Origin of the sequence: Enterococcus innesii (assembly GCF_022846515.1) — a bacterium.
Lineage (GTDB): Bacteria > Bacillota > Bacilli > Lactobacillales > Enterococcaceae > Enterococcus_D > Enterococcus_D innesii.
In genome coordinates, this window is record NZ_AP025635.1 from 3,338,529 (window position 1) to 3,396,199 (window position 57,671).

Sequence of the window (57,671 nt, forward strand, 5' to 3'; positions counted from 1 at the left end):
GGGTCTTTTGTATCACGCGTGGGATGAACAAAAAGTCCAGCCGTGGGCAGATCCTGAGACTGGTTGTTCAAAAAATTTCTGGGGACGGTCAATGGGATGGTTCATGATGGCACTCGCAGATACGATGGTGCTATTAGGGGAATCAGAGCAGAAGAATTCGTTAGAAAACATGTTTGTCTCCTGTCTAGAAGCTCTTGCTAAAGTAAGAGATCCCCAGAAAAAAGTGTGGTATCAAGTCTTAGATAAAGGCAGTGAGCGTGGGAATTATTTAGAAGCATCCGCTTCTTCAATGATTTGTTACGCAACAGCGAAAGCAGTCAAAGCAAGGATCATCGATCAAAAATGGCAAGTGTTTGCCCAAGAGACCTATCAAGGATTGCTGGATGAGTTTGTCTTTTTAACAAAAGAAGGCTGGTTGAATCTGATCAGAAACTGTGAAGTTGCTGGTCTTGGTGGACCAGATAATCGGGATGGTACGTTTGTTTACTATATCAGTGAACCCGTTATCACGAATGATTTCAAAGGATACGGTGCCTTTTTACAAGCGAGTTTACTGCTGCAACCACTAACGGAGGAAGGAAGCAAGAAATGAATATCCAATTAACTACAGCTGATTTACAAGGAAAAGAAGGTCTGTTGACAGAAGCGATTCAAGAAAAAATTGATGAATTGCATCAACAAGGAGGAGGCAGAATCACTTTTTCTGCAGGACGCTATCCGACAGGTGCGCTCTTTTTAAAAAGTAACATCGAACTGCACCTACTATTGGGGGCGACCTTATTATTTTCTGATGATCCCAAAGACTATCCCGTCGTCGTGTCTCGCTGGGAAGGGGTCAAACGGGAAGTTTATGCCTCTTGTTTATATGCCGAGAATGCGGAAAACATCGCTGTCACAGGACTAGGAATGCTTGATGGACAAGGGCAAAGATGGTGGAAAACCTTTCGAGAAAACCGTGAAGAGCTTGCTTATCCACGACCAAAATTAATCAGTTTTGACTCTTGCCAACAAATTACGTTGAAAGATATCCGTCTTGTCGATTCACCAAGTTGGACTGTCAATCCGATTCTTTGCCAAGATCTAACGATCGATAATCTTCGCATCAAAAATCCAGCGGATTCGCCAAATACGGATGGGATCGATCCTGAATCTTGTAAAAATGTCCGCATCAGTAACTGTCATATTGATGTTGGCGATGATTGCATCGCCATCAAATCAGGAACGGAGGACACTAAAGAACGGGTCGCCTGTGAGAATATCACGATCGTAAATTGCCATATGCTTCATGGGCATGGGGCAGTCGTTCTAGGGAGTGAGATGAGCGGCGATATTCGTAATGTCACCATCAGTAATTGTATTTTTCAAGATACCGATCGTGGGATTCGTTTGAAATCCCGTCGTGGACGTGGCGGAACGATCGAAGATATTCGAGTGAATAACATTGTGATGGATAATGTCATCTGTCCATTCACTTTAAATCTTTACTATTTCTGTGGACCGAAAGGCAAAGAGAAGTATGTTTGGGATAAAAATCCGTACCCGATCAACGAGGAAACCCCTCATTTCCGGAGAATCCATTTTGCAAATATCTCGGCTCGGAATGTCCATGCGGCCGCTGGGTTTGTTTATGGCTTGGCTGAACAATTTATTTCAGATATCACTTTCCAAGATATTGCTGTCTCTATGGCTGAACATCCAATTCCAGGAAAGCCTGCAATGATGACAGGTATCGAAGAGATGACAAAACAAGGCTTTTATATTGGCTGTGGACGGAATATTCAGTTTGATCGTATCAATTTGGAAGGCGTAACTGAAGCGTTCCATATCGAGAATAGTCGGGAAATCACCGTCACACAGTCATTTGAGAATCGTCAGCCTATGGCATTTCAAGGAGATTTTTTGTGAGGGATCCTCAGTTACTTCAGCTGCTAGGTCCTGATATGAAAGTTGCACCACAAGTGGTTCAGCAAACAAAAGAGCAGGTGCAAAATTATACCTTGGAACATTTACTTCTACGATTAAATCAAGAAGAAGATGTCCCTGCTTACTTTGCTTATCCTAGCTCTCAGCAACCTGTTCCACTCGTTTTGTTCAATCATTCTCATGGCGGTGACTTCACGATAGGGAAAGAAGAACTTCGGCAAAGTCCGCCTTATATGCAAAAGGAAAGCCTATTCGCTGCATTTATGAAGCTGGGCGTCGCTGTTGGGGTGATCGACATGTGGGGCTTTGGCGAACGAAAAAATGGTGAAAATGATAGCTACAAGCGATTTCTCTTGCAAGGCAAAACGTTATGGGGGCAGCGAATCTATGACAATCAACAGTTTTTGACCTATCTTGCTTCCCGCAAAGAAGTGAAATATTCCGCTATCGCCACATTGGGACTTTCCATGGGCGGCTTGATGAGTTGGTGGTTGGCAGCGCTTGATGAACGGATATCAGTGGTGGTGGACATGGCAGCACAAGTGGACTATCAAGCATTGATCGAAGAGGACCGTCTAAGCAAACATGGGTTTTACTATTATGTTCCTAATGTGTTGAAAGACTTTACGACTGCGGCGATCCAAAAACAGATTGTACCACGCCCGCGTTTGAGTTTGGTTGGCAAAAAAGATCGTGGATGCCCCTCAAGCGGCGTCGCTCGTTTGGATCAACAGGTCGGGCAGCATTATGAAGCAATGGGCTACAAGGAGCATTGGCAGGCGCGCAGCTTGCCAGGTGGTCATGAAGAAACCAAGGAGATGAGAGCGCAGTGGATCGAATTTCTAAAACAGCACCTCCTATCAAGCTAAAGGTTAGTAAAGACCCGCAAAAGGGTGATTTTACGAGTATCCAAGCAGCTGTGCTGGCTGCTGAAGCCTTAAACGCACCTTGTGAGATCACGATCGCCTCTGGCGTGTACCAAGAACAGGTGAAAATCTATAAAAACCAGCTTACGTTGATCGCGGAACCCAACACGTTCTTATGCTACCACTTGGCTGCCGAGCAAACCGATGAGAATGGGCAAAAAAGAGGAACCTTTCAAACAGCGACGCTCTTTATCAATAGCCGAGAAGTCTTTGTAAAAAACCTGACCATCATCAATGACGCAGGGTATGGGCAAGCAGTCGGGCAAGCAGTTGCCGTCTATATCGAAGGGGATGACATTCGCTTCGAACACTGTCATCTCGATGCTTTTCAAGATACCTTGTGCCTGGGACCATTGCCAAAATATACCAAAGAGGGCGAACCAATGAACAGTCCTTGGCGAAAAACAATCTTTGACCAACAACAGAGTTTGTTTTTGCATTGCAGGATCAGTGGAACAGTCGATTTTATTTTTGGCGGTGGTTCCGCCATCTTTGAAGAGTGTCGCTTGCATTGTAAAAATACACTACAAACGAACTACATTACTGCTGCCTCAACTAGCAAACAAGCAAGCGGGTTAACCTTCGATCGGTGTCGGGTGACAGGGGACAAAGTCTATTATTTAGGCCGTCCTTGGCGCAATGACGCCAAAGTCACCTTTTTATCCTGCTGCTTTGATCAACAGCTCGTCCCTTGCGGCTGGTCTGATTGGGGAAAAGCAGCAAGCCACCAAACGGTCGCGTTCACGGAGCGAATGTGTTGTTACCAAAGAAGTCCCCAACGTCCTGAATGGGTGACTATCGAAGGAGTGATAGAAAAATGAGCAAGGCAAAATGGTCTGGCTGGATCGGGATGGTTCTCGCTCTGGTGTTTATGGGCGGCTTTTCCTTGGTGATCAATCAAATGACTGTCCAGCAGTTCGAAGAGATCTTTCAAAGTGCTTTTCCTACTGTACTGAAGCAAATGACGGCAGAAGCAGCATTGGCGCAATTTCAAACACTCGGTGCTTGGTTTGGCTTCACGCTGTTGGCACTCCTGATATTGGTTTCAGTGGCGACGATGCTTGTTCGCTATCGTAATTATCGAAAGCAAGCGTGTGTTCTTTATTTTTTGACTGGTGTCGTGACATTGATTGGTAGTCAAATGATCGCTTTTCCGATTGCCTTTTGTTTCTTTTTAGCGGCGGGTTTTTGTTTTCTCCATCGTGATGACCGACACAAGAAAAAAACAACGGACACAGTCAGCAAACAAGGAGGGGTTGCATGAAGGCAATGATCAATAATCCGATTTTAAGAGGGTTTCATCCTGATCCGAGTATTTTAAAAGTCGAGGATACTTATTATTTAGCGGTTTCTTCCTTTGAGTGGTTACCAGGAATCCGGGTCTACTGTTCTCAAGATCTAGTCAATTGGTCCCATGAAACAGATATTCTGACCAATCAAGTGGATTTATTAGGCAACGCAGCAAATTGCAGCATTTGGGCACCGCAAATCAGTTACGCAAACGGACAATACTATTGTGTCTATACAAATGTTCGCAACACGACACGTCCCTTCAAAGACTGTCGAAACTATCTCATGACGGCTCCTACGATTCATGGGCCATGGAGCGAGCCCGTTTATTTAAATGGTAGTGGCTTTGATCCTTCCTTGTTTCATGATCAAGAGGGGCGTATCTGGTTATTGAATGCGCTTTGGGATTATCGTAAGGATACGCCAAATAAATCGGTGGGGATCGTGCTTCAAGAATACTCTGAAGCACAAGGCCGCTTGATCGGTGACAGAGTGCCAATTTTCTCTGGAACCCAGCTGGCGAAGACCGAAGCACCGCATCTTTATTACCACAATGAGTGTTATTACTTACTGACGGCAGAAGGAGGAACGGGTGCAGGTCATGCGGTAACGGTTTGTCGTAGTAAGACCATCACTGGACCTTATGAAGTAGATCCGCATTTTCCCATGATGCGTGCCTATCAGCGCCAAGATTCCCCTTTTCAATGTACAGGTCATGGCAGTTTGACGATTGCGCCATCAGGAGAATGGGTCATGAGCTATTTGATGACTCGGCCAGTAGCAGGGGCAGCGATCCTTGGACGAGAGACGGCACTCCAAACCGTCTATTGGGATCACGAAGGATGGCTGCGTCTTAGCAATGATGATACGATCCCAGATCAAACCATCAGGCTCGCTAGCGAGGTTCAGAAGCAAGAGACATCACCTGCTGTTTTTGTTGATGATTTTCAAGGATCGTTGCAAAAAGCATGGAACGGTAGACGATTGCTGCCCAATGAACAGTGGTGCAATCTGACTGAGCGACCAGGGTATTTGCGATTGATCGGTGGAGAATCGATGCAATCGAACTTTCATAAGCACTTATTAGCGATTCGCCAACAAGACTTTTGTTTTGAAGCTGAAACAGTGATGGAATATCAACCCCAATCGTTTAACCAGATGGCTGGATTGTCGCTTTTCTTAAACGAAGAAAACTATTTGTTTTTCTATGTGACCTATGATGAAGAAGCAGGCAAGGTCCTTCGGTTGCTGCGCTGTTGTGAAGGAGAATTTCACTTGTTCCCAGATAAATTGCCCCTCGCTGCTACAAGTGAGCCGATCAGATTGAAAGTAGTCGGTTCTTATCTAGAAGCCCAATGGTTCTATCGGCAATCACAAACGTGGCATCCCTTTAAAAAGCAAAACATTCAGTTCTTGTCTGGTGGTTTTACGGGGAATTTCATAGGAATCAGTGCGCATGATTTAGATCACTTTGCCGGAAGCTATGCCGATTTTGAATATTTTACGTATCAAGGGAAAGATCAGCGCGATGATGGCTCCCTAAAAATAGAGAAAGAAGGTTAACAAATGAAAAAGTTGAAAGTTGCAAGTTTATTATTATGTGCCGGACTGTTTTTAGCAGGCTGCGGCGATGGCGGAGGTTCATCTGAAGGTACAGAAGGTGAAACAAAATCCAGCATTTCTTGGATGGCGATGTTGCATACCGCTTCGCCTCCGTCTGGGGATGTGACGCAAAAATTAGAAGAATATACAGGGATCGAGATCGATTTCACTTGGGTGCCGGACGCATCAAAAACAGAACGCTTGAATGCAGCATTAGCATCAAATTCTTTAGCAGATATCGTTAGTCTGACAGAAATCAATAACACGACCGTCCGTAGCTCGCTAGCGTCCGGGATGTTCTGGGATGTGGAACCGTATTTAGAAGAGTTTCCAAATTTGGCAGAAATTTCTGAGGATCGCTTAGAGTCCTCGCGGATCGATGGTCATATCTATGGTGTTCCGTTTTTAAAACCGATCGCTCGTTATGGCGTCCTTGTCAGAAAAGATTGGTTGGATAATTTAGGCTTGGACGTGCCATCGACATTAGAAGAATTAGCGGCTGTCGCTCAGGCCTTTACGGAAGGTGATCCAGATGGCAACGGTGTAGATGATACGGTTGGTTTCGTAGAGCGTGATGAGTCCTTTAACGTTGGTTTCCGTTCACTTTCTGGTTACTTTGGCGCAGACAATTGGTTTACGATCACGGATGATGATGAAGTGATGCCATCCTTTATGCAACCAGAATACAAAGAAGCAATGGAATGGTTCCGTAATATCTATGATAACGGCTGGATGAATTCTGATTTTGCGGTAATGGCGAAAAATGACCAGAAGAACTATATCGTTCAAGGTCGTGGTGGGATCGTATTGAGTGGTTTGCAAGAAGTACGTAACTACATTGATGATGCTGCTGGAACTGCCGAAGAGCATATGGAATGGGTCTTGATCAATGATATCGTCCATGAAAATGTGGAACGTCGTATCCTTTCTGATACCAATGGTGGAATGGGCGGCTGGTTAGCCATTCCGAAAAACAATGTTGAAACCGAAGAAGACTTACGTGTTGTTTTGAAATTTATCAATGATTTGATGGACGAAGAGCCGTTTACCTTGATGACGCAAGGGATCGAAGGGGTCCATTATGAAATTGATGATGAGGGTGTCTATGTCCGTTTAGATGATACGAAGTGGCAACAAGAAGTACAACCATTTTCTTCGTCTCGTCCATCAGAATTAGTAACAGTTTTCCCTTCAAGCAACCCCTATGTCAACTTAGCCAATGAAAAGATTCGCGAAAATGAAGAGTTTGCGGTGATCAATCCTGCACAATCGCTGACCTCTGAAACCTATGATCGTTCATGGTCAAGCTTGATTGAAGGAATCTCAGACGCTTACTACCAATATATGACTGGGGAAATCGAGATCGATGGGTTTGATACAGCGATCGAAACCTTCTTAAGAAATGGTGGACAGCAGATCATTGACGAGTTCACGGAAGACTATCGTTCACAACAATAAAGGTCACAAAAGGTTCTGATCATCTATTGAGAAGAAATAGATGAAGTGAGGAGCCGCTACTGCTGAATGATTTGAAGACCAAGACCAGTTGAAGTGATTCGCTGCTTGGTCTTCTTTTTGCTTCAAAAGCAGTGAAGAAAGGAGAAGCTATGTTTCAACTAACTGTTCGGGGGCATGATGTAAAGAATTATGGGTCCCCAGAAGAATTAGCGCAAAAAATTGCCGCCCAAAACATTCATAACATTCAATTTGCATTAAATAAATCCTTCCCGCAATGGGCAGAGCCAGAGCAATTAAGCCCTGGTTTAGGCCGCTTTTTCAAACGAGTTTTTGGTCAATCTCACGTTCAGGTCGCTTTATTAAGTTGTTATTGTAATCTGATCCATCCTGATCTGGAAAAACGGGAAGCGATTTTATCCAGATTCGAGACCTATCTCTCACATGCCAAATATTTTGATGCAGCTATGGTCGCAAGTGAAACTGGTTCGGTTTTGCCGAATATGGGGTATACCGAGGAAAATTTTAGTGACGTCGTTTTCGATGATTTGGTTCAGGTGATCAAGCGTTTGGTCCAAGTGGCTAAGAGACATCAAGTAATGCTAGGAATTGAAGCGGGCTTGAATCATCCACTATCATCGATCGACCGAATCGAAGAATTGCTGGAACGGGTACCCTCTGACTATTTAGGGATCATCTTTGATCCAACCAATCTGATTACTGCGAAGAACTATCAAGAGCAAGTCGCTTTGACAAGGGAAGCTTTTTCCCGCTTTGGCGATGCCATCGTTTGCATGCACTTGAAAGACTATCAAGTAATCGATGGGAAAATCAAGGTAGTGCCATTGGGAGAAGGAATGATTGATTATCAACAACTATTGGCCATCACCGCTGAATACAAGCCGTATTGTTATGTTGTGTTAGAAGGGACGACCGAAGAAGCGATGCAGCCAGCCATTTCACTGATTGAAGCAATACAAAACTAATTGGTTCATCACTGCTTGCGACTGTTGAAGACACGATTTATGAAGCAACGAGCAGTCGATTGCTCCGTCGCTAAACAAGCAGATTTATTTACTTACTAAAAGTTAGTGTTATACTTAAAGTAACAAGTGAACGTAACTGTTTAGAAAAGAGGAAATAGCGATGACCATGATTCAATCAACTTATCAAATCGATGCAACTGCCGCAATTGGCAAAGTCGTTTTAAAAGTAGCAAACATAGAAAAAATGAGCCAGTTTTATTCGGACGTGATCGGTCTGACTTTATTGGAACAAAGTGTAGATCACGCGCGATTAGGCGTGGGAGCGCAAGAGCTTTTAGTTCTAGAGAAGGTAAGCGATCCGTTGCCTTTGACACGGAAAACAGGCCTTTTCCATACGGCATTTCTTTTGCCTAGCCGTAAAGACCTAGGAAATATGCTGATTCATTATTTGGAGGCCAAAGCCCCCCTCGATGGTGCCAGCGACCATGGGTATAGTGAAGCGTTATACCTGACCGATCCAGAAGGAAACGGGATCGAAGTGTATCGTGACAAACCAAAGAGTGAATGGGATATTCGAGCAGACGGTGAGATCGTAGGCGTTACTGTCGAAATGGACGCACAAGGCGTGCTGGGAGCCGCTGACCGATCTCAAACGACCTTTCCAGTTGGCACTACGGTAGGGCATGTCCATTTGAAAGTGGCGGACTTGGTAAAAACAGAAGAATTCTACACTCAAGTTTTAGGCATGCGTTTGACTTCAGATTTTGGTAGCCAAGCAAAGTTTTTTGCTGCTGGTGCGTATCATCACCATATCGGATCGAATATTTGGATGGGAAGAAATGTTCCAGCTATGGAAGAAAAGGATCTAGGCTTAGCGTACTTTACGATCGTTTTGCCAGCTTTGGCTTTTTCTACATTACGAAGTCATCTCAAGGCAAGTGGCGTTTCTTATGGGTTAGAAACAGAAAGCCGCTTGCATTTGACTGATCCGAATGGGATCAATCTGATCATTGAAAGAAAGAATCAGCCTTAAGATGGAGGTTTTTTCATTCTTGAAATGAGAGAATAACCTATAATCAAGTAAAAGGAGAGCAAGCATGAAAAAAAACGGGGCGGGACAGTCACTATTTCTAGCATTATTGATCAGTATGGGCTTATTTTTCTTTGTCCAAGGGAAACAATTAATAGAAAGTGGGGCGTCTCCTGTGATTTTTATTGCTTTTTCGGCTTTTGCAGGAATTATCGGAGTTGGTGTCTATGGTCTTCAAGCAATAATGAAGCAGCATCGGCGCAAAACCATGGTACCAATCAAAACCAAAAAATAAAGAAACCGGCCAATCTTAAACAGGAAGATTGGCCGGTTTTTTGTTTACGCTAAGAAAAAATGGGAAGTTTTGTCTCGTCCCTTACATACTAATTGTCCATGTTTTTGATCGCAAATTCGATCTCATCAGGTAAGAAGCCGTTCCCTTCAAGATGAGCAGCCATATTTCTTTGGCGGATCCCGAACACCCGACGGGATTGATTGGCGCGTCCTAAAGCATGGCGATACCAATCTACATCGAGGGTTTCTAGTGCCCATTGTGTTTCCTCCGCAGTAAAACCTTCTGTTTCTAACAGTTCTGCCATCTCTTGTTTTGAATAAAAGCGACGATTTCCTTGCGCTCTAACGAGGAAAAAGGCTTCACGTTCTCGTTCTGTCGCATTGTTTTCGCGCTCATAGCGTGCTGCTACAGTCGGGGTGCGATGAAACCCTGCTAAAATCGTTTCCTCGGTCACTTCGTTATCAAACACGTAGGTTCTGAAGTGAAAACGATTGTCGTTTTCCAGTTCAAGCCATAGTGATTCAACCAGAAATAGATAGCCAGATGGAATCGTTTCATAAACAGCAGCGGCTATTTCGTTAAAATAAGCGGAAACGGCTTCGTAAGGAGTCCTTATCTCGGGAACGATTTCCGTCGTTTGGCCATTAAACAAAGTGATTGCGGAAGGATAGGTCTCGCCAGCATTCGTAAATGTGAGAATCTCCACTGGCTCATGTTTTGTTGAAAAGACATTCATGGTCACACCGTTCGCCAAATCAATAGCGGTCTGCCACTCGATTTCTTGGTCTTCGCTTTGTTGGTGTAAGTGTTCAAGTGTATCAGGTGTCAAACCAAGCTTTTCTCGTGAATCTTCATTGACCGCTTCTTCATCGTCAAGTGGATTGTTTGCCCCAACTGTCACTAGTGCCAAATCCTCTTCGTATTCATTGAATAATTCTTGCAATTTTGCTCGTCTACTGACGATGATCGGGCTTTCCTCATGGAGGGCAAGTAAGGCTTCGATCCGGCCATTGCGAGCGGTAACCCAACTGGGCATATCCAGATAGCGAGCTTCGATCGCTTCTTGAGCGAGTGCGATCATTGTTTCCGTGTTTTCAATGAATGCCGCCTTGTGTTTTGAGTTGCTATTGACCTGGTCTAGAAAGGCCAATTCTGCTTCTTTGCCTCGAATCATCAGTTCGAGATTTTCAATACTTAACTCATAAGTAAGATTTTCTGCATGATAGGTATGTTCCCAACCGGCATCTAAAGCGGCACCGATGCGCTCAGAAAGTTCCTCAGGACTTGCTGAATTTCTCGTCCCACATCCTGAAATCAGGCATAATAGCAGCAATAAGGGCAGCAAAACTTGTTTTTTCATTTTTCTCCTCCTCGTGAGTCTCTGGTAAACTTCACTTTTTTGTTCGAATGAACGCATCAAATCGAGACTTTTCTTGGGTATAAAAAATAGCAACAATATAAGGGGCAACATAAGGGCATCGCGATGCTCCTTTTTTTGTTAGTTTGTAATTATCCATGGTTGTCATCGCAGAGTCGATTTGTTCTGCTGAAAAGACTTCTGAAGCCAATAAACGACGGATATTGGCATGAGGTAGATTCATCCTGAGACGGTAGCTGTTTGCTTTTTGCAACGCTTGTTCGTTCCAGTCGATAGTGAGGTGGTCCACTGACCATTGCGCATCATCATGGGAAACGCCCTCAAATTCTAGTTGTCGTATCATGCGAGTACGGGAAAAGTCATCCGTCTAGTATAGGCTTTGGCACGGGCTATCCCTCGTCTTTGTTCTGAAGATTTCTTACTCTCGGTCTGAGTTTGTTCATCATTGTTTTGCTGGCTTTGCGTTTGGCGCTAGCTTATTGAAGCTGCTGATAAACGGTAGCGACCATGACTTGGTCAATGTCATGATCAAAGCCATAGGTCATCACCGCCAACTGATGTTCATCAGAAGATTGATCGAATCGATTCATAAACATCAAGGATTCACGAGGAATATTTATGACCAGCGCTCGTAAAATCGTTTCATAGAAGGCAGCTTTTTGCTCGTCGGCAGTTTCCCGATTAAGAACAGTAAACCCAGATGCGTACTCCTCATCGGACTTCGCAAAAACCAAGACGTCAACATTCGTTTCCCTTGTGTGGTAAACAGTGGCAGTGAGTCCATCGTCAAGTTCGATCCTGCGATGAAGAGTAAGCGTATCTTCTGTGAGCTCTTGAAGCTGTTCAATATCGTCTGCTAAAAGCCCCAGCTTTTCCCGTGGGTCGGCTTCAGGAATCGTTTCGTTTGCTACCTCCAGTAGACTGTTGAGGTTGTCTTGATTACTGAGAATGATAGGGTTCCGTTCATGAATCGCAACCAGAGCCTGGCTATAACCAATGCGGGCAGCAAACCAAGCAGGGACATCGATCCGACGCTCCACTAGCGCTCGTTCAGCGGTTGCCATCAAATCAACCGTGTGGCTGATCAATTGCTGAAGATCTTCGTCGGAAGAATCAAGTTCTTCCAAAATAGCCAGTTCGGCATGGCTGCCTGCAATCAGCAATTCTAAGGTCGCAGGTTGATAATAGCTCCAGCCCGTTCCAGACTGGTTTGTATATTCCAGTCGTGCTTCGATGCCAAGTGCAACGGTCTCTGACAGTTCTTCATCTGCCTTGCCGCAGCCGATAAGGAAAATAACGAATGACAATAGGGTGGTCAGTATTCTTTTTTTCATTAGGCTCCTTCTTTCTATCAAAAGTAACTGAGAAAACGGTCGGAAGAGGTTTGTTGTTTGGTCATCGGGGGGAAGGAAGAAGTCAGGTGAATGGAATAAATGCTGAAAAGATTTTCCATCACTCGTTCATTCAAGAAACTGTTTCTGACACGCTAATAAGAAATGACGGAACATCGAACTAGTTTTCATCAATAATCGTTATATTGTTCATTTTATATGAAAAATATCTATGAATGCAATGATAAAAGAATTTTTATTGGACTTTTTGTGTTTAGGGAAAGGAGGGTTACTATTAACTTTTTAGGAGTAGGTGCTCAAGATCAAGCGATCGAGAGAATTCATTGAAGGATCGCCAGGGGGGAATTTTTTGTGCAAACAAAAAAACAGCTTCCCCAAAGGGGAAACTGTACTGATGCGGAAAATGGGATTTGAACCCACACGAGCGATTGCTCACAAGACCCTCAATCTTGCACGTCTGCCATTCCGTCATTTCCGCAGATACTATAGAAGGTAACGCAGGCTGAAGTAGTTCTGTCACACCGCGTCTAAAAAATATCTTACCTGATTTTTGACAGGTTTGTCAATAACTTTTCCAAGAGCTATTTAAAAGAATATTCAGACAATGGATTGCAATTTTTGTCATAAACGGTATGCTAAAAGAATGAATGATTTTTTGAGAGGAGAGCAAATGAATTACTTTAGAAACCAATTAGCCAAATCTGCGAAACAAAGAATATTTATCTTCCTACTCATGGGTGCCTTTAGTTTAGGCTGCTGTTTTTCCGTTTATTTGAAACTAATGGAACCCATCAACTTGCCCGCTACGATCACTGCAGAAAAAGCCGAAGCCTCAAGGCTTGTTGATCGCTACCAAGCCAATCAGTCGGGCTCGCCTGATGAGCAAGAGGTGTATCAACTTTTGCTTGAAAATAATACACTGACCTCACGGCAGTTATCCAACTTGATTATGGAGGAATACGAACGATTTAATCAAACGAGTATTCAAATTGCAGAACTAAAAAAGCAGATTTGGGCGTCTGAAGTTGATGACAAAGCCTTTTTACCGCCTATGTGGACGATCGAACAAGAGCAAACGGTCTATCAAGCCTTAGCCGAGCAAGAAAAAGAGCCGGTCCTCACGGCTGCCAATACCCAGACCGCTGTCGCTTTGGCAATAACGCTTTTGCTGAATTTTGGGTTCTTCTTTTGGGCTTTTTTTGCCAGTGACAATTTGATAGAAGAAAGAGAACACTTCTCTTTGATTCGCTCGTACCCGCAGATTTTTCCGATTCGGATGTTAAGTAAAATTGTGGTCAAAGGGATTACAAATTTAGGCGTTTTGGTTGTGTTCTTCTCAGGTGTCTTTCTTTCAATGAGCCTTTTGGGGGAGTTCGGGGATTGGCAGTATCCAGTAGCCGTCTATCTCAGTGGGGATTGGGTCGCCGTACCTTTTTGGCAAAGCGTTTTATATAGTATGGTTTCTTTTGCCTTGCTGATTGGTTTGATCGAATGCTTAGGTTTTGTTATGAATATGATCGCAGCCAATCGATATGTCTCTTTCTTTTTGCTAGTGCTTTTTTATGGGTTAGGCTTGATTCCGATGCTGCAAAAGATCCCACTGTTACCAGTTCATCTAGCTGCTATGGATAAATTTTATTCGGGCGCCTTTGCTTTGGGTTCTGGTACTTCTTGGGGAGTCTATGCTAGTTGGCTGCTCACGGTGGTGTGGATCTTCCTATGTTTAAGCATCATGCTCGTTGCGGATAAACAGAATCGCTTGTTGAAAGGAGGCAAAGGATGAAAGACTATTTTTTCTTTGAATTACGACAACTCTTAAAGAGCAAGAAAACCATTGGTCTTTTTTGCTTGCTTCTTATCTACAGCGGCGTTTACAGTTTTTGGCAAAAAGATTTTCGCCCGATTGAACGAGTAGATGAAACGGAAATGCAACAACGCTATACTGTGCGACAAGATTTTCTTGATCAACAAGCAGCCAATCCTTCTGACCATTGGTCGGCAAGCTTAGCAGTTGAAATGTTTACCCCATGGAACGAAGCGGAAAAACAACGTTTAGATGAACTAGCTGGTGAAGACTGGCAAGCTTATGCACAAGGAACAAGTACGTGGTACCAATTGGCGTTGCAGTTTACCGATGAACGAAATGTTTTTTATACACCGGATTATTATACGTTTCAAAATTACTACGCTGCCTATGACGGTCGCTTTGGTTATGCTTCAACCGCTAAGCTTATGGAAGCCTTCAGCCAGTTGCCGAATAAGAAACTCTCTCAAGCAGTCATGGAGCAAAAAACGGGGATACAGGCATTGCAACGAAGTTTTACTGGATATTTACCGATTCTATTGCTTGCTGTTTCTTTATTTTTGGCGATTGATTGTTTACCAAAAGAACGAAGACATAAATCCCTGTTTCTTTCACTGCCATTATCGGTAGAAGAGATTCTTTGGAGCAAAACGGCAGTATTGATGGTCGCTTCTGCAATTGCAACGCTTGGGACTATGTTCTTTCTCTGGTTGGGTTCTGGTATACAATTCGGCTTTGGTTCCCTAGAACTGCCGGTCACGATTTTATCATCGACCTTTGATGCCCGCTACCCGATCACCGATTTCAACGCTTTTGAAACACAAGCCATCGGTCTTTTTATAGGCCAGTGTTTTCTTGCGACGCTTTTCTTGCAGTTTATTTATTGTCGCGGCATCTTGTTGTTCAGTGCCCTGTTTCGCTCAGAACTGGTTAATTTGCTTGTGGCTGGTTTTTGCTTGCTTTCACCCTATATTTTCCAAAGACGTTGGTTCAGTGCTTACCTTGATAAAACGCTGTATGTCTATCTGTATCAAAATGTGGGACAAGTCCTTTCAGGCTGGACACGTTTTTATTTTGGTTCTGCAGGGTTTACGATGGAAAAAGGGTTGCTTTTATTAGGAGGCGTTTGGCTTCTGATCGAAATATGTTTCTTCGTGACGATCCAACGCAAAAAATTTCATTTGGCATAGGAGGAACGATATGTTAGAACTGAAAAATGTGACGGTCACGTATACGAGAAATGTATTGGATCAACTTTCCATCGCCTTTTCTCCCGGTGAGATCGTCGGATTAGTCGCCCCAAACGGTACTGGGAAATCCACGCTATTAAATGTGGCGATGAATTTCATCCAGCCGAATGAAGGCGCAGTATTTTTGAATGGCAGTCAAGTATATGTGACCAAAAAATCAGAAGTGGCAGCGCATCAACAAATTTCGTTTTTTCCTGACCAAAATGATTTGTACAATGATTTGAGTGGTTTCGAGCATCTCAAGCTGTATCAGCGAATGTGGCGTTCAGAGGAACACTTAGTGGACGAAACGATTGAGCGCTTGCGGATGAGTGACTATATCAAACGCCCCGTGGGCACCTATTCACTTGGAATGCGGCAACGTCTTTGTTTTGCGATGCAGATCGTGACGGATACGCCATATATGCTGATGGATGAAGTCATGAATGGCTTGGATCCAACCAATGTCGAATTGATCTCCAACGTGTTGAAAGCCTTGCGAGCGCAAAAGAAAGCGATCGTGATTGCTTCGCATATTTTGACGAATTTGGATTCCTACGCGGATCGGGTCTTGTTTTTAAAAGACGGCAAGATCATTCACGAATACTTTGGTCGCAAGTCGTTAGTCAATGAACCGTTGTACTTAAAAACGGACTCGGCAGATTTTTTGGTGGCTTTTCCAGAATTAACGACGGTGACCATCGATCTGCAAGGACGGATCTATCTGGTAGAAATCAGCGATCCTCAGCTACCGCAACGGTTTATTGCTGCAGGGATCACTGATTTTTCTGTGGGGTACTTGGCACTAAATGAATTGTATTTGACGTATTTTCCTGAAAATCACTGACTGTCGCACTATTTACGAGATGAGAGCGGGACAAGCACAGATGAAGGAGAAGCAAAAAAATTTCGCCATAGGTAAAAGTTTTTTGCTATAATAGGTTCAATCTGAAAAGAGATCAACGACGAGAACCAATAACCTGACGTTGACCTATGGTTAAAGGAGAAATGGAATATGAAGAAATTTTCGAAGTCGTCAAAACTTGAAGGGGTCAGTTATGATGTACGCGGCCCAGTTTTAGAAGAAGCCGATCGGATGCAAGAAGAAGGCATCAGTATCTTGAAATTAAATACGGGGAATCCAGCGCCTTTTGGGTTCGAAGCCCCAAATGAGATCGTTAGAGACCTGATTATGAACGTGCGAGAATCGGAAGGCTATTCTGATTCGAAAGGGATTTTTTCTGCCCGTAAAGCGATCGAACAATATTATCAATTACAGAAATTTCCTGATGTGACCATCAATGATATTTATACCGGTAACGGCGTTTCTGAGCTGATCACGATGTGCATGCAAGGACTTTGCAACAATGGGGATGAAGTGTTAGTGCCGATGCCTGACTATCCCTTATGGACAGCGTCGATCTCGTTAGCTGGCGGAAAGCCCGTCCATTATATTTGTGATGAGCAAGCAGATTGGAATCCTGATATCGAGGACATCAAAGCTAAGGTCACCAGCAAAACCAAGGCGATCGTTATTATTAATCCAAATAATCCCACCGGCGCCGTTTATCCAAAAGAAGTTTTGCAACAAATCGTCGAGGTTGCCCGTGAGCATGACTTGATCATTTTTTCTGATGAGATCTACGACCGTTTAGTCATGGATGATTATGTCCATGTGCCGATTGCTACATTAGCGCCAGATCGATTCGTTGTGACGTTAGGTGGATTGTCTAAGTCTCATCGAGTGGCAGGTTTCCGGGTGGGCTGGATGGTCCTCAGTGGCGACAAGTCCAATGTGAAAGACTATATCGAAGGCTTGAATATGTTGTCTTCAATGCGGCTCTGTTCCAATGTTTTATCGCAACAAATCGTCCAGACCGCACTTGGCGGCTATCAAAGTTCCGATGAGTTGCTACTACCAGGTGGTCGTATCTACGAACAAAGAGAGTTTATCTACAAGGCAATCAATGACATTCCGGGATTGTCAGCGGTGAAACCGAAAGCCGCCTTTTATATTTTCCCTAAAATTGATATTCAACGCTTTAATATCACCAATGATGAACAATTTGTTTTAGACTTTTTACACGAGCACCACATCTTGCTGGTTCACGGCGGTGGGTTCAACTGGCAACAGCCAGATCATTTCCGAATCGTTTATCTTCCTAATATGGAAGACTTAAAAACGACTGCTGAAAAAATGACAGAATTTTTGGCGTCCTATCGTCAGAAATAAGAATATAAAAAAGCACCGCTCCTTCAACAACCGTGAGGGAGCGGTGCTTATGTTTTTATTCGGCAACTGGTTGACAAATTTTTTTGCTGACAATCATTCGATTGGTAAATTTATCCAGCATTTCAGCACTAGGATCGGTCACTTGAACGAGGACCGAATTTTCATATTCCCGTTCGATGATCCCTTGGTATTTTTTGCCTTCCCATGTAAAAAAGATCGTACTGTCGATCGTCATCTTAACACCTCATTTGAAATTGTGGAAAAATAACAAGACATTCTTGAAATTGCTTTCCTTTTTGTCATTATGTGCTAAAATAAAGAAAATTAAAAATGCGAATTCGCATTTTTGACAAGAAACGTTCGGTTCTTATAAGAATTTCCCATGGAGGACGATCATGAAGAAAAAAGATGAATCTTTTGGTCAAATCATCCGTACTATTCGTCTAAAACGAAAGATGACACAGAAGATGTTAGCGGAAGATATTTGTTCGCAAAGTGTTTTAAGTCGTATTGAAAATAATGAAGAGCTGCCCAATGTCTGGGTAATGTATCAAATCTGTCAACGTTTAGGTGTCACCTTGGATCAAGTGATGATGCTTCATTCGGAAGAGATCAACAAAACCAATCAAATTTTTGCGGAAATCGAATCGCATTTTGTCCATAAACAGTTTCGAGAAATGCGGGAAAAAATGGAAGACAAGGCAATCAAAGAGTATCTGTATTTAGATTCGGATATGCAAATGTATTACTACTACTTAGGAAGTTGCGATTATTTTCTCGATCAAAACTATGATACCGCACTCGAGGCATTAAAAAAAGGATTGGCCTATTCCTATCAACAGGATAAAACCAATGTTTCCGTGATGGAAATTCGCATTCTTAGCTGCATGGGGCGCGTCTACAGTGACTTGCTGCAATTGGGTGAAGCACGCTTTTATCTAGAAAAAGCTTATGATGCCATGCATGCTTTGCCACCGGAACGTCTATCTACGGCGTTGACCAAAATTTATTACAATTATGCGGTCTTTCTGAAGGAACAACAGGAAGACTGTCTCGCACTAAAAGTAACGAACGAAGGCATTGCCCTAGCGAGAGAGAAAAATAGCTTGTATTTTCTAGAAGAATTGTTTGAACTAAAAGGACAATTGCTTCAAAGACTAAAAGAAGAAAAAGCGGCTGAAAAAAGTTTTCAACTGTATCGTGCCGTCATGGATATTCGCCAATCTGATAAAGTGGTGTAGACCTTTCTTGACTTCTGCTGCAAATAAGAGTACTTTTAAGGAAGAAAAGAAATAGAGGAGCGATCAAGATGAATAAATATATTTACGCAGACAAATTCTTTCTGAAATCAGCGGTTCATGGCCCTGGTTACTTGGAGGTCAAGGAGGGAAAATTCGGCGCGATCGTCGATGAAGTCCCTGCTGATGCAGACGTAGAAGATTATTCAGGCAAATGGGTAGCACCGGGTCTTGTGGATACTCATATCCACGGGTTTATGAACCATGATGTTATGGACAACGATGCAGAGGGCATCAAAGCCATGTCAGAAGGTCTTTTGTCTTGCGGTGTGACATCTTTCTTACCAACAACCTTAACATCAAGCAAAGAACGGTTGCGTGATGTAGCAGAAACCGTTGGGAAAGTCAAAGACGAAGTTACAGGAGCAAAAATCCAAGGAATCTATTTTGAAGGCCCATTCTTTACTGAGGAACACAAAGGTGCACAAAATCCGATTTATTTTGGTGATCCTGATATCGATACCTTCCATGAATGGCAAGAAGCTTCTGGTGGAATTATCAAGAAAATCGCCTTGGCTCCTGAGCGCGAAGGTGTGAAGGAATTTGTTTCGCAAGTGACGGAAGAAGGCGTAGTGGTTGCTCTAGGCCATAGTAACGGTACATTACAAGAAGCGCAAACAGCAGTTGAAGCGGGGGCTAGCGTTTTTGTTCATGCCTTCAACGGAATGCGCGGATTAAACCATCGCGAGCCTGGAATGGTTGGTGCCCTACTTTCATTAAAAGAAGTTTTTTCAGAGTTGATTTGTGATGGCCACCATGTGCATCCTCAAGCAGCTGAGATTTTGATGGAAAAAGCTGGTCACGACCATGTTGCCTTGATCACTGACTGTATGATGGCTGGCGGCATGCCAGACGGTGATTACATTTTAGGTGAATTTCCAGTAGTGGTGAAAGATGGAACGGCTCGGATGGAAACTGGCAATCTTGCCGGCAGCATTTTGAAACTAAAAGAAGCTGTGAAAAATGTAGTAGACTGGGGAATCGCTACCCCTCAAGAAGCGGTTATGATGGCCAGCTTGATTCCAGCAATTAGTTGCAAAATTGACCATGCTTGCGGCATGATCAAAGAAGGTCGCCCAGCTGACTTTATCGTTTTGGATCAAAAAATGAATGTAACAGCCACCTATTTAGATGGTGTCTGCCGCTACCAATCGTAAAATGAAACAATCTGCTTCAAGAAACAAGAAGAGAGCTTCTCTTGATCTGTTTTTTGAGCAGATTTTTTTGTTTTCAGTTATGATGAAAGAAAACGATATCCTATGAAGGAGATGATTGGGATTTGAAGACGATTTTAGTAACCGGCGCCAATGCCGGCATGGGCTTTGCAACAGCCAAACAGTTAGCAAAAGCAGGGATGCATGTGATTTTGTATTGCCGTTCTGCCGAACGAGGACAGGCAGCACAGCAACGTTTGAAGGAAGAGACAGGAAATTCAGCGATCGATCTAGTGATCGGTGATCTGGGGTCGTTGGCTAGCGTACGCAAGTCAGCCGCTGAAATCAATGCCCGCTTTGAGAAATTGGATGTACTGATCAATAATGCGGGCATCGTCAATTTAAAAAAGGAGCGAACAGCCGATGGATTCGAGCAAATGCTGGGAGTGAATTACGTGGGTCACTTTGAACTGACCCGCCAGTTACTACCTCTATTGAAGCGTGCCGATGCCGGCAGGATCGTCAATGTGGCATCCGGCGCCTACAAATTTGTAAAGAAAAAGGATCAGCGCTTTTTCGATGTACCGGATTTTTTCCCTTGGCGGGAATATGGCCGCTCAAAAAAAGCACTGATTTTATTTACAGATGCGCTTGCGTTTCAGCTACGCAATACGACCGTTACTGCTAATTCCTTGCATCCGGGAGCTGTGGCGACCAGCTTAGGGGTCAGTCGACAAACAGGATTTGGTCAATCTATTTATAAAATGTTGACGCCTTTTTTTAAAACAGCCGAAGAAGGGGCAGATACAGCGATTTACTTAGCGCTAAGTCCAGACGTTGCAGGGATCAGTGGCCACTACTTTGTTGATCGTCAAGCAGTCCCAACCGAGATCCCGAAGGAGCAGCAACAAGCACAGAAACTTTGGCAAGAAACGCAACAAAGAATTGCGGACCACACAAAATGATTTGTTTTGCTTTTGCCAATCTGGATCACTTTGAATAAATGACTTGTTTTTAGCAGCACGACCTTGTGCTGCTTTTTTGCGGTTTCTTTCAAGGGAAAAAATGTGATACACTGATAAGCGAGAAAGCGCATGCGGCGCTGGAATTCTTGGAGGAATAAAATGAGTTATATTGATGTAGTGAAAGAAGTGAAGAAATACACAATGGGCGATACGGTGATTGCTGCCAATGATGGCGTTTCTTTTTCCGTAGAGAAAGGCGAGATCGCGCTGATCCTTGGTCCTAGTGGTGCCGGTAAATCCACCGTATTGAACATACTAGGCGGGATGGATCAATGCGACAGCGGCCAAGTAATTGTCGATGGAACGGATATTGCTGGCTTTGATGCTAAACAACTAACAACCTATCGTCGCAAAGACGTCGGATTTGTCTTTCAATTTTATAATTTGGTGCCGAATTTGACGGCTAGAGAAAATGTGGAACTATCGGCACAAATCGTACCCGAAGCACTTGATGCAGCTGAGATTTTGACCCAAGTTGGATTAGGTGATCGCTTGGATCACTTTCCTGCACAATTGTCTGGCGGTGAACAGCAAAGGGTCACGATCGCTCGTGCCATAGCCAAGAAGCCCAAACTGCTGCTTTGTGATGAACCAACTGGGGCACTTGACTATGAAACAGGAAAACAGATTTTGGCTATTTTAGAAAAAACAGCTCGCGAGACCGGGACGACCGTTTTGATCATTACACATAACAGTGCATTGGCTCCCATGGCGGATCGCGTGATCCATATCAATGACGCAAAGGTTCGCAAGATGGAAAAAAATACTCATCCGATTCCAATTGCCTCTATTTCTTGGTAAATGCCTATGAAAAAAACATTATTACGTTCCAGTTTACGTGAAATTAGACAAGCACCCGGGCGGTTTCTGTCCATTTTAGGCATTATCTTTTTAGGAGTCGCTTTTTTTGTCGGGATCAGCGCCACCGGCCCTAATATGAAACAAGCTGCTGAAGATTACTTTTCTCGCCAACAATTAGCCGACCTCACGATTGCTTCAACTTTGGGGTTGTCGGATACGGATCGCCAAATCATTGAGGAAATGCCTGGTGTTAAGGCGGTTGAGACGGAGCAGATCGCCGATATCAATGCCGAAAATCATCGTTCTGTGATTCGTGTCTTCTCTCTTTCAACTGAACGACCTGTCAATCAATATGAGGTGACTTCTGGTCGATTGCCACAAAAATCAGGGGAAATCGCCTTAGATCAAGCGGCGCAAAATAGTGGTAGTTTCGAATTAAATGAATCCTTTGAGTTACCAGAAATTGGCGAAAATCAATTAAAAACCCATACCTTCACGATCGTGGGCTTTGTCAATAGTCCTGAATATATTGAGAACTTTCATCGGGGGAACAGTACCGTTGGTAATGGGACCGTGGATTACTTTGCGGTGATTCCTGAGGAGGATTTTAAAGAAAGTGCGTACGCTCGAATTTTAGTTCGCTTTGATGACTTATCTCAAATGGAAAGCTATTCAGAAGCGTATCAGACGAAAAGAGATCAAATAAGTGATGAAGTTGAGAAAAAGTTGGTTCCTCGGGCGCAAGGACGCAGACAAGAGCTGATCGATGAAGCACAACCAGCCATTGACGAAGCCAAAGAACAGATCCGCGACGGAGAAAAGGCTCTGCAAGAAGCACAAGGGGAACTCGACGATGCACAAGAAAAATTAGCACAGGCGCACCGGAAACTGACGGAACAAGAAGCAGCCTTCCAGACAAAAATTCAAGCTGCCCAAGAGCAGTTGACTAGTGAAGCACAAAAAATAGCTGAGGGCAAGCAAGCATTGGCGGAAAACCAACGACTGCTGGATCAAAGCGAACAAGCGTTGCTTCAGCAAGAAGCACAAGTGAAATCGGCCCAAGACCAATTAGCGCCTATTTCGGCACAAAAAACCGAACTACAAAATGGCGTCCAACAAGTGGAGGAGCAACTTGCTCTGGCATACCAAGGCATGGATCAAATCAAAAGTGTGGGTCAACTTTCTGCAGAGGAGCAAATGGCCCAGCTGCCTACCGTCTATGCACAAGTAACGGCCGCTCTGGCACAGTTGAACCTGCCGACAGATGTCATTGGTCCGATTCCTGACCTGGAGGAAATCGATGAAACGATGATTGCTACTATGCTGACGGCAGCTGAAGATGCATTAAATCCACTCATTACCGAAGGTGAGCAACAACGTGCCCAATTAAGCGCACAACTGGCTGCAATCAATGAACAAGAAGCGCAACTTCAGCAGGCACAGCAGCAAGTCAACGCTGGTTGGGGCCAAATCAGTGCCGGACGCCAAGAATTGGCACAGGCGCAGACCCAGATCACTCAAGGAGAATCGCAGCTGAGTGTTGCTCGGGAGACTTTAGCTTCTGAGCAAGCCAATGGTCGGTCTTTGCTAGACAAGGGCTGGCTGGAATACCAAGAAAACGAAGCAACCCTTCAAGAAAAGCTTGCTGAATTTAAAGAAAGAGCGCCCAAAGAGCGAGAAAAGCTTGAAGTTGCCAAAAAAGAAGTTGCGGAAAAAGAGCAAGAATTGTTGGAGCTAAAACCGGCAGTTTATCGTGTAGCAAATCGGGATGCCAACCCTGGTTATTCAGAGTATCAAGACAATGCGGAACGCGTTTCGTCTTTAGCCACGATTTTTCCTGTCATTTTCTTTTTGATCGCAGCCTTAGTGAGTCTAACCACTATGACGCGGATGATCGATGAAAAACGTAGTGAGATCGGAACGTTGAAAGCACTAGGCTATCGCAACTGGGAAATTGGCCAGAAGTTCTTACTATATTCCTCTGCAGCAGGCATCACAGGTGCTGTATTGGGTCTAGCAGTAGGCTTTTCCTTTTTTCCAGCAATCATCATTCAAGCTTATGGACCGCTATACAATCTCACGGAGTATGACACCCCATGGTATTTGCGGCTTTCATTGATTGCTGTGGGAGTCAGCTTGCTTTGTACCATCGGTATCGCGCTACTGGTTTTACGTTTTGATTTAAGACAGTCATCGGCTTCCTTGCTAAGACCCAAGGCGCCAAAAACAGGAAAACGAATTCTCTTAGAAAGAATCACTTTTTTATGGCGGCACTTAAGTTTTATTCAAAAAGTTACAATGCGAAACTTGTTTCGCTACAAGTCAAGAATGCTCATGACCATCTTAGGGATCGCGGGATGTACCTCCATGATTTTGACTGGATTTGGCTTAAGAGATTCCATCAGCAATATCATTCCTTTACAGTTTGAGAAGATCTGGCAATATCAGGCAGTGATCACCTTTGATGACGAGGACTCCCAGGCAATGAATGAAACAAAAGCTGCTGCAGAAGAAATCGACGGTTTTGACGAAGGATTGTTCTTGCATACCGAAAGCCTGATGTTGGCTCAACCGGGGGTGACGCAGCAAGAAGTGACCGTAACCGTGCCAGAAGATCCTGCGGCTCTATCGAGATTTGTCCACTTGAATGATCGGGTTTCAGGAGAAGCTTACGAACTAGGAAAAGATGGTGCGATCATCAATGAAAAACTTGCTAAGTTGTTTGGTTTATCAGTGGGGGACACCTTGACGTTAACGAATGAAAGCGGCGAAGAATTTCAACTAGAGGTAGCTGCCATTGCAGAAAACTACACGGGGCATTTTGCTTATTTGACACCTGAAATGTACGAAAAAGTTTTTCAGGAAACGCCTTCTTACAACAGTGAATTATTGAAATTCAATCAGCACTTAAGTAAAACGGAAGAAGAATCGATCGCAGCTGACCTGATGGCACAAGACAATATCATCAATGTTTCCTTCCTTTCAGCTTCAGCAGATGCCTTGGATGACACGACAGCAACCTTGAACATCGTTATTTGGATCTTGATCTCGTCAGCAGGAGCATTAGCCTTTATCGTGTTGTATAACTTGAACAACATCAATATAGCGGAACGCATTCGAGAGTTGTCGACCATCAAAGTTTTAGGCTTTTATGATCGAGAAGTGACGATGTACGTCTTTCGAGAAAATATCTTTCTGACGATCTTCGGCATTGCATTTGGTTTATTATTAGGGCTGCTTCAGCATCAATTTGTCCTACAGACCATTGAAGTCGATATTGCTATGTTTTCACCGACAGTCGAACCAATGAGCTATGTGTATGCCGCTGGATTGACCTGCTTGTTTTCAGGCGTGGTAGGGATCGCGATGTATTTCAAGTTGAAACATGTCAATATGATTGATGCCTTGAAAGCCAATGAGTAACAAAAACAGCCTTTTTTCAGAAGCATTCTGGAAAAAGGCTGTTTTTATTTGTCTTGTTTTTCTTGTTCAGAGATTTCCCCTTGGACTTCTTCTAGCATGGCTTTTAGTTCAAGTTCTTTTTGCCTTAGAACGACCAGATCTTCTTGGATCTCATCCTTTTTCTCTTCCTCAGGCGGTCGAATAACGAAATTGATCGACAAGGCTACTAAGGTGCCAATAAAAGTATCAAGTACACGGTCCAATGCAAAGATGATCGATTCCCCTTGAGGGACACTGGAAGTGATCAAAAGCATCGTTGCAATGGCAGAGATAATGCCAGAATTGTTATTGATGCCATCTGAAAAAACGATAACAAAGATGACCAGTGCGGGCAGGACAAACAATTCAATCAGAAAGTCATTTTGAAAATATTGCTTGGTTAAAAAATAAAAAATAGCTGTACCGCCACCGATCGTATTTCCTAACACCCGTGATTTCCCAAAAGAGATCGTTGTGGTCAGGTCTTGCCGCAATGAAAAGACAGCAGATAAGGCAGCAATCAAAGGCTGGCCGCGATCAAGGAAATGAAAGAGCAGGATACAAAGCATGACAGCGATGGCTGTTTTTATCGTTCGCATACCTAAGCGAAAACGCCCCAGTTTCATGGTAGAATGCCCCCTTTACTTAATCATACCCAAAGCGGTTGAGAAATTCTAGTCTTATTCCTCACAATTTAGTATACTTTTCAAAGGAGGTGACAAAAATGAAAATCGGATTGAGAACAGTTAAGACGGCAATTGCTGCGGGTTTGTCCATGTTTCTGGCACAGCAGATCGGTCTATTGTATGCACCAGCAGCAGGGATCATCGCAATTTTGAGTGTAGGGAATACAAAGAAAACCTCGCTGTTTACAGGGATCGGTCGTTTGGTCTCCTTGGCGATCGCGACGCTCTTAGCTTTTGTCAGCTTCCATCTTTTAGGCTTTGGTCCGCTGGGCTTTGTTCTTTTTCTCTTCCTATTTATTCCGACGGCAGTCTCTTTCAAATTAACCGATGGGATCGTGGTCAATTCGGTCTTGGTGACCCATTATATGATGGAACGTTCGTTTGCTTGGCCACTGATTGGGAATGCTTTTTTATTGATGAGTATTGGCATTGGCTTTGCACTTTTGTTCAATTTATATATGCCAGATGGCGAACGAGCATTGAAAGAAAGACAGCAATTAGTGGAAGAAACGTTTAAAAGTCTTTTAAAAGACATGTCGATTGCGTTAACTGAAAAAGAAAAAGCGACGCTTCCCCAGGTCTGCCAAACGCTTTTGGGGGATATCAAGCAAGGCAAACAACAAGCAATGGTGCATAGTGAAAATCAATGGCGAGGAGAAGCCTCCTATTATGAAGAGTACTTTACCATGCGCCAAAGTCAAGCACGCTTACTCTTAGAAATGGTTGACTTATTGCAGTTGTTTTGGGTAGAAGAAGCCTATACAAATGCGTTTCAAGAGTTGCTATCCTTTACTGCCGAGTCCTTTCACGAAAATAACGATGGGAAAGAGATCTTGGCAAAAATTGCTGCGCTTTATGAAGATTATCGGCAAAAGCCATTGCCCCAAACAAGAGCAGAGTTTGAAAATCGCGCTCAGCTGTTTCAGTTTCTGCAAACTTTTAAAAGTTTTATTGAAATCAAAGCCGACTTTTCTGAACAGATTGAAACTATGGAACGTTAAAAAAGACTCCCGCAAAGGAGTCTTTTCATTTTTACTGCTGTTCCCAAAAAGCTTGCATTTGATCCAAAACATCAATGACATCAGTGGTCAAGTGGATCGATCCTTTGATTTCGCCATCGATGGCTTTGATCATATTGGCAATTTCATAATTAAGGGCTTGACTGCTGTCACCATCTTCAATCAGTTCATTTGTTCCATCCCGGAAATGAATCACGGCTTTGTCTGCACGAGGATATTCATCTACGGTAATGTATCCTTCTTCGAAAGCGACGATACCGGTTTTAGGCATTTTCGCTTGGAAAGTCAGCGTGACACTAGCCATTTCATCGGCTGGATTTTGCAGGATCGTGACTGATTGTTCATCCACCCCTGTAGAGAATGGCTTCATGCTACTAAACGTCACTTCTGGTGTATCCGTCATGAAAAAGCGGGCAAATGAAACAGCATACGTACCAATATCCAACAAAGCACCGCCGCCTAAATCTGGATTAAAGAAACGATTGCTTGGATCTGGATCTTTGTAGCTGCCAAATGGCGCTTGGATCATTTTTAATTTTCCTAAGCGTCCGGCATCGATCTCTTCTTTCAACCGAGCGTAAACCGGCATATTGAAAATCGTCATTGCTTCTTCTAAGACTAGATTTTTTTCTTTGGCTAAAGCTAGTTCTTCCGCCAGCTCATCGGCACTGGTGGTGATGGCTTTTTCGCAGAGGACATGTTTTCCTGCCATTAGAGCTTTCATAATAAATTCATGATGAAGATCATTAGGTACAGCAATATAAACAATGTCGATCTGTGGATCTTCCAACATGGCATCTGTGCTTTCATAAGCATGGGGAATAGCATATTTTTCGGCAAAGGCTTGGACTTTAGCGAGACTGCGGGCACTGACCCCATACAGTTCACTTGCTTCATTAGAAAAGCCAGCAGCAAATTGCGTTGCGATATCTCCAAGGCCAATCATTCCCCAACGGTATTTTTTCATCATTGATCATCTCCTTCGTATTTAGTATAACAAAAGAAATCAATTCTTTAAAATAATCAAAAACAATCGCAAAAAGTTTCCATTATGACAGACTTTCAGTAAAATATAGAAGAGGAGGGATAACATATGCATAATGTATCAATTGCCATTATTTTAAATACGATCATTGAGCAATACACATCAGAAAAACAGTTTTATGAGACGCATTTAGGTATCACCGAGGAACAGTGGGAAGCATGGAAAAACGGCACAATGAGTCTGTCACCTGCTGAAAATCAGAAAGTAAAGCTGTTGTTTTCGGATTATGAATGGATGCTGATCCAAAAAATCATTCGACAGACTGTGATTTATCCAGAAAAACGCAATCAAGCGGTCGTCGAGTTCAAAAAAATGAAGACGCAAATCGCCAGAACGTGGTTAGCTAGTGATTTAGCGAAAGTTGAATTGTTAACAGAATCTGAAGAAACAGCGCAATACCTTGATTTGAGAGTCAGTATTACGTATGATGAATGGGGTTATGATGATATATTAAACTTCCGTTTGCCAGCTATTGTTCAACAGCAAATTCGCAATGAAAAAATCGAATTGTTAGAGTGGGTCAAAGAGAATTTGGAAGAAACTTATAATTAAAGGTAGGGGTTTTTTGAAAAAGTATTATGGAATGGCTGCGGCGGGCTTCTTGTTCTTGGTTCTTTTAACCATTCAAGTGAACCGGGTGACCGCAGTCACCCCAACTAAGAATGGAAACATCGCTCGTTCTACCGATCAAACGGTGACGAGCGCAACAACAGAATCCAGCAGTCAAGCTTCTAGGGAAAACGCAGAAGATGTCCAAGAGCAGGCAGCTGTTAGTGATGAAGTGAACGAAGAGAATTTCCCAACCGTTTCATTGGATGATTGGTCATTGGTTTTGGTAGGACCAAGCAATAAAATCGAAAAGGAAATTGCCCAAAAAGATTTGGGGAAGTTGTCGAATGGCTATCTCGTCGATCAACGCATCGTATCATCATATGAAAAGCTGGCAGACGCTGCAAAAGCTGCAGGACATCCTTTGGCGATGGTCTCTGCCTACCGTTCAGTAGCGTATCAAGAGGAGATATTCAATGCCAATGTCAACACCCTAATGAGTCAAGGTCATACAAAAGAAGAAGCAATTCGTATCACGAAACTGACCTTTACTGAACCCGGGTATAGCGAACACCATACTGGGCTTGCTGTTGATGTTGTCGATCAGGACTGGTATCAAAATCATACAGGTGAACTGCTCAATGAGGGGTTCGGTGATACTGATGGGGGAAAATGGTTACAAGCTCATGCAAGGGAGTATGGGTTTATCATCCGTTATCCGAAAGGAAAACATGATATAACCCAAATCGATTATGAGCCATGGCATCTAAGATATGTAGGAGTCGAAGTGGCGACATACATTGAGGAACATGAGATGACCTTTGAAGAGTTTCTCGAAGAAGCAAAAGAACACATCGCTAAAAAAGAAGCAGAACTGTCATACTATGAATTGGAAAATCCTTTGGAAGAAAACTGGATCTATGAGGATTCTCTTGCTAAAAGCCAGAAAAGTAGTGATCGTCCACAAGATGAGTTGTTGATGAATGGAGGCAATTTATTCGCCAAGAATGCGTTTAGTCAGACAAAGGAAGTGAAAAAATGAGTGCAAGACGAAAAAAACAGAAGACCCGCTTCCCGCTAGTTTTTCTAGGGCTATTCTTAATTGGGATTGCCTTTATTTTTTCCTTGAATAGTTTGGCAGACCCTCTTCCAAAAGAGGAGGAAACAAACACGGAAGCACTGTCTCAAGAAGAATTTATTGATCGCATCGCTCCTTACGCACAAGAATTGCAAAAGGGCTATGGGATTTTACCGAGTATCATAATCGGGCAGGCGATCCTTGAATCAGATTGGGGTCAGAGTTCTCTAGCCAGCGAATACAATAATTTATTTGGCATCAAGTCGTTTGGTCATTCAAAAAAGGTGACATTAGATACCCAAGAGTTTTATAATGGAGAATGGGTCACGATTCAGGGAGATTTTCGTGTCTATGACACTTGGGAAGAATCAATGGATGATCATACGATGTTATTTGTAAATGGTGTGGATTGGAATCCTGCACTTTATGTAAATGTCTTGACAGCAAACGACTACCGCAGTGCCGCACAAGCCTTACAAGATGCAGGGTATGCAACGGATCCAGATTATGCCAGCAAAATCATTCAAGTCATTGAAACCTACCAATTGAATCGATTTGATCAATAAGAAAAGAGAGTTGGCTGCTTATGGAAGAAAAATATATGCCAAAAATCACCACTGATTTACGCAAAGATATCGTGAAAGTGCCTAAAGTTATTCGAGAGGCTAGTGGTATTCAAATATTTGGCAAACAAATCCGCTCCATTATTTTCACTACGGATATTGCGATCATCCGTAATACAAATGCGGATGCTGTGATTGCGGTCTATCCCTTTACACCACACCCAGCAATTACGAAAGCAATCATCGAAGCAGCAGACATTCCAGTGTTTTCTGGTGTCGGCGGCGGCTTGACCCAAGGATTTCGCTCGTCTTATATGAGCATGTTTGCTGAAGCCCAAGGATCGATCGGCGTCGTTTTAAACGGACCGACGCCACTGAAAACTGTGGAGCAAGTCTGTAAAGTTGTAGATATTCCCGTTATCAGTACCGTAACGAGTAAGTATACCGAAATTGATGCCAAGCTTGAAGCTGGTGTGAAGGTCATCAACATCAGTGCTGGCAAGGACACAGCAGATACCGTGGCTTTCTTCCGTAAAAAATATCCGAAGCTGCCGATCATTGCAACCGGTGGGCCAACCGATGAAAGCATCGTAGAAACGATTGAAGCAGGCGCAAATGCCATTACCTACACGCCACCTTCCAATGGGGAGCTTTTCAGTAAAAAGATGGAGCACTATCGTGATATGGAGAAACCAGAGTAGGAAATGATCCACAAATGAGAATATTTTTATTTATAAAGGGCATTCCATGCTTGTGTTTTTAATCAAAGACAGGCATAATCGAATCTATCATTTAAAAATTACTTGTATATCGTCGAAATATGGTCGACAGTCTCTACCCGATACCGTAAATATCGGACTATAAGTAAAAATCGTGCCTGTTAGACACTTTTTTTGCTTTGGCAAAAAGAGTGTCTTTTTTTTCAGGATGGAATAGAAAGGAACGAGGAGAGCTAGGATGGAAAAATTAGTTGAGCGTATCAAAACACACGGAAATGTGCTGGGCGAAGGAGTTCTTAAAGTGGACCAATTTTTGACCCACCAAGTGGATTATGAGTTGATGAAAGAAATCGGTACAGTCTTTGCGCAACAGTTTCAAGGAAGTGGCATCACAAAAGTAGTGACCATCGAAGCTTCAGGGATCGCACCAGCACTCTATACTGCAGAACAGTTACAAGTACCAATGATCTTTGCCCGTAAAGCAAAGAGTCTGACGATGGATGAAGAGCTACTGACTGCATCTGTCTATTCCTTTACCAAGCAAGTGACCAGCCAAGTGTCGATTTCAAAGAAATTCTTATCTTCAGATGATACAGTCTTGATTATTGATGATTTTTTAGCAAACGGACAAGCAGCAAAAGGGTTGATCGAACTGTGTCAACAAGCAGGAGCCAACGTCGTCGGTATCGGTATCGTGATTGAAAAATCATTCCAAAGTGGTCGACAATTACTTGAAGAAATGGGGATTCCTGTTGTTTCACTAGCACGGATCGCCTCATTGTCTGAGGGACAAGTCAGCTTTTTAGAAGGAGATGCCTAATGAAAGAAACGAATAGCCGTTCAGCAGTTTTAGGCTTGCAGCATTTGCTAGCGATGTATGCAGGAGCTGTTGCCGTTCCTTTGTTGATTGGAACTGGTCTGGGCTTCAATGAAGCACAAATGACGTATTTGATCTCGATCGATATTTTCATGTGCGGAATCGCTACGCTTTTGCAACTAGTCGTTACCCGCTTTTTCGGGATCGGCCTACCAGTCGTTTTAGGCTGTGCCATCCAAGCTGTCTCCCCATTGATTTTGATCGGCACCAAATCGGGGATCAGTGCGATTTACGGAGCGATCATTGCCGCTGGGATTTTCATTGTTCTAATCGCTGGCATTTTTTCGAAAATCAAAGTCTTGTTTCCCCCATTGGTGACGGGAACGGTGATTACCGTCATTGGCTTGACCTTGATTCCAGTCGCCATCACTAAAATCGGTGGAGGGGATGCCGCAGCTGCTAACTTTGGTGATCCCACGAATTTATTGTTAGGTTTTGTGACGATTGCCTTGATCATTGGCGTGCAGGTGTTTGGCAAAGGCTTTATTCGCTCGATTGCCGTTTTGATCGGTTTGATCGGTGGGACTATTCTAGCAGCGCTCTTAGGATTGGTGGATCTTTCTGCCATTGCCCATGCGCCTGTCTTTCATTTGCCTCAGCCTTTTTATTTCGGTTTACCAACCTTTGATCTGTGGTCGATCGTCTTGATGATCATTATTTCTATCGTTAGCTTGGTAGAATCAACCGGCGTTTATTTTGCATTGGGAGACATCACTGAGAGACCGATCACAGGCAATGACTTAAAGCGCGGCTATCGTGCGGAAGGCTTGGCAGTGATTCTTGGTGGGATTTTCAATACGTTTCCTTATACTGGGTTTTCACAAAACGTAGGGTTGGTTCAACTTTCAGGTATTAAGACGCGACGCCCGATTTTCTTTTCAGCTATCTTTTTGATCGTATTAGGGTTATTTCCAAAAGTCGGTGCCATTGCGCAAATCATTCCAGAAGCAGTACTGGGGGGCGGCATGTTAGTGATGTTTGGCATGGTCGCTGTTCAAGGGATGCGAATGCTGAGCAAAGTTGATTTTATGAATGACAAGAACTTGTTAGTGATTGCAGTATCGATCGGTTTTGGTTTAGGGTTCAATATGATGCCCACCTTATTCAGTCAAATGCCTGAAACCGTTCAAATGTTTACAGGCAATGGGATCGTCATGAGTAGTTTGACTGCCATTGTTTTGAATCTGTTCTTCAATGGATTGCCGAAAGGAACAGACGAAGTGACGGAATTGAGCTTGCAACAGTAAGTTGATTTGATCCAGACGAGGATTCGTCTGGATTTTTTGCATTGTTCCTTTATTTTTCTTATTATCGGTTATCTGACTTGATGAATACGGATCATTGAGAAAAAAACGAACAATGGGAAGTAAATTTCGTTGATAGTTCGAAAATATTTTGACAATGCACGGGCTACTCGTTACTATTTAGAGGTGAAAGTGATTGTTAGCAGAGCCGTGTGGCTTCGGGATATCTCAGACGCAGCGACAAAAGGTTGCTAACAAAAGGATTTTCGTAAAATATACTTCTGAGGTTTATTCAGAAGAAAATAGTAAAAAATCGTTGGAGGGAAAATCGAATGAAACCAGCAGTTGCAGTGATTATGGGAAGTCAATCAGATTGGGAAACAATGAAGGAGTGCTGCTTGATTTTAGATGAGTTAGCGATACCTTATCAGAAAAAAGTCGTTTCGGCACATCGTACACCAGATTTGATGTTCGAATTTGCAGAAACAGCCCGTGCAGAAGGAATCAAAGTGATTGTTGCAGGAGCAGGGGGAGCAGCCCATTTGCCGGGAATGGTGGCAGCTAAAACAACATTGCCGGTCATTGGTGTACCCGTGCAATCCCGCGCGTTAAATGGTTTGGATTCCCTTTTATCGATCGTGCAAATGCCAGGTGGTGTACCAGTAGCAACAACGGCGATCGGAAAAGCTGGCGCAACTAACGCAGGACTACTTGCAGCCCAGATGCTTTCCATGTATGATTTAGAGATAGCGGAGAAATTAGACGCACGAAGAAATACATTAAAAGAAATCGTATTGGAAAGTAGTGATCAACTTGATTAAACCTTTAATGCCCAACGCAACGATCGGAATCGTTGGCGGAGGACAGCTAGGTCGTATGATGGCAATGAGTGCCAAAGAAATGGGCTTTCGGGTTGGCGTTTTAGACCCTACTGCCAATTGTCCAACAGCCCAAGTCGCTGATTGGCATATTGTTGCTGCTTATGATGATGTGTTTGCTTTAGAAGAAATGGCTCGGCGTGCCGATGTAATCACCTATGAATTCGAAAATGTCAGCGTTGAAGCATTGAACTCTATTTTGCCTTATTCCCATATCCCTCAAGGCACCGATCTGTTAGCAATCACCCAAGATCGTTTATTAGAGAAGTCCTTTTTAGAGGCAAACAATATCGTGATTGCACCTTATGCCACCATCATCAGCCCGACAGACATCCAAGATGCCATCGACAGCATTGGTTACCCTTGTGTATTAAAAACCACCAGAGGCGGCTATGACGGAAAAGGACAGCACGTGCTTTACAGTACGGCTGATTTGGCGCCTTCCATGAATTTGCTTCGCGAAGGAACTTGCGAATTAGAAGCATGGATTCCTTTTGAAAAAGAATTATCGATTTTAGTTGCCGGCAATGGAGAAACCTTTACCACTTTCCCAGTGGTAGAAAACATCCATCGCAACAATATTTTGCATCAAACGATCGCTCCTGCGCACATTGATCCAGAAGTCGCGGAAGAAGCCAAACGGATCGCTCATATTATTGCGAAGGCATTGGATCTGCAAGGCGTTTTAGCCATCGAGATGTTCCTGACCAAAAGCGGCGGCTTGTATGTCAATGAATTGGCGCCACGCCCGCACAATTCGGGTCATTATTCGATCGAAGCTTGTTCTATGAGTCAGTTTGACGCTCATATCCGCGGCATCTGTGGCTGGCCGTTGCCGGAAGTCTCTTTGCTGTCACCAGCAGTCATGGTCAATGTCTTAGGCGATGAATTGACAGAAACCTATGAGTTGATTGCCACAAAACCAGCTTGGCAATTTCATTACTATGGCAAAGAAGAAGCAAAAACCGGTCGCAAAATGGGACATATCACTATTTTGACGGAAGACATTGCAGAAACCACTGAAGAAATCTATCAAACCAATATTTGGGATTAAAGGAGATAAAAACATGTTAGAGCGTTATACAAGACCAGAAATGGGTGCTATTTGGACCGATCAAAATCGCTACCAAGCGTGGCTAGAAGTCGAGATTTTAGCTGACGAAGCTTGGGCGGAATTAGGAGAGATACCGAAAGAGGATGTTGCATTGATTCGTGAAAAAGCATCCTTTGATATCGACCGTATCTTAGAGATCGAAGCGCAAACGCGACATGATGTGGTTGCTTTTACCCGAGCAGTCTCTGAATCTTTGGGGGATGAAAGTAAGTGGGTCCACTACGGCTTGACGTCGACGGATGTTGTTGATACGGCGTATGGCTACTTGATGAAACAAGCCAACGATTTGATTCGGGAAGATTTGAACCGTTTCGTGACGATCATTGGTGAAAAAGCCAAAGAATACAAGCATACCGTGATGATGGGACGTACCCATGGTGTTCATGCGGAACCAACGACCTTCGGCTTGAAATTAGCCTTGTGGTATTCAGAAATGAAACGCAATGTCGAACGTTTTGAGCGGGCTGCAAAAGGGGTCGAAGCGGGCAAGATCAGTGGTGCCGTTGGAACTTTTGCAAATATCCCTCCGTTTGTCGAAGAGTATGTCTGTGAAAAACTAGGGATTCGTGCGCAAGATATTTCCACGCAAGTATTGCCTCGTGACCTACATGCAGAATATTTCTCAGCAATGGCATTGATCGCAACCAGCATTGAGAAATTTGCCACCGAGATCCGTGGACTACAAAAATCAGAAACGAGGGAAGTCGAAGAATTCTTCGCCAAAGGACAAAAAGGTTCTTCTGCCATGCCCCATAAGCGTAACCCAATCGGTTCTGAAAATATGGCCGGACTTGCAAGAGTCGTTCGCGGTCATATGGTGACGGCTTATGAAAATGTCTCCCTTTGGCATGAACGAGATATCTCACATTCATCGGCAGAACGGATCATTATTCCGGATACGACGATTTTGATCGATTACATGCTGAATCGCTTTGGCAATATCGTCAAAAATCTGACCGTTTTCCCAGAGAATATGAAGCGCAATATGAATGCGACCTTTGGATTGATCTACAGCCAACGGGTGATGTTGAAATTGATCGATCACGGAATGACCAGAGAGCAAGCCTATGACTTGGTTCAGCCAAAAACAGCGCAAGCTTGGGATGAGCAAACGGATTTCCGTCCATTGTTAGAAGCAGATCCAGCGATCACGGATGTTTTGACCAAAGCCGACTTGGACGATGCGTTTGATTACAACCATCATTTAAAACAAGTTGACACGATTTTTGAACGTGTCGGTTTAGCCGAATAAAAAAAGCCGCAACCTTGAGACGTCCGTCTTAAGGTTGCGGCTTTTTTTTTAATAATGTTCAGCTAAATAGGTCAATAGATCAGGGGCTAAACCAGTTGCTGATTGGTTATCCTGGCGATCTTCTAACATGGAAACCATCAGAAATCCTTGATCTTGCGAATCGAAGGCGAATAAGAAGCTGTTTTCTTGGCCTTTTTCATCTTGCTTTTCTTTGATTTCAGCAGTTCCTGTTTTGGCAGCTAGTGGAATGTTCAGCGCTGCCAAAGAGTGTGCCGTTCCGTTGGCATCTGAGACAACCGCCGTTAAATCTTGATTGATTTGCTCAATCGTCTCTGCTTTAAAGACTTCTTTGTCCTTTTGTTCTGTCTCTTTCAATAAACGAGGATAAACCAGTTTTCCTTGATTGGCAAAGACCGAATAAGCAGCAGCTTGCTGAATGGGATTCAGTAACAGTTCTCCTTGTCCATAGCCGGTATCTGCCAGTAAAATCTCTGAGTTGAAGGAGTCTTCATTGGAAATTTGAGCAGGATTCATCGCAATCGGTAAATCCAACGTTTCACCAAAAATCAATTTCGACAAACCGTTACGAAAAGCATCTTCACCCATAGCTAAGGTTTGTTGTGCCATATAGATGTTATCAGAGTAAACCAGTGCATCTTTTAGATTGACAGAAGCTACGTCGCTGACTCTGGTGACAAAATAGTCCCCCCACGAGCTGTCTTTTTGCCATTTCAATCCATCGATCGCAATACTTTGGGTAGGGGCGATCGTACCATTTTCTAAGCCAATCGCTGCCGTGATGGTCTTAAAGGTCGAACCTGGCGCATAGGCCGTAGCAAAGCGGCTGATGAAAGGCAAGTCTTCGTTTTGTTCATACGCATCGTAGTCTTCTTGGGAGATCCCTTGGGTCATTTTATTGGGATCATAACTCGGTGAGCTGGCTAATACCAGCAGATCACCGGTTTTTGGTTCTGTGACGACCGTGGACCCCGCCTGATTTTGTAAGGCGTCAAAAGCTGTCTTTTGGGCTTGTGCGTCAATGGTCAGTTGGATATCTTTACCATCTGCCCGTTCTTTTTCTAAAAGAACCGATTTTTCAGCACCGTCTTCATCTGTGATGGCGATTTTTCCGCCATTTTCGCCCCGCAACTCTTTGTCAAAGGCAGCTTCCAGACCACTACGACCAATTTGACCGTTGCTTGCTAGCGTTTCATCCTTTTCGATATCTTCTGCAGTCACGTTCCCTAGATAACCAATCAACTGGGCAGCGGCTTCTCCAAGAGGATAAGTCCGTCCCGTCGTTTCTTTTAAACTTGTTCCAGTTGGCATTTCATCGGTTGGTTCGATAATCTTTAAGGGAACGAACAACTCATCTTGGACCCACGATTGCGCCAATGCTTGATCGATCGCATCTTCTGTTAGGTCAAAACGTTCCGCGATTGCTTTGATATTGGCGGTTTTTTCGTCTCCCGTACCCAGCTGCCCCGGAATGACGCCTAGTTGATAGAGCGTGCCATTTTCTGCTAGCGGTTCATTATTTCGGTCGAGGATTTCTCCGCGTGTGGCATTATCTACCGAGATACTGATTTTGTCTTGGCCTTCCATTCCCGGAAAAATCAATTGAGGCGACCAATCGATCTTGGCTTGATCATCATTCAGAGTAATCGTGCCACTATAAGACAGCTCTGTTAATTCACCTAACGAGGTGGTTAAGGAACCGTTGTATTGGAAATTGAATTGATCGGAATCCTTATCATCGGGCGTTACCTCAATTCCTGAAGCTTTAAATGATTCGGCACCGATACCAGTGAAAATCGCTTCGTATTTTGCTGAGACTTCGTCTGCGGTAAAGCCGTTTGATTCCAAACTTTCTTCGGTCAGTAAAGCAGATAGATCGCTGTACTTCTGATCAGATATAGCATCGATAAAGGAATTGAGGACTTTTTTTGCTGCTGCTTCTTCTTGTCGATTTTGATAGACTGTATAGCCATAATAACCGCCACCAAGTACTAATAAGGCGGCAGGGAGTGCCAGCCAGACGAAACGCTTAGGTTTTTTCGCTGGTTTTTCGTTGCGAGAGCGCCGGTTTTCTGACATATTATTGTTCCTCCTTTAGTGCCGACAAACGGGCGTGATAAAGCGGCAACAGCGTTTGATAAACTGCTAAAATATCCGCCATATCAACGTCTTCGATCATTTCTTTTGGAAAGATCTTACCAATCTGAAGTTCACTTTTTTTGACTTTCTGTAATCGTTCTAAGTAGGTTGGCCACATAGCGATAGGGAAGTGATTGTATTTGGTATGATCAGGAGATAGCGTAAAGTCTGCTGGCAATTGATCAAATAACTCTTTTTGAGCCAGCCAAGATTCCGCGATCGTTGCTTGATTTTTCGGTTGATCGATCACACTGAGCCAAACAAAGACATACGCTTGATTGATCCCAATTTGAAAGTGGGCATCCATTTTATAACCACGCTTGTTAGGGCCGATCCCCGCCCACGTTTCGGCAGGAGGGTAGACGGTTCTACGCCGATGCTGAGCAATATGCAAATAAAAAGGTTCGTGACAGCTTTCTTCAAATAATGGGATCGCTGCCTCGCCGATGGTTTGGAAAATTGGCTGGATCTCTGAACGGATTTTTTCCATTCTTTCTTCTAATGTTTCTAAAGCAAAAACATCAAATGACTGTTTTGTAAATAGCATAATCGTGTCCTTTCTTTTGTCTGAAAACAGTATAACAAAAAAAGCCCGTAAAATTTCGGGCTTTTGTTTTTTTTATCTTTTTTTTATTTAGTGATCACTAGCTAATTCGCAGCGGGACTTAAGTTAAAGGTAGGGGCTAGGCTTTGTTCCTTCAAAAGATGCAGAAGATCATCCAAGAAAGAAAAATCCATTTCTTCTAAGTTAAAATAAATACGGAAAGAATACGTATGTTTAAATAAGCTTTGACGATGAATCTGGTGAATGATCAATTCGTCATTGCGGCCATTTTGAAATTGTAAGACTCTTTTTTGTTCTTCCGCATAGTGAGGACGTGCCCCTTTTTTGAAGGGACTGAATACATAGAAACTTGTTTGTTGGTTGATGGAAAGGATTTGCTGCACGGCCAATAATTCGTTATGGAGCTGTTGTTTTTCTTTGTCTGATAAATGAGCTAAAAAAAGTTCAGCACGATTCTTTAGCGACCACATATAGTACTCCTCCTTGAATGTAGCTACAATACGACCTAAATATAGCATGAAAAAAGAATATTGTAAACGCTTTATAAAATCCTTCGCCAGTCAAACGGGAGAGGTAAACTTGTTTGATGGGATAAAAAAACGAACATTCGTGTTTATTAATGTATAAATGTACAGATAATCGTTGACCCGCTTTTTCAGCGTTGTTAGAATAATAAGCAAATAAAGATGTGTGTCATCGCTATGTGAAAAATAATACTTAACTGAGGTGGAATATGGAATCAGAAGTGCTTCTTTATGAAGGAAAAGCCAAGAAATTGTTTAAAACCAACGAAGAAGATGTGTTGAGAGTCCTTTATCTGGACCAAGCAACTGCGCTGAACGGTTTAAAGAAAGATGCCGTTGTAGGAAAGGGTGCCTTGAACAATCAGATCACTGCGCATCTTTTTCAGCGCTTAGCGGATAAAAATGTGCCAAGTCACTTTCTTCGATTAGTGTCTAAACACGAACAATTAATTCGAGCTGTCACCATGATTCCTTTAGAAGTCGTTGTTCGCAATACGGCTGCTGGTAGTTTTTCAAAGCGCTTGGGCATCGAAGAAGGAACCAAACTGCCAAAGCCGATCGTGGAGTTTTACTACAAAGAGGATCGCTTAGATGATCCGTTTATTAATGATGATCATGTGTTCTATCTGGGTCTTGCCACAAAAGAGGAACTGGACCAGATCAAAAAACTGGCGCTACAAGTCAACGCTGCGTTACTGGAAATCTTTGCAAGTATCAACATTCGCTTGATCGATTTTAAAATCGAGATCGGCAAAACCAAGAAGGGCGAGTTGCTCCTGGCTGATGAGATTTCACCAGATACTTGCCGCTTATGGGATATGGGTACAAATGAACATCTTGATAAAGATGTCTATCGTCGTGATTTAGGGGACATCGTTCCTGTTTATGAAGAAGTTTTAAATCGTTTAGAAAAGGAGAATTCAACATGTATTTAGTCAAAGTTTACGTCACTTATAAGGAATCTGTTTTGGACCCTCAAGGAGAAGCCGTCAAAGGAGCTGTTCATCGCTTAGGGTATCAAGATGTCAGTGATATTCGCATCGGGAAGTACTTTGAAATCAAAGTGACACCTTCCAACAATCAAACACAAGCAGCAGTAGCAGAGGAGATTGAAGCGATCTGTGACAAACTTTTAGCAAACGTCAATATGGAAACCTACCGTTATGAAATGGTTCAAATGGAGGAAGCAGCCCTATGAAATTTGCAGTGATCGTCTTTCCTGGATCAAATTGTGATGTTGATTTGATGTGGGCAATCAAAGATATCATGGGTGCAGAAGCAGAATATGTGCGCCATGATGCAGAAAGCTTAGCCGGTTTTGACGGTGTTTTGCTCCCAGGAGGATTTTCCTATGGTGACTATTTGAGATGCGGTGCAATTGCTCGTTTTTCAGCGATCATGTCAGAAGTCATTCGTTTAGCAAATGAAGGCAAACCTGTCTTTGGTACCTGCAATGGGTTCCAAATTTTAACGGAAGCGGGCTTGTTACCGGGAGTTTTACAAAGAAATGAATCATTGCATTTTATTTGCAAGCCGGTCCGTCTGCGAGTGAATAATCAAACAGCTTTTACTTCTGAATATGAAACGGATCAAGTCATTACGCTTCCTGTCGCTCATGGTGAGGGCAATTATTATTGTGATGAAACGACTTATCAGGAATTGGTTGCCAACAATCAAATCGTTTTCCGTTATGAAGATAACGTCAACGGCAGTCTACACAATATCGCTGGTATCTGCAACAAAGCAGGCAATGTTCTAGGCATGATGCCTCATCCAGAACGAGCGATGGAAAGTTTATTAGGCTCAGAAGATGGCAAGAAGTTTTTTGCTTCATTATTGAAAAATTTTGGGAAGGTGCCGGTAAATGGATAAAATGATCGTAAAAGAACCTACACCACAAGAAATCAAAGACACGAAATTATACGAGCAATGGGGATTGACCCAAGAAGAGTATCGGATGATCTCAGAAGATATTTTGGGACGTTTACCAAACTATACCGAAACTGGACTGTTTTCAGTGATGTGGAGTGAACATTGTTCTTACAAAAATTCCAAACCTGTTTTGCGGAAATTCCCGACAGAAGGGCCGCAAGTGCTGCAAGGACCAGGAGAAGGTGCGGGTATCGTGGATATCGGCGATGATCTAGCCGTCGTTTTCAAAGCGGAAAGCCATAATCATCCTTCTGCGGTGGAACCTTATGAAGGAGCAGCAACTGGTGTTGGTGGGATCATCCGCGACATCTTCAGTATGGGAGCAAGACCAATCGCTGTTTTAGACTCCTTACGATTTGGTGAGTTAGACAATCCAAGAACGAAATATCTTTTGGAAGAAGTCGTTGCTGGGATCAGTGGCTATGGCAACTGTATCGGGATTCCGACCGTCGGTGGTGAAGTGGCATTTGATCCTTGTTATGAAGGCAATCCATTAGTCAATGCCATGTGTGTAGGGATCATTGCCCACAAGGATATTCAAAAAGGGCAAGCCAAAGGTGTTGGGAACACCATCATGTATGTCGGCGCAAAAACAGGACGCGACGGGATACATGGGGCGACTTTTGCATCGGAAGAATTTGTCGAAGGAGAAGAACAACAACGTTCCGCCGTACAAGTCGGTGATCCTTTTATGGAAAAACTCTTGTTGGAAGCTTGTTTGGAATTGATCGTGGATCATTCGGACATTTTAGTCGGGATTCAAGATATGGGCGCTGCTGGATTGGTTTCTTCGAGTGCCGAGATGGCATCAAAAGCCGGATCAGGTTTGCGCTTAACGTTAGATGATGTCCCACAGCGAGAAACCAATATGACGCCTTATGAAATGATGTTGTCAGAATCCCAAGAGCGGATGCTGATCTGTGTCAAAAAAGGGCATGAAGCTGAAGTGGAAGCCCTCTTTAAGAAATACGATCTAGAAGCAGTCGTGATTGGTGAAGTGACGGATGATGGCAACTATCGTTTGTTCCATCATGGACAGGAAGTCGCTAATTTACCAGTGGATGCTTTAGCTGAAGATGCACCGACTTACTACAAAGAGATGGCAGAACCAGCACGGATCAAAGTGTTTAAGGAAACACCGGACTTTGTTCCAGTGATTCATTCAGCAACGTCTGTATTTGCGGATTTGCTGCAGCAGCCGACGATCGCTTCGAAACGCTCGATTTTTGAAACCTACGATTCGCAAGTTCGTACCAATACCGTGGTAGGCCCCGGCAGTGGTGCCGCTGTTTTACGAATCAAGGGAACCAATAAAGCCTTGGCGATGACGACTGACTGTAATGCTCGTTACCTCTACTTAGATCCAGAAGTCGGCGGACAGATCGCAGTTGCAGAAGCAGCTCGAAATATCGTCGCTTCCGGTGGGCGTCCATTGGCGATCACTGACTGCCTTAACTTCGGCTCGCCAGATAAACCAGAAGGATTCTGGGAGTTATCTACGGCTGCTGACGGGATCTCAGAAGCTTGTCGTGTGTTAGAGACGCCAGTCATTTCTGGGAACGTCTCGTTATACAACGAAACCGACGGACAATCGGTCTATCCAACACCTGTTATTGGGATGGTCGGATTGATTGAAGAGCTGGCGCATATCACGACGCAGCATTTCCAAGCAGCAGGGGATGTGATCTATGTCCTAGGGGAAACCCATGCTGATTTCAATGGGTCTGAATTGCAAAAACTGCAGACAGGAAAAATCGCTGGGCGTTTAATGTCCTTTGACCTTGAAACAGAAAAAATGAACCAACAATTGGTTACCGCAGCGATCCAAGCAGGTCTTGTTCAAAGTGCCCACGACTGTGCCGAAGGTGGTTTAGCGATCGCTTTAGCCGAATCCGCCTTTGACAAGGGCTTTGGTCTAAATGTGACCGTATCATTGCCAGCAGCACAATTGTTTTCAGAAACCCAATCCCGTTTTGTGCTTTCAGTCGCACCTGATAAGCAAGCGGCTTTTGAAGCGCTGGTAGGCGCTGCGGCAACAGCGATCGGCGAAGTGACTGCTGATGGCCAGATTCGCATGCAGGCACAAGATGATGCGATCGAGATGCCCCTTGCTGAGGCGAAATTGAAATGGGAGGAAGCCATTCCATGTTTAATGAAGTAAAGAGCCTCAACGAGGAATGTGGGGTCTTTGGTGTTTGGGGTCATCCAGATGCCGCTCGTGTCACCTACTTCGGACTACACAGTTTGCAGCATCGCGGTCAAGAAGGTGCAGGGATCGTCACGAATGATGCTGGGAAACTCAATGGCCACCGTGATTTAGGGTTGCTAGCGGAAGTGTTTTCGGATGAACGTGTCCTCCAGCGTCTGACAGGAGATGCTGCCATTGGTCACGTTCGCTACGCAACTGCTGGTAATGGTAGCGTTGATAATATTCAACCATTTTTATTCAAATTTTTTGATCAGCAGATTGGCTTAGCTCATAACGGCAACTTGACGAATGCGAAAAGTCTACGGAAATCCTTAGAAAAGGCTGGTGCGATTTTCCACTCGAATTCCGATACAGAGATTCTCATGCACTTGATCCGCCGCAGTGAAGAACCGCTTTTTATGGATCGGGTCAAGGAGGCATTAAATCAAGTTAAAGGCGGATTTGCGTACCTTTTACTGACCGAAAATGCCATGATCGCAGCACTAGACCCCAATGGCTTTCGACCATTGTCAATCGGGAAAATGGTCAATGGTGCCTATGTGGTAGCTTCAGAAACCTGTGCGTTGGAAGTCATCGGTGCGGAATTTATTCGTGATGTCCGACCGGGCGAAGTCGTGATCATTGATGATGCAGGCATTCAAATCGAGCAGTATACCCAAGAAGTACAGCCGGCGATTTGCTCGATGGAGTTTATTTATTTTGCCCGTCCTGATTCCAATATCGCTGGCGTCAATGTCCATCGTGCCCGTAAAAATATGGGCCGTCGCTTAGCACAAGAGGCGCCGATCGAAGCGGATATGGTCATTGGTGTACCGAATTCATCTTTATCTGCTGCCAGCGGCTATGCCGAAGCTTCAGGTATTCCTTATGAATTGGGCTTAGTAAAAAATCAATACATTGCACGAACGTTTATTCAACCGACGCAGGAGTTAAGGGAACAAGGCGTGCGGATGAAGCTCTCAGCTGTTCGTGGCGTAGTCGAAGGCAAACGAGTGATTCTAGTCGACGATTCGATCGTCCGAGGAACCACCAGCCGCCGTATCGTGCAGCTGCTAAAAGAGGCAGGTGCCAAAGAAGTTCATGTGCGTATCGGTTCGCCGCCTTTGCGCTATCCATGTTTTTACGGGATCGACATTCAAACGAGAAAAGAATTGATCGCAGCCAAATACACAGAAGCTGAGATTTGTGAAAAAATCGAAGCAGATTCTTTGGCCTTTTTAAGTGAAGACGGGTTGATCGAAGCGATCGGTTTAGATTTTGACGCACCTTACTCAGGCTTGTGTATGGCCTATTTCAATGGCGATTATCCAACCCCTTTGTATGATTATGAAGAAAACTATCTCGCGTCTTTAGCTGAATAAAAAGTAGGCAAGAATGGTTTTTCAAGCGAAGCGTTGAAGGACTGATGGTTTGCTTACGTTAACGACGAGTGAGCTGAATGAAGAAAAGCGGATGAATGATTGAGGAGGAACGAACGTGGCAAATGCATATGCAAAAGCCGGTGTCGATGTCGAAGCCGGTTATGAAGTAGTCGAACGGATCAAAAAGCATGTGAAACGAACAGAACGACTAGGCGTGATGGGGGCAATCGGGGGCTTTGGTGGCTGTTTTGACTTATCATCGTACCAATTAAAAGAACCGGTACTTGTTTCTGGGACTGATGGTGTAGGAACCAAGCTTTTGTTGGCGATCCAACAAGAACAGCACGCAACGATCGGCATTGATTGCGTCGCGATGTGCGTGAATGATATCGTCGCTCAAGGGGCAGAACCTATCTACTTCCTTGACTATGTTGCAGTTGGTAAAAACGATCCGGCAAAGATCGAACAAATCATTGCTGGTGTCGCAAAGGGCTGTGTGCAAGCGGGGGCTGCCCTGATTGGTGGGGAAACCGCTGAGATGCCGGGGATGTATCAGCCAGAAGAATATGATCTTGCTGGCTTTGCCGTAGGGATCGTCGAAAAAAGTCGCTTGATCACTGGAGAAACCATCAAAGAAGGCGATGAGCTGATTGGTTTGCCTTCTTCAGGCATTCATTCCAATGGGTACTCTTTAGTCAGAAAAATCTTTTTTGAACAGCATGGCTATACAGGAGCAGAAACGTTTGCGGAACTTGGCAACCAAAAACTTGCAGAAAGTTTATTGACGCCAACGAGAATTTACGTTGATGCATTGAAGCCTTTATTGACAGAAGGATTGCTCGCTGGAATTTCTCATATCACTGGTGGCGGCTTTGTTGAAAATATCCCACGGATGCTGCCTGAAGGTCTGGCGGCAGAAATCGCCTTAGGCACTTGGCCGCAGTTGCCGATATTTGATCTGATCGCTGCTCATGGTGCGATTCCTCACCAAGAAATGTTCGAGATTTTCAATATGGGGATCGGTATGGTCTTAGCCGTTGCGCCAGAAAATGTTGCGGCAGTAATGGCGCTTCTATCCGCCAATGAAGAATCAGCGTATCGGATCGGGAAAGTGACGAAACGTGACAACGAAGCTGTCTGCTTCAAAGAGGCAGTCCGATGAGGATCGCCGTCTTTGCTTCTGGAACGGGCAGCAATTTTACCGCGATCGCCGATGCGATCCAAGCAAATAAAATCAAAGGAGCGCAGATCGGGTTGGTCTTTTCCGATAAACCTGCAGCGCCAGTAATAGAAAAAGCCCGCACGAGAGACTATGAAACGCTTGTCTTGGAGCCAGCGGCATTTGCGTCAAAAGCAGCCTTTGAAAGTAAATTGATCGAAGAATTGCAGGATCATGCCATCGATTTTATTGTTTTAGCAGGGTACATGCGGATCATCGGCAACACCTTATTATCCGCTTATGAAGGACGAGTCATCAATATCCATCCCTCCTTGTTGCCAAGCTTCCCAGGTAAGTCTGGGATTGCCGATGCCTTCGCTTATGGCGTGAAAGTGACGGGGGTGACGGTTCATTATGTCGATGCTGGCATTGACACAGGGCCAATCATTGCCCAAGAAATCGTTCGGATCGACACCGACGATACATTAACAAGTGTGACAGAGAAAATTCATCAAGTGGAACACCAAATCTATCCAGCTGTTTTAGCTGAAATTGTGGAAAAGGGGCTATCAAATCGTGAATAAACGTGCATTAATCAGTGTGTCTGACAAAGAAGGACTGGTACCATTTGTCCAAGAATTGACCAATTTAGGATTTGAGATCATTTCAACTGGCGGGACCAAAACCGTCTTAGAGAAAGCAGGGCTTCAACCGATCGGCATCGAAGCGATCACAGAATTTCCTGAAATGATGGACGGTAGGGTCAAGACGCTACATCCGCGGGTGCATGGGGGTCTGTTAGGGCGACGTGATCTGCCTTCTCATCTGGAGGCAATGGCTGAGCACGGTATTTTACCAATCGACCTCGTTGTCGTCAATCTTTATCCATTTAAAGAAACGATCAGTAAGCCTGACGTCACAGAAGCCGACGCAATCGAAAATATCGACATCGGCGGACCAAGCATGCTGCGTTCTGCGGCGAAAAACCATGCCTCAGTAACTGTTGTCGTTGATCCCAAGGATTACGACTGGGTTTTAGCTGAGCTGAAGGAAGGCAATACGACGTTGGCATCAAGAAAGAAATTAGCTGCCAAAGTCTTCCGCCATACCGCAGCCTACGATGCCTTGATTGGTGAATACTTGACCAAAGCGGTGGCTGAAACAGAAACGGAGACCTTGACGAAAACCTATGTTTTGAAACAAACATTGCGTTATGGTGAAAATAGCCATCAGAAAGCTTCCTTCTATCAAGACGCACTACCCGTGCCATATTCGATTGCCAGCGCAAAACAAATCCACGGCAAAGAATTGTCTTACAACAACATTAAAGATGCTGATGCTGCCTTGCGGATCGCAGAAGAATTTACAGAGCCAACTGCGGTAGCCCTCAAGCACATGAATCCATGTGGGATCGGAAGTGGAGAAACGATTGCTGAAGCTTTCCAAGAAGCTTACGAAGCAGACCCAGTGTCGATTTTTGGCGGGATCATCGTCTTGAATCGTCCAGTTGATGTGGCAACTGCGGAGCAACTGCAGCGGATTTTTCTTGAGATCATCATTGCACCTGCATTTGAAGAAGAAGCACTAGAAATCTTAACGAAGAAAAAAAATCTGCGCCTGCTGGTTGTTGATTTCGAAAAAGCAGCCAAACAGCCAGAAGTTGTCTCTGTCCTTGGGGGCTTATTGGTGCAAGAACCAGATGATCAAATAGAAACACCAGAAGATTGGACCGTGGTGACCAAAAGAAAGCCGACACCAGAAGAAATCGCAGCTTTGGCATTTGCTTGGAAAGCGGTGAAACACGTGAAGTCTAATGCTATCGTTTTAGCCAATCAACAGCAAACCGTTGGGATCGGCGCTGGTCAAATGAACCGCGTGGGTTCAGTGAAAATCGCTGTGGAACAAGCCCGTGAAAACAATAAATTGGCTGGTTCAGTGCTGGCAAGCGACGCCTTTTTCCCAATGGATGACAGTGTTGAATATGCAGCGAAACAAGGAATCAAAGCGATTATTCAACCTGGTGGCAGTATCAAAGATCAAGAGTCGATCGACATGGCAGATAAATACGGTGTGGCGATGGTCTTTACTGGTGTTCGTCATTTTAAACACTAAGAAATAGGAGAAGACGATGAAAATACTTGTTATTGGTAGTGGCGGTAGAGAACATGCCGTCGCAAAAAAGTTTCTGCAGGATCCTCAAGTGGAAACAGTCTTTTGTGCGAAGGGCAATCCCGGTATGCGAAAAGACGGGATCAAGACAGTCGCAATTGAAGAGTCCGATCATGAAAGCCTGATTGATTTTGCTCAAGAGCAGGAGGTTGATTGGACCTTCGTTGGTCCGGAAGTTCCGTTACTAAATGGCATCGTAGATGATTTTCAGGCGGCGGGCTTGGCAATTTTTGGCCCCAATCGACAAGCAGCGATGATCGAAGGATCAAAAGAGTTTGCCAAAGAATTGATGCGGGACAATCAGATTCCGACAGCAGATTACCAAAGTTTTACAGATAGTGCGCAAGCAAAAGCATATATCCAGCTTAAAGGTGCACCAATCGTTATCAAAGCGGATGGCTTAGCTGCGGGCAAAGGCGTAGTCGTCGCTGAAACCGTTGATGAGGCGAATGCGGCTGTCGAAGCGATGCTAGAGCAAAATGCTTTCGGTGAAAGTGGTGCAAAAGTGGTGATCGAAGAGTTTTTGGCTGGCGAAGAGTTTTCGCTCTTGGCGTTTGTTAAGGACGAAGCCGTCTATCCAATGGTCATTGCTCAAGACCATAAACGTGCCTTTGATGGCGATTTAGGGCCGAATACAGGAGGTATGGGGGCATACACACCGGTACCGCAGATTCCGCAAGAAATGGTCGATCAAGCAGTAGCAGAAGTTTTACTTCCTGCAGCAAAAGGGATGATTCGTAATAAGACACCGTTTACGGGGATTCTCTATGCAGGTCTGATTGCTACCAATGATGGACCGAAAGTCATCGAATTCAATGCGCGTTTCGGCGATCCAGAAACACAAGTCGTGTTAAGTCGTTTAGATAGCAGTTTAGCCCAGATCATTGATGATCTATTGCAGGGTCGAGTGCCCGCGATCCGATGGAATCAATCGGCTTCGATCGGTGTCGTGATTGCATCGCAAGGATATCCGGGCAAGTATCAGCAAGGAATGCCTGTCCCAAGCCCTCAAGGAGAAGGGATTCAATTCTTTTATGCAGGAGTTGAGGAAGCTACCGACCAAGATGGTTTGACGGCAGCTGGTGGGCGCGTTTTTCTTGTAGAAGCGTCAGCTGAGGATTTAGCTACTGCGCAAAAGAACGTCTATGAAGCAATCAGCAAGTTGTCTTTATCTGGCTTGTATTATCGAAACGATATCGGCGATAAAGCCTTGCAATATAGCAACTCATCAAAGGCGATGAAGTAAAGAACGTTTCTATGCGTAAGGAAAATTGAAAGTAAAAGAGGACTGCCAGTAGAACCGATCGGTTGTGCTGGTGGTTTTCGTTTTATGGGAGGTTTTTTTTGACGTTGGTATAGCGTTTTCATCTTGTTGTGCTAAAATAGGAGTGTAGTTTAAATAAGGAGGAACTTTACGTGAAAAAAATTAAATTCGGTCCCACTGATTTAGAAGTATCTAGTGTGATTTTAGGCTTGATGCGAATCAACAATGCCAAAGATCCTGTGAAGGTCTTGACGACTGCGATTGAAAATGACATTACCTTTTTTGACCATGCCGATATTTATGGTCGCGGTGAATGTGAAACGATTTTTGCGGAAGCATTAGCAAAAACGGATGCCAAAAGAGAAGAGTTGTTTATTCAATCAAAATGTGGCATCGTTCCAGGTGAAATGTTTGATTTTTCGAAAGAGCATATCATTTCTTCCGTGGAAGGTAGCTTACAGCGTTTGAAAACCGATCATTTGGATGCGTTATTATTGCACCGTCCTGACACTTTGTTTGAACCAGAAGAAGTGGCAGCTGCCTTTGACCAATTAGAAAAAGACGGTAAAGTGAAATACTTCGGTGTCAGCAATCAAAAACCTGGTCAAATCGAATTGTTGAAAAAATATGTTTCTCAACCTTTAGTAGCGAATCAGCTGCAATTCGGGATCATGCATACGGGAATGATCGACCAAGGAATTCATGTCAACATGACGGATGCTGGTAGTGTCGATCATGATGGAGAAATTCTTGAATATTCTCGCTTGCATGAGATGACGATCCAAGCTTGGTCTCCGTATCAGTATGGTTTCTTCGAAGGGGTCTTTATCGGTAACGAGAAATTCCCCGAGTTGAACGAAAAATTGACTGAACTAGCGGACAAGTATCAAACGACACCAACAGGTATTGCTTCTGCTTGGATCTTACGTCACCCTGCAAACATGCAAGTGATTGCTGGAACGATGACCCCGCATCGGATCGAAGAAATCGCACAAGCATCTTCGATCGTATTGACTCGCCATGAATGGTATGAGGTGTATAAAGCAGCAGGGAACATCTTGCCGTAATTTATTAGTAAATCCCGTTTTTTTCAGTACTTATAAGGATGAATGTTCGTAAAAGACGAACATTCATCCTTTTTTTTCAAAAAGTATTTCTAAAAAGCTTGTATTTCACTTCTAGGTGGTTTAAATTGTTGTGGGCGTTAAAAATAGGCGGATGCCATTTGATGCTTGCTTCACTCTTAGTAAGATTTGGAGGATATTTTTATGTTTGACATGAAAGTTTTTGATTACGAAGATATACAACTGATTCCTAACAAGTGTATCGTGAACAGCCGTTCAGAATGTGATACCACGGTGACATTAGGCGGGCACTCGTTTAAAATGCCTGTTGTTCCTGCAAATATGCAAACAATTATTGATGATTCAATCGCAGAATTTTTAGCTGAAAATGGCTATTTTTATATTATGCACCGCTTTGATGAAGAAGCACGGATTCCATTTATCAAAAAAATGAAAAGCCGCGGCTTGATTGCTTCTATCAGTGTGGGTGTCAAAGAAAATGAATATGCCTTTGTGGAAGAACTAGCTGACAAAGAGCTTGTTCCTGATTTTATTACGATCGATATTGCTCATGGCCACTCAAACGCCGTGATCAATATGATTCAACACATCAAGAAGCATTTACCAGCAACGTTTGTGATCGCTGGAAATGTTGGAACGCCAGAAGCAGTTCGTGAATTGGAAAACGCTGGCGCAGATGCAACGAAAGTCGGCATTGGACCTGGGAAAGTTTGTATCACAAAAATCAAAACTGGTTTCGGAACTGGCGGATGGCAATTGGCAGCACTACGCTGGTGTGCCAAAGCTGCTCGCAAACCAATCATTGCAGATGGCGGCATTCGAACACACGGCGATATCGCTAAATCTGTCCGCTTTGGTGCAACCATGGTCATGATCGGTTCATTGTTTGCTGGGCATGAAGAATCACCAGGGGAAACCAAGGTAGAAAATGGCGTTGTGATGAAAGAATACTTTGGTTCTGCATCGGAATTTCAAAAAGGTGAAAAGAAAAACGTAGAAGGAAAGAAAATTTGGATTCAATACAAAGGTTCTTTAAAAGATACGTTGGTTGAAATGCAGCAAGACTTGCAGTCATCGATCTCTTATGCAGGTGGAAAAGATTTAGAATCGATTCGTAAAGTGGATTACGTAATCGTGAAAAATTCGATTTTCAATGGAGATACTATTTAAGCTGGATACGGAAGAAACGGCCTTTTAGCGGTCGTTTCTTTTTTTGTTGGAACAACCATTTTGTTTTTCTGTTTTCTTCGTTATAATAGAAGCAATGAGAAGTAGAGGAGCGGGTGACCAAATGACAATCAAAGTGATGTCTGTGTTCGGTACCAGACCGGAAGCCATCAAAATGGCGCCACTAGTAAAGGAATTGGAAAACGACCCGCGTTTTGAATCGATCGTTGTGGTGACGGCGCAGCATCGAGAAATGTTGGATCAAGTTTTAAAGGTTTTTGAAATCATACCAGATTATGATCTGGATATTATGACTTTAGGGCAAACTTTGACAGGAATCACCACCAAAGTTTTGCTGGATCTGGAACCAATATTGCAAAAAGAAACCCCTGATATCGTACTCGTTCACGGGGATACAACCACAGCATACGCCGCCGCGACGGCTGCCTTCTATCAGCAGATTCCTGTGGGGCATGTGGAAGCCGGTTTGCGTACATGGAACAAAAAATCTCCTTATCCGGAGGAAGCCAATCGTCAGCTGATCGATGTTTTAGCCGATTTTTATTTTGCGCCAACTGCCCAAAGTAAAGAAAATTTATTAGCGGAAAATCGTAATAAAGATGCAATTTTTGTAACGGGGAATACCGCCATTGATGCGATGCGTTATACGATCTCGGAGGACTATCAGCATCCAGAACTTTCTGCAGCAGATCAAACCATAATTCTTCTGACAATGCACCGTCGCGAAAACTTAGGTGTTCCGATGCAGCAAGTCTTCCGCGCTTTAGCGAAAATCGCTAAGGAGAAACCAACCATCAAAGTGGTTTTTCCTATGCACAAGAATCCTCAAGTGCGAGGGATTGCTCAGGAGATTCTTGGAGAACTAGCAAATGTTACGTTGATTGAGCCTTTAGACGTCATTGATTTTCACAATGTTGCCAATCAAAGTACCTTGATTTTAACGGATTCTGGCGGTGTCCAAGAAGAAGCACCGTCGTTAGGCGTTCCTGTTTTGGTCCTGAGAGATACAACAGAGCGTCCGGAAGGAATTGCTGCAGGTACGTTAAAACTGATCGGTACGTCTGAAGCTGCAGTTTATCAAGAAACGAAGCGACTACTAGAGGATCCAGAAGCTTACAATGCCATGGCACATGCAGAAAATCCCTATGGCGATGGGAAAGCAAGCCAGCGAATCCTGCAGATTTTAGTTGAACATTTTTCGTGAGAGTTAGAAAGAACAATCTCTCAGTATGAAAAACAATAGATGATTAGACAGCTATTTGATAAATGGCTGTCTATTTTTTTGTGCAAGTTTAAGGAATGTACTGTATCATCTTTTTCAATTTCTCGTTTAAGGGGATAGACGAACGGCTTGTTGTGCTATGGCTTTTGTTAGGAGAAACTTTCTATCTATTCATGAAAAAAGTTTTATCACGTATAAAATCACAACGGTTCTTTAACGTTGTTATTTTATTGTAAGACCTTTCATTTAAAAACGAACGAAAATCTAAGAAAAAAGGGTGCTTTTTTCCATTGTTGCGGTTGACATTGGCTAGGATAGCAGTTATTATGTGGGTAGTTGGAAGGAAGACTTCCGGCGAACTGACATTTTATACAAATAATTGTTAGGTGAGGCTCCTATATGGACACAAGCTGCTGCCGCAAAAGTATCGAGAGATACTTAGTTGGTAGGACAGGTCTAATCGTGAAGGTTAAACCCAAAGTAGCTGATAGCAGATTTGCTATCTACGCCCTATAGTGCTAAAGCTCTACAATGATCATGAGTTTTTTACGCATGCTTATTGGGAGCGTGTGTTTTTTTGTGTCTTTTACGCGCGTTCCACAGTGACTTACCTAATAAAAAGAAAGGAAGATTCACATGGAATACCCCAGTCCCCAGATGAAACAGCGGAGTAGTTATCGAATCGCTAGGGGTGGCGTAAGCAACTCCTAAGTGCTAGGAGGAAAAAAAGATGTTAAAAAAACTATCGAAAGATCAAGAATTAAAATTACTGGCAAAATTGACCGAAAGAGAATTGCTGATGGAAATGCGGACATCTTTCCAAGGGTTATCGGAAGAAGATGCTGCAGAACGTTTGGCAGAGTATGGTCCAAACAAAGTGGATGCGCAAAAACCAACACCTGCTTGGTTGATGATCCTAGGTGCTTTCAAAGATCCTTTTGTGTTAGTTTTGGCATTATTAATGGTTATTTCTTTTGTAACAGGCGATATTGAAGCAGTGATCGTGATGGGAATCATGATTTTGGCAAGTGTCATGATTACTTTCGTCCAAGAATACCGTTCCCAAAAAGCAAGCTTAGCGTTAAAAGAACTTATTGAAAATACTTGTTCCGTCACTCGAGATGGTATCACGAGAGAAATTCCAATGGATGAAGTCGTTCCAGGAGACATCGTCACCTTAGCAACCGGCGATATGATCCCTGCTGATGCCATCTTGATTTGGACCAAAGATTTATTTATCAATCAATCATCATTAACTGGCGAGTCAATGCCAGTTGAAAAATTTGTGGATGCTGGGATCAAAGAAAGTGATGCCCAAATTTCAGCTTTAGACATGCAAGACCTCGTTTTCATGGGTACCGATGTCTTAAGTGGCCAAGGAAAAGCGATTATTTTGAAAACTGGTCAAAGTACATTCTTTGGTGATATTGCTAAAAATGCGACGACGAAACGCGGCAAAACAACTTTTGAAGATGGCTTAACGAAAGTCAGCAAACTATTGTTGCGAATGGTCATGGTGCTTTTCCCGATCGTATTACTGATCAACGGATTGACCAAGGGCGATTGGGGCGAAGCGTTGTTCTTCGCGATAGCAGTAGCAGTTGGCTTGACGCCAGAAATGCTACCAATGATCGTCACCAGCAACTTAGCCAAAGGGGCAATCTCTTTATCAAAAGAAAAAGTGATCGTCAAAGAATTGCCTTCTATACAAAACTTAGGCGCAATGGATGTTTTATGTACCGATAAAACGGGTACGATCACCGAAGATCGTGTTGTACTGGTACAGCATTTAAATCCATTTGGCGTAGAAGATAAACAAGTCCTTGATATGACGTATTTAAATTCTTACTATCAAACAGGGTGGAAAAACCTGATGGATATTGCTGTCTTAAACTACTATGAAGAAGAAGGATTGTCAGCGCCATTTAACGATGTGACAAAAATCGATGAGATTCCGTTTGACTTCTCACGTCGCCGCTTGACGGTTGTGGTCAATGCAGATGGTCATCAACTGATGGTCACTAAAGGGGCAGCCGAGGAAATGGAACAAGTCTGCAAGTATGTAGAAGTTGATGGCAAAGTGATGGAATTGACTCCTCAATTGAGAGAACAATTGCGTCAAGTGAATTTGCGCTTGAACAAACAAGGAATGCGCGTGTTGACTGTTGCTGTAAAACGGGATGCCCACGCAGATGCCGTTTATTCTGTAGAAGATGAACAAGACATGATCATGATTGGCTTTATGGGCTTCTTAGATCCAGCAAAAGAAACAGCAAAAACAGCGATTGCTTCTTTACACGGTCATGGCATCAATGTCAAAGTGCTGACGGGAGATAATGCGATCGTTGCGCAAAAAGTTTGTCGAGATGTTGGGATCGATGCAGATGAATACTTGTTAGGAACCGATATAGATCATCTGTCAGATGAAGAGTTAGCAGAGAAAGCTGCAAAAACCAATCTGTTTGCAAAATTAAATCCAATGCAAAAATCCCGAATCATTGAAACCATTCAAGCGGCAGGCCATACGGTCGGCTTTATGGGAGATGGCATCAACGATGCGCCTGCTTTACGCACGGCAGATGTTGGTATCTCGGTTGATACCGCAGCAGATATCACCAAAGATGCCAGCTCGATCATTTTATTAGAAAAAAGTTTGAATGTCCTTGATAAAGGAGTCATCGAAGGCCGCAAAGTATTTACCAACATGATGAAGTACATCAAAATGACTTTGAGTTCGAACTTCGGAAATGTGTTCTCGATTTTAGTTGCTAGTGCCTTTTTACCTTTCTTACCAATGTTGTCCATTCAACTGTTGGTTCAAAACTTGGTGTACGATATGGCCCAATTGACGATTCCATGGGACAACGTAGATAAAGAAGAGTTAGAAAAACCAGTTAAATGGCAAGTGGGTGGACTATTGAAGTTTACCGTCGGCATTGGACCTGTTAGCAGCATCTTCGATATTTTGACCTTCTTTATGATGTGGCATGTCTTTAGTGCAAATACCATCCAAGAGCAAGCCTTGTTCCAAGCAGGATGGTTTATGATTGGCTTAACGACACAAACCTTAGTCGTTCACATGATCAGAACGAGAAAATTACCATTTATCAAAAGTATCGCATCACCTGCAGTTTTGATTTCAAGTGTTCTAGCGATTGCAGTTGGCTTCTTGGTCATCTTGACGCCATTGCATACCGTCTTTGATTTTGCAGCACTGCCATCAAGTTACTGGCCATGGTATGTCGGTATCAATCTAGCTTATTTAGTAACAGTTGAGTTTGCGAAACGCATTTACATTCATGTCACGAGAGAATGGATTTAAAAAAACAGGTCGGCGTTCTTCCTAACAAGGGGAGAATCGCCGATCTGTTTCTTTTTATCCGTTCTCTGTATTATTTTTTTCTCATATTAAGAAATTTCTCTTAGATCCAAGTCGAATCTTTCACAAGTGATAATAAAAGGATTGTGCTTAATCTGTTTTGTATAATGATGATTGCTGTACTATTCTTAAATAAAAAAAAGAATCTGAAAAGAAAAAATCGAAGAAAGCGATTGCTTTAATGTGATTAATTTCACTAATGTTTTCTTAAGAGTTGCTACAGTGGGAATTCTTTTATTAAAAAAAATACCCTTTTCACTTGTCATTTTCGAAGTTAAATGATAATTTATAAGAGTAAATGAAATTTCGATAGTACAGATTTAAACCCTGTTACATACGAAAGTGAATTTTTATATCAGAGAGGAAAGTGTGTCAAGATGGCAAAAAAACAAAAAGCACTTGATTTCCAAGCGATTTTGGAGCAAGTCAATGCGGATTTTCCAACTTACCAAGCTTTGGACAAAGACGGGAAAATTGTAAATCAAGAGTTAGTACCAGATTTAAGTGACGACGAATTAGTTGAATTGATGACTCGTATGGTATGGTCTCGTGTATTAGACCAACGCTCAACTGCGTTAAACCGTCAAGGTCGTCTAGGTTTCTTCGCGCCAACTGCTGGACAAGAAGCAAGCCAATTAGCAAGTCAATTTGCTTTTGAAAAAGAAGACGTTTTATTACCTGGTTACCGTGATGTACCACAATTGATCCAACACGGCCTGCCATTGAAAGAAGCTTTCTTATGGTCACGTGGTCACGTTGCTGGGAACCTTTACCCAGAAGATTTAAAGGCATTGCCACCACAAATCATCATTGGTGCACAATACGTCCAAGCAGCCGGTGTTGCTTTAGGATTGAAAAAACGTAACAAGAAAAATGTAGTATTTACTTATACAGGTGATGGCGGTTCTTCACAAGGGGACTTCTATGAAGCAATCAACTTTGCAGGGGCTTACCATGCAAACGCTGTATTCTACATCCAAAACAATGGTTTTGCGATCTCTACACCTCGTGAAGTACAAAGTGCGGCACCAACCTTGGCACAAAAAGCTGCAGCAGCTGGGATCCCTGGTATCCAAGTTGACGGTATGGATCCATTGGCAGTGTACTATGTTTCTAAAGCAGCTCGTGAATGGGCAGCAAACGGCAACGGTCCTGTATTGATTGAAACCTTGACTTACCGTTACGGTCCACATACATTGTCTGGTGATGAT

General features: G+C 43.5%; 52 protein-coding genes, 1 tRNA gene and 2 riboswitches (2 of these 55 cut by a window edge). Of the genes, 43 read left to right on the forward strand and 10 right to left on the reverse strand.

Annotation, left to right across the window (positions count from 1 at the left end; all coding sequences use genetic code 11):
* From ENLAB_RS15585 to ENLAB_RS15630, 10 genes are all read left to right on the forward strand, one after another.
* Positions 1 to 592, forward strand: the 3' portion of a protein-coding gene (locus ENLAB_RS15585; RefSeq protein WP_244351923.1) for a glycoside hydrolase family 88/105 protein. 530 nt of this gene lie to the left of the window's left edge; only the last 592 of its 1,122 coding nucleotides appear in the window; its start codon lies beyond the left edge, outside the window; it ends in the stop codon at positions 590 to 592.
* The gene (locus tag ENLAB_RS15590) at positions 589 to 1,905 is read left to right on the forward strand and encodes a glycoside hydrolase family 28 protein (RefSeq protein WP_244351924.1); all 1,317 of its coding nucleotides are present in this window, start codon (positions 589 to 591) and stop codon (positions 1,903 to 1,905) included. Before ENLAB_RS15585 ends, ENLAB_RS15590 begins: the two co-directional genes overlap by 4 nt.
* Positions 1,902 to 2,792 carry a dienelactone hydrolase family protein gene (locus ENLAB_RS15595; protein WP_244351925.1) on the forward strand — a complete coding sequence of 297 codons (891 nt, stop codon included), beginning with the start codon at positions 1,902 to 1,904 and terminating at the stop codon, positions 2,790 to 2,792. Before ENLAB_RS15590 ends, ENLAB_RS15595 begins: the two co-directional genes overlap by 4 nt.
* The gene (locus ENLAB_RS15600; RefSeq protein WP_216682724.1) at positions 2,753 to 3,670 is read left to right on the forward strand and encodes a pectinesterase family protein; all 918 of its coding nucleotides are present in this window, start codon (positions 2,753 to 2,755) and stop codon (positions 3,668 to 3,670) included. Before ENLAB_RS15595 ends, ENLAB_RS15600 begins: the two co-directional genes overlap by 40 nt.
* Positions 3,667 to 4,113 (forward strand): DUF4064 domain-containing protein, encoded by a 447-nt coding sequence (locus tag ENLAB_RS15605; RefSeq protein ID WP_096742564.1) that lies wholly within the window; start codon positions 3,667 to 3,669, stop codon positions 4,111 to 4,113. Before ENLAB_RS15600 ends, ENLAB_RS15605 begins: the two co-directional genes overlap by 4 nt.
* The gene (locus tag ENLAB_RS15610) at positions 4,110 to 5,702 is read left to right on the forward strand and encodes a glycoside hydrolase family 43 protein (protein WP_244351926.1); all 1,593 of its coding nucleotides are present in this window, start codon (positions 4,110 to 4,112) and stop codon (positions 5,700 to 5,702) included. The genes ENLAB_RS15605 and ENLAB_RS15610 overlap by 4 nt, the downstream gene beginning before the upstream one ends.
* 3 nt (positions 5,703 to 5,705) lie before the next feature.
* Complete coding sequence (locus tag ENLAB_RS15615) at positions 5,706 to 7,199, forward strand: extracellular solute-binding protein (RefSeq protein WP_216682727.1); 1,494 nt, start codon at positions 5,706 to 5,708, stop codon at positions 7,197 to 7,199.
* 149 nt (positions 7,200 to 7,348) lie between these two features.
* Complete coding sequence (locus ENLAB_RS15620) at positions 7,349 to 8,182, forward strand: sugar phosphate isomerase/epimerase family protein (protein ID WP_244351927.1); 834 nt, start codon at positions 7,349 to 7,351, stop codon at positions 8,180 to 8,182.
* A 160-nt stretch (positions 8,183 to 8,342) separates the two neighbouring features.
* A complete protein-coding gene (locus tag ENLAB_RS15625; RefSeq protein ID WP_096742568.1) occupies positions 8,343 to 9,215 on the forward strand; it encodes a VOC family protein in 873 nt (290 codons plus the stop codon).
* Between the two features lie 64 nt (positions 9,216 to 9,279).
* On the forward strand, positions 9,280 to 9,507 hold the full coding sequence (locus ENLAB_RS15630) for a hypothetical protein (protein WP_086292574.1): 228 nt from the start codon (positions 9,280 to 9,282) through the stop codon (positions 9,505 to 9,507).
* 88 nt (positions 9,508 to 9,595) lie between these two features.
* On the opposite strand, the gene ENLAB_RS15635 is transcribed toward ENLAB_RS15630, so the two are convergent.
* The 4 genes from ENLAB_RS15635 to ENLAB_RS15650 form a co-directional block, all read right to left on the reverse strand.
* A complete protein-coding gene (locus ENLAB_RS15635; protein WP_244351928.1) occupies positions 9,596 to 10,867 on the reverse strand; it encodes a hypothetical protein in 1,272 nt (423 codons plus the stop codon).
* Between the two features lie 31 nt (positions 10,868 to 10,898).
* Positions 10,899 to 11,228 carry an Ltp family lipoprotein gene (locus ENLAB_RS15640; RefSeq protein ID WP_244351929.1) on the reverse strand — a complete coding sequence of 110 codons (330 nt, stop codon included), beginning with the start codon at positions 11,226 to 11,228 and terminating at the stop codon, positions 10,899 to 10,901.
* Between the two features lie 133 nt (positions 11,229 to 11,361).
* The gene (locus ENLAB_RS15645; protein WP_244351930.1) at positions 11,362 to 12,219 is read right to left on the reverse strand and encodes a hypothetical protein; all 858 of its coding nucleotides are present in this window, start codon (positions 12,217 to 12,219) and stop codon (positions 11,362 to 11,364) included.
* A 413-nt stretch (positions 12,220 to 12,632) separates the two neighbouring features.
* Positions 12,633 to 12,715 (reverse strand) — tRNA-Leu (locus ENLAB_RS15650).
* Positions 12,716 to 12,907: 192 nt separating this feature from the next.
* Here ENLAB_RS15650 and ENLAB_RS15655 point away from each other — a divergent pair.
* The 4 genes from ENLAB_RS15655 to ENLAB_RS15670 all read left to right on the forward strand — a co-directional run bounded on the left by ENLAB_RS15655 (position 12,908) and on the right by ENLAB_RS15670 (position 17,503).
* On the forward strand, positions 12,908 to 14,020 hold the full coding sequence (locus tag ENLAB_RS15655) for a hypothetical protein (RefSeq protein WP_244351931.1): 1,113 nt from the start codon (positions 12,908 to 12,910) through the stop codon (positions 14,018 to 14,020).
* On the forward strand, positions 14,017 to 15,231 hold the full coding sequence (locus ENLAB_RS15660) for an ABC transporter permease (RefSeq protein ID WP_244351933.1): 1,215 nt from the start codon (positions 14,017 to 14,019) through the stop codon (positions 15,229 to 15,231). The genes ENLAB_RS15655 and ENLAB_RS15660 overlap by 4 nt, the downstream gene beginning before the upstream one ends.
* 10 nt (positions 15,232 to 15,241) lie before the next feature.
* Positions 15,242 to 16,117 carry an ABC transporter ATP-binding protein gene (locus tag ENLAB_RS15665; protein WP_244351935.1) on the forward strand — a complete coding sequence of 292 codons (876 nt, stop codon included), beginning with the start codon at positions 15,242 to 15,244 and terminating at the stop codon, positions 16,115 to 16,117.
* Between the two features lie 168 nt (positions 16,118 to 16,285).
* Positions 16,286 to 17,503: a pyridoxal phosphate-dependent aminotransferase gene (locus ENLAB_RS15670; protein ID WP_081118523.1), complete on the forward strand. Its 1,218-nt coding sequence runs from the start codon at positions 16,286 to 16,288 to the stop codon at positions 17,501 to 17,503.
* A 55-nt stretch (positions 17,504 to 17,558) separates the two neighbouring features.
* Here ENLAB_RS15670 and ENLAB_RS15675 read toward each other — a convergent pair whose 3' ends face one another.
* Positions 17,559 to 17,738: a DUF2187 domain-containing protein gene (locus tag ENLAB_RS15675; RefSeq protein ID WP_077453812.1), complete on the reverse strand. Its 180-nt coding sequence runs from the start codon at positions 17,736 to 17,738 to the stop codon at positions 17,559 to 17,561.
* 160 nt (positions 17,739 to 17,898) lie between these two features.
* Here ENLAB_RS15675 and ENLAB_RS15680 point away from each other — a divergent pair, with 160 nt between their 5' ends.
* From ENLAB_RS15680 to ENLAB_RS15700, 5 genes are all read left to right on the forward strand, one after another.
* Entirely contained in the window at positions 17,899 to 18,744 is an 846-nt protein-coding gene (locus ENLAB_RS15680; RefSeq protein WP_081118524.1) for a helix-turn-helix domain-containing protein, read from the forward strand.
* A gap of 68 nt (positions 18,745 to 18,812) precedes the next feature.
* On the forward strand, positions 18,813 to 19,958 hold the full coding sequence (gene nagA, locus ENLAB_RS15685) for an N-acetylglucosamine-6-phosphate deacetylase (RefSeq protein WP_077453810.1): 1,146 nt from the start codon (positions 18,813 to 18,815) through the stop codon (positions 19,956 to 19,958).
* A 122-nt stretch (positions 19,959 to 20,080) separates the two neighbouring features.
* On the forward strand, positions 20,081 to 20,920 hold the full coding sequence (locus ENLAB_RS15690) for an SDR family oxidoreductase (protein ID WP_077453809.1): 840 nt from the start codon (positions 20,081 to 20,083) through the stop codon (positions 20,918 to 20,920).
* 159 nt (positions 20,921 to 21,079) lie between these two features.
* Positions 21,080 to 21,781: an ABC transporter ATP-binding protein gene (locus tag ENLAB_RS15695; protein WP_086292563.1), complete on the forward strand. Its 702-nt coding sequence runs from the start codon at positions 21,080 to 21,082 to the stop codon at positions 21,779 to 21,781.
* Entirely contained in the window at positions 21,782 to 25,204 is a 3,423-nt protein-coding gene (locus ENLAB_RS15700) for an FtsX-like permease family protein (protein ID WP_369522119.1), read from the forward strand.
* Positions 25,205 to 25,248: 44 nt separating this feature from the next.
* Here ENLAB_RS15700 and ENLAB_RS15705 read toward each other — a convergent pair whose 3' ends face one another.
* The gene (locus ENLAB_RS15705) at positions 25,249 to 25,848 is read right to left on the reverse strand and encodes an FUSC family protein (RefSeq protein ID WP_077453807.1); all 600 of its coding nucleotides are present in this window, start codon (positions 25,846 to 25,848) and stop codon (positions 25,249 to 25,251) included.
* A 98-nt stretch (positions 25,849 to 25,946) separates the two neighbouring features.
* Here ENLAB_RS15705 and ENLAB_RS15710 point away from each other — a divergent pair, with 98 nt between their 5' ends.
* Positions 25,947 to 26,909: an aromatic acid exporter family protein gene (locus ENLAB_RS15710; RefSeq protein WP_244351939.1), complete on the forward strand. Its 963-nt coding sequence runs from the start codon at positions 25,947 to 25,949 to the stop codon at positions 26,907 to 26,909.
* Between the two features lie 31 nt (positions 26,910 to 26,940).
* Here ENLAB_RS15710 and ENLAB_RS15715 read toward each other — a convergent pair whose 3' ends face one another.
* The gene (locus ENLAB_RS15715) at positions 26,941 to 27,897 is read right to left on the reverse strand and encodes a Gfo/Idh/MocA family protein (RefSeq protein WP_086292559.1); all 957 of its coding nucleotides are present in this window, start codon (positions 27,895 to 27,897) and stop codon (positions 26,941 to 26,943) included.
* A gap of 123 nt (positions 27,898 to 28,020) precedes the next feature.
* Here ENLAB_RS15715 and ENLAB_RS15720 point away from each other — a divergent pair, with 123 nt between their 5' ends.
* The 9 genes from ENLAB_RS15720 (at position 28,021) to purB (ending at position 36,246) form a co-directional block, all read left to right on the forward strand.
* The gene (locus ENLAB_RS15720; RefSeq protein ID WP_077453804.1) at positions 28,021 to 28,524 is read left to right on the forward strand and encodes a hypothetical protein; all 504 of its coding nucleotides are present in this window, start codon (positions 28,021 to 28,023) and stop codon (positions 28,522 to 28,524) included.
* A gap of 31 nt (positions 28,525 to 28,555) precedes the next feature.
* Positions 28,556 to 29,563, forward strand: coding sequence for a M15 family metallopeptidase (locus ENLAB_RS15725; protein ID WP_369522134.1), 1,008 nt, complete (start codon positions 28,556 to 28,558; stop codon positions 29,561 to 29,563).
* Positions 29,560 to 30,165 carry a glycoside hydrolase family 73 protein gene (locus tag ENLAB_RS15730; protein ID WP_244351943.1) on the forward strand — a complete coding sequence of 202 codons (606 nt, stop codon included), beginning with the start codon at positions 29,560 to 29,562 and terminating at the stop codon, positions 30,163 to 30,165. The genes ENLAB_RS15725 and ENLAB_RS15730 overlap by 4 nt, the downstream gene beginning before the upstream one ends.
* Positions 30,166 to 30,185: 20 nt before the next feature.
* Positions 30,186 to 30,863: a beta/alpha barrel domain-containing protein gene (locus tag ENLAB_RS15735; RefSeq protein WP_077453802.1), complete on the forward strand. Its 678-nt coding sequence runs from the start codon at positions 30,186 to 30,188 to the stop codon at positions 30,861 to 30,863.
* Between the two features lie 82 nt (positions 30,864 to 30,945).
* Positions 30,946 to 31,043, forward strand: a riboswitch (purine riboswitch).
* A 76-nt stretch (positions 31,044 to 31,119) separates the two neighbouring features.
* A complete protein-coding gene (locus ENLAB_RS15740; protein WP_244351945.1) occupies positions 31,120 to 31,701 on the forward strand; it encodes a xanthine phosphoribosyltransferase in 582 nt (193 codons plus the stop codon).
* A complete protein-coding gene (locus ENLAB_RS15745) occupies positions 31,701 to 33,005 on the forward strand; it encodes a nucleobase:cation symporter-2 family protein (protein ID WP_244351947.1) in 1,305 nt (434 codons plus the stop codon). The genes ENLAB_RS15740 and ENLAB_RS15745 overlap by 1 nt, the downstream gene beginning before the upstream one ends.
* Positions 33,006 to 33,334: 329 nt before the next feature.
* Positions 33,335 to 33,823: a 5-(carboxyamino)imidazole ribonucleotide mutase gene (gene purE / locus ENLAB_RS15750; protein WP_081118533.1), complete on the forward strand. Its 489-nt coding sequence runs from the start codon at positions 33,335 to 33,337 to the stop codon at positions 33,821 to 33,823.
* Positions 33,816 to 34,934, forward strand: a complete 1,119-nt coding sequence (gene purK / locus ENLAB_RS15755; protein WP_216682734.1) for a 5-(carboxyamino)imidazole ribonucleotide synthase — start codon at positions 33,816 to 33,818, stop codon at positions 34,932 to 34,934. Before purE ends, purK begins: the two co-directional genes overlap by 8 nt.
* A gap of 13 nt (positions 34,935 to 34,947) precedes the next feature.
* On the forward strand, positions 34,948 to 36,246 hold the full coding sequence (gene purB / locus ENLAB_RS15760) for an adenylosuccinate lyase (RefSeq protein ID WP_008381467.1): 1,299 nt from the start codon (positions 34,948 to 34,950) through the stop codon (positions 36,244 to 36,246).
* A 48-nt stretch (positions 36,247 to 36,294) separates the two neighbouring features.
* Here purB and pbp4 read toward each other — a convergent pair whose 3' ends face one another.
* From pbp4 to ENLAB_RS15775, 3 genes are all read right to left on the reverse strand, one after another.
* Complete coding sequence (pbp4, locus tag ENLAB_RS15765) at positions 36,295 to 38,343, reverse strand: penicillin-binding protein PBP4(5) (protein ID WP_244351949.1); 2,049 nt, start codon at positions 38,341 to 38,343, stop codon at positions 36,295 to 36,297.
* Between the two features lies 1 nt (position 38,344).
* Entirely contained in the window at positions 38,345 to 38,950 is a 606-nt protein-coding gene (locus tag ENLAB_RS15770; RefSeq protein WP_244351951.1) for a DUF1054 domain-containing protein, read from the reverse strand.
* Between the two features lie 101 nt (positions 38,951 to 39,051).
* Positions 39,052 to 39,486: a hypothetical protein gene (locus ENLAB_RS15775; protein ID WP_081118538.1), complete on the reverse strand. Its 435-nt coding sequence runs from the start codon at positions 39,484 to 39,486 to the stop codon at positions 39,052 to 39,054.
* Positions 39,487 to 39,701: 215 nt separating this feature from the next.
* Between ENLAB_RS15775 and purC the strand changes: the two genes are divergently transcribed.
* From purC to pdhA, 14 genes are all read left to right on the forward strand, one after another.
* Positions 39,702 to 40,427, forward strand: a complete 726-nt coding sequence (gene purC, locus ENLAB_RS15780; protein WP_244351953.1) for a phosphoribosylaminoimidazolesuccinocarboxamide synthase — start codon at positions 39,702 to 39,704, stop codon at positions 40,425 to 40,427.
* A complete protein-coding gene (gene purS, locus ENLAB_RS15785; RefSeq protein WP_010749587.1) occupies positions 40,418 to 40,690 on the forward strand; it encodes a phosphoribosylformylglycinamidine synthase subunit PurS in 273 nt (90 codons plus the stop codon). Before purC ends, purS begins: the two co-directional genes overlap by 10 nt.
* Positions 40,687 to 41,364 (forward strand): phosphoribosylformylglycinamidine synthase subunit PurQ, encoded by a 678-nt coding sequence (purQ, locus tag ENLAB_RS15790; RefSeq protein ID WP_244351955.1) that lies wholly within the window; start codon positions 40,687 to 40,689, stop codon positions 41,362 to 41,364. Before purS ends, purQ begins: the two co-directional genes overlap by 4 nt.
* Positions 41,357 to 43,585, forward strand: a complete 2,229-nt coding sequence (gene purL / locus ENLAB_RS15795; protein WP_244351956.1) for a phosphoribosylformylglycinamidine synthase subunit PurL — start codon at positions 41,357 to 41,359, stop codon at positions 43,583 to 43,585. Before purQ ends, purL begins: the two co-directional genes overlap by 8 nt.
* On the forward strand, positions 43,570 to 44,994 hold the full coding sequence (purF, locus tag ENLAB_RS15800) for an amidophosphoribosyltransferase (RefSeq protein ID WP_010749590.1): 1,425 nt from the start codon (positions 43,570 to 43,572) through the stop codon (positions 44,992 to 44,994). The genes purL and purF overlap by 16 nt, the downstream gene beginning before the upstream one ends.
* Before the next feature lie 115 nt (positions 44,995 to 45,109).
* The gene (gene purM, locus ENLAB_RS15805) at positions 45,110 to 46,156 is read left to right on the forward strand and encodes a phosphoribosylformylglycinamidine cyclo-ligase (RefSeq protein ID WP_244351957.1); all 1,047 of its coding nucleotides are present in this window, start codon (positions 45,110 to 45,112) and stop codon (positions 46,154 to 46,156) included.
* Positions 46,153 to 46,737, forward strand: a complete 585-nt coding sequence (gene purN, locus ENLAB_RS15810) for a phosphoribosylglycinamide formyltransferase (RefSeq protein WP_194195435.1) — start codon at positions 46,153 to 46,155, stop codon at positions 46,735 to 46,737. Before purM ends, purN begins: the two co-directional genes overlap by 4 nt.
* Entirely contained in the window at positions 46,730 to 48,265 is a 1,536-nt protein-coding gene (gene purH / locus ENLAB_RS15815; protein WP_223080104.1) for a bifunctional phosphoribosylaminoimidazolecarboxamide formyltransferase/IMP cyclohydrolase, read from the forward strand. The genes purN and purH overlap by 8 nt, the downstream gene beginning before the upstream one ends.
* 16 nt (positions 48,266 to 48,281) lie before the next feature.
* On the forward strand, positions 48,282 to 49,568 hold the full coding sequence (gene purD / locus ENLAB_RS15820) for a phosphoribosylamine--glycine ligase (RefSeq protein WP_244351958.1): 1,287 nt from the start codon (positions 48,282 to 48,284) through the stop codon (positions 49,566 to 49,568).
* A 170-nt stretch (positions 49,569 to 49,738) separates the two neighbouring features.
* Positions 49,739 to 50,653, forward strand: a complete 915-nt coding sequence (locus ENLAB_RS15825; RefSeq protein WP_016611032.1) for an aldo/keto reductase — start codon at positions 49,739 to 49,741, stop codon at positions 50,651 to 50,653.
* Positions 50,654 to 50,863: 210 nt separating this feature from the next.
* Positions 50,864 to 51,841 carry a GMP reductase gene (gene guaC, locus ENLAB_RS15830; RefSeq protein WP_005230038.1) on the forward strand — a complete coding sequence of 326 codons (978 nt, stop codon included), beginning with the start codon at positions 50,864 to 50,866 and terminating at the stop codon, positions 51,839 to 51,841.
* 121 nt (positions 51,842 to 51,962) lie between these two features.
* Positions 51,963 to 53,063 (forward strand): non-hydrolyzing UDP-N-acetylglucosamine 2-epimerase, encoded by a 1,101-nt coding sequence (gene wecB, locus ENLAB_RS15835; protein ID WP_244351959.1) that lies wholly within the window; start codon positions 51,963 to 51,965, stop codon positions 53,061 to 53,063.
* 389 nt (positions 53,064 to 53,452) lie between these two features.
* Positions 53,453 to 53,624, forward strand: a riboswitch (M-box (ykoK) riboswitch).
* A 187-nt stretch (positions 53,625 to 53,811) separates the two neighbouring features.
* A complete protein-coding gene (gene mgtA, locus ENLAB_RS15840; protein ID WP_081118912.1) occupies positions 53,812 to 56,403 on the forward strand; it encodes a magnesium-translocating P-type ATPase in 2,592 nt (863 codons plus the stop codon).
* A gap of 434 nt (positions 56,404 to 56,837) precedes the next feature.
* A protein-coding gene (pdhA, locus tag ENLAB_RS15845) for a pyruvate dehydrogenase (acetyl-transferring) E1 component subunit alpha (protein WP_005231936.1) crosses the window boundary here: on the forward strand, positions 56,838 to 57,671 show its 5' portion. It continues 276 nt past the right edge of the window; the window shows 834 of its 1,110 coding nt (coding positions 1-834); its start codon is at positions 56,838 to 56,840; its stop codon lies off the right edge, out of view.

Excerpts from the sequence above, each read along its gene's own strand:
- ENLAB_RS15720 (WP_077453804.1), top strand. The coding sequence starts at position 28,021 with ATGCATAATGTATCAATTGCCATTATTTTAAATACGATCATTGAGCAA.
- ENLAB_RS15695 (WP_086292563.1), top strand. The coding sequence starts at position 21,080 with ATGAGTTATATTGATGTAGTGAAAGAAGTGAAGAAATACACAATGGGC.
- purN (WP_194195435.1), top strand. The coding sequence starts at position 46,153 with ATGAGGATCGCCGTCTTTGCTTCTGGAACGGGCAGCAATTTTACCGCG.
- ENLAB_RS15745 (WP_244351947.1), top strand. The coding sequence starts at position 31,701 with ATGAAAGAAACGAATAGCCGTTCAGCAGTTTTAGGCTTGCAGCATTTG.
- purL (WP_244351956.1), top strand. The coding sequence starts at position 41,357 with ATGGATAAAATGATCGTAAAAGAACCTACACCACAAGAAATCAAAGAC.
- purS (WP_010749587.1), top strand. The coding sequence starts at position 40,418 with ATGTATTTAGTCAAAGTTTACGTCACTTATAAGGAATCTGTTTTGGAC.
- purQ (WP_244351955.1), top strand. The coding sequence starts at position 40,687 with ATGAAATTTGCAGTGATCGTCTTTCCTGGATCAAATTGTGATGTTGAT.
- ENLAB_RS15665 (WP_244351935.1), top strand. The coding sequence starts at position 15,242 with ATGTTAGAACTGAAAAATGTGACGGTCACGTATACGAGAAATGTATTG.
- ENLAB_RS15700 (WP_369522119.1), top strand. The coding sequence starts at position 21,782 with ATGCCTATGAAAAAAACATTATTACGTTCCAGTTTACGTGAAATTAGA.
- ENLAB_RS15740 (WP_244351945.1), top strand. The coding sequence starts at position 31,120 with ATGGAAAAATTAGTTGAGCGTATCAAAACACACGGAAATGTGCTGGGC.
- ENLAB_RS15640 (WP_244351929.1), bottom strand. The coding sequence starts at position 11,228 with ATGATACGACAACTAGAATTTGAGGGCGTTTCCCATGATGATGCGCAA.
- ENLAB_RS15675 (WP_077453812.1), bottom strand. The coding sequence starts at position 17,738 with ATGACGATCGACAGTACGATCTTTTTTACATGGGAAGGCAAAAAATAC.
- pbp4 (WP_244351949.1), bottom strand. The coding sequence starts at position 38,343 with ATGTCAGAAAACCGGCGCTCTCGCAACGAAAAACCAGCGAAAAAACCT.
- ENLAB_RS15680 (WP_081118524.1), top strand. The coding sequence starts at position 17,899 with ATGAAGAAAAAAGATGAATCTTTTGGTCAAATCATCCGTACTATTCGT.
- ENLAB_RS15590 (WP_244351924.1), top strand. The coding sequence starts at position 589 with ATGAATATCCAATTAACTACAGCTGATTTACAAGGAAAAGAAGGTCTG.
- ENLAB_RS15615 (WP_216682727.1), top strand. The coding sequence starts at position 5,706 with ATGAAAAAGTTGAAAGTTGCAAGTTTATTATTATGTGCCGGACTGTTT.
- ENLAB_RS15605 (WP_096742564.1), top strand. The coding sequence starts at position 3,667 with ATGAGCAAGGCAAAATGGTCTGGCTGGATCGGGATGGTTCTCGCTCTG.
- ENLAB_RS15730 (WP_244351943.1), top strand. The coding sequence starts at position 29,560 with ATGAGTGCAAGACGAAAAAAACAGAAGACCCGCTTCCCGCTAGTTTTT.
- ENLAB_RS15775 (WP_081118538.1), bottom strand. The coding sequence starts at position 39,486 with ATGCTATATTTAGGTCGTATTGTAGCTACATTCAAGGAGGAGTACTAT.
- purC (WP_244351953.1), top strand. The coding sequence starts at position 39,702 with ATGGAATCAGAAGTGCTTCTTTATGAAGGAAAAGCCAAGAAATTGTTT.
- ENLAB_RS15670 (WP_081118523.1), top strand. The coding sequence starts at position 16,286 with ATGAAGAAATTTTCGAAGTCGTCAAAACTTGAAGGGGTCAGTTATGAT.
- wecB (WP_244351959.1), top strand. The coding sequence starts at position 51,963 with ATGACAATCAAAGTGATGTCTGTGTTCGGTACCAGACCGGAAGCCATC.
- ENLAB_RS15705 (WP_077453807.1), bottom strand. The coding sequence starts at position 25,848 with ATGAAACTGGGGCGTTTTCGCTTAGGTATGCGAACGATAAAAACAGCC.
- ENLAB_RS15635 (WP_244351928.1), bottom strand. The coding sequence starts at position 10,867 with ATGAAAAAACAAGTTTTGCTGCCCTTATTGCTGCTATTATGCCTGATT.
- ENLAB_RS15725 (WP_369522134.1), top strand. The coding sequence starts at position 28,556 with ATGGCTGCGGCGGGCTTCTTGTTCTTGGTTCTTTTAACCATTCAAGTG.
- ENLAB_RS15610 (WP_244351926.1), top strand. The coding sequence starts at position 4,110 with ATGAAGGCAATGATCAATAATCCGATTTTAAGAGGGTTTCATCCTGAT.
- ENLAB_RS15735 (WP_077453802.1), top strand. The coding sequence starts at position 30,186 with ATGGAAGAAAAATATATGCCAAAAATCACCACTGATTTACGCAAAGAT.
- ENLAB_RS15625 (WP_096742568.1), top strand. The coding sequence starts at position 8,343 with ATGACCATGATTCAATCAACTTATCAAATCGATGCAACTGCCGCAATT.
- ENLAB_RS15770 (WP_244351951.1), bottom strand. The coding sequence starts at position 38,950 with ATGCTATTTACAAAACAGTCATTTGATGTTTTTGCTTTAGAAACATTA.
- guaC (WP_005230038.1), top strand. The coding sequence starts at position 50,864 with ATGAAAGTTTTTGATTACGAAGATATACAACTGATTCCTAACAAGTGT.
- purB (WP_008381467.1), top strand. The coding sequence starts at position 34,948 with ATGTTAGAGCGTTATACAAGACCAGAAATGGGTGCTATTTGGACCGAT.
- ENLAB_RS15660 (WP_244351933.1), top strand. The coding sequence starts at position 14,017 with ATGAAAGACTATTTTTTCTTTGAATTACGACAACTCTTAAAGAGCAAG.
- ENLAB_RS15645 (WP_244351930.1), bottom strand. The coding sequence starts at position 12,219 with ATGAAAAAAAGAATACTGACCACCCTATTGTCATTCGTTATTTTCCTT.
- ENLAB_RS15655 (WP_244351931.1), top strand. The coding sequence starts at position 12,908 with ATGAATTACTTTAGAAACCAATTAGCCAAATCTGCGAAACAAAGAATA.
- ENLAB_RS15710 (WP_244351939.1), top strand. The coding sequence starts at position 25,947 with ATGAAAATCGGATTGAGAACAGTTAAGACGGCAATTGCTGCGGGTTTG.
- ENLAB_RS15715 (WP_086292559.1), bottom strand. The coding sequence starts at position 27,897 with ATGATGAAAAAATACCGTTGGGGAATGATTGGCCTTGGAGATATCGCA.
- nagA (WP_077453810.1), top strand. The coding sequence starts at position 18,813 with ATGAATAAATATATTTACGCAGACAAATTCTTTCTGAAATCAGCGGTT.
- purE (WP_081118533.1), top strand. The coding sequence starts at position 33,335 with ATGAAACCAGCAGTTGCAGTGATTATGGGAAGTCAATCAGATTGGGAA.
- purD (WP_244351958.1), top strand. The coding sequence starts at position 48,282 with ATGAAAATACTTGTTATTGGTAGTGGCGGTAGAGAACATGCCGTCGCA.
- ENLAB_RS15630 (WP_086292574.1), top strand. The coding sequence starts at position 9,280 with ATGAAAAAAAACGGGGCGGGACAGTCACTATTTCTAGCATTATTGATC.
- ENLAB_RS15620 (WP_244351927.1), top strand. The coding sequence starts at position 7,349 with ATGTTTCAACTAACTGTTCGGGGGCATGATGTAAAGAATTATGGGTCC.
- mgtA (WP_081118912.1), top strand. The coding sequence starts at position 53,812 with ATGTTAAAAAAACTATCGAAAGATCAAGAATTAAAATTACTGGCAAAA.
- purF (WP_010749590.1), top strand. The coding sequence starts at position 43,570 with ATGTTTAATGAAGTAAAGAGCCTCAACGAGGAATGTGGGGTCTTTGGT.